At 35.6% G+C, this 57,671-nt stretch carries 58 protein-coding genes (2 of these 58 cut by a window edge); 38 read left to right on the forward strand and 20 right to left on the reverse strand.

The window, feature by feature from the left end:
- The 5 genes from BLS98_RS04670 to BLS98_RS04690 all read right to left on the reverse strand — a co-directional run.
- Window positions 1-111: the start of a polysaccharide deacetylase family protein gene (locus tag BLS98_RS04670; protein WP_089734035.1), read on the reverse strand. Its footprint begins 750 nt before the window's first position; 111 of the gene's 861 nt are visible here — the first part of the coding sequence; it begins with the start codon at window positions 109-111; the stop codon falls past the left edge of the window.
- A 421-nt stretch (window positions 112-532) separates the two neighbouring features.
- Window positions 533-3,397 (reverse strand): heavy metal translocating P-type ATPase, encoded by a 2,865-nt coding sequence (locus BLS98_RS04675; protein ID WP_089734037.1) that lies wholly within the window; start codon window positions 3,395-3,397, stop codon window positions 533-535.
- 275 nt (window positions 3,398-3,672) lie between these two features.
- Entirely contained in the window at window positions 3,673-4,233 is a 561-nt protein-coding gene (locus tag BLS98_RS04680) for a helix-turn-helix domain-containing protein (protein ID WP_089734039.1), read from the reverse strand.
- Window positions 4,230-4,625, reverse strand: coding sequence for an acyl-CoA thioesterase (locus tag BLS98_RS04685; protein WP_045496211.1), 396 nt, complete (start codon window positions 4,623-4,625; stop codon window positions 4,230-4,232). The genes BLS98_RS04680 and BLS98_RS04685 overlap by 4 nt, the downstream gene beginning before the upstream one ends.
- Before the next feature lie 96 nt (window positions 4,626-4,721).
- The gene (locus BLS98_RS04690) at window positions 4,722-5,138 is read right to left on the reverse strand and encodes a DUF6157 family protein (protein WP_228425133.1); all 417 of its coding nucleotides are present in this window, start codon (window positions 5,136-5,138) and stop codon (window positions 4,722-4,724) included.
- 409 nt (window positions 5,139-5,547) lie between these two features.
- Between BLS98_RS04690 and BLS98_RS04695 the strand changes: the two genes are divergently transcribed.
- Window positions 5,548-5,913 (forward strand): RNA recognition motif domain-containing protein, encoded by a 366-nt coding sequence (locus tag BLS98_RS04695; RefSeq protein ID WP_045496213.1) that lies wholly within the window; start codon window positions 5,548-5,550, stop codon window positions 5,911-5,913.
- A gap of 30 nt (window positions 5,914-5,943) precedes the next feature.
- Here the strand turns inward: BLS98_RS04695 and BLS98_RS04700 are convergent, their stop codons facing one another.
- The gene (locus BLS98_RS04700; protein WP_089734458.1) at window positions 5,944-6,432 is read right to left on the reverse strand and encodes a BlaI/MecI/CopY family transcriptional regulator; all 489 of its coding nucleotides are present in this window, start codon (window positions 6,430-6,432) and stop codon (window positions 5,944-5,946) included.
- Between the two features lie 8 nt (window positions 6,433-6,440).
- Window positions 6,441-7,043, reverse strand: a complete 603-nt coding sequence (locus BLS98_RS04705; RefSeq protein ID WP_089734041.1) for a phosphatase PAP2 family protein — start codon at window positions 7,041-7,043, stop codon at window positions 6,441-6,443.
- A 256-nt stretch (window positions 7,044-7,299) separates the two neighbouring features.
- Here BLS98_RS04705 and BLS98_RS23550 point away from each other — a divergent pair, with 256 nt between their 5' ends.
- The 12 genes from BLS98_RS23550 (at window position 7,300) to BLS98_RS04760 (ending at window position 18,945) form a co-directional block, all read left to right on the forward strand.
- Complete coding sequence (locus tag BLS98_RS23550; RefSeq protein WP_228425135.1) at window positions 7,300-7,596, forward strand: hypothetical protein; 297 nt, start codon at window positions 7,300-7,302, stop codon at window positions 7,594-7,596.
- A 6-nt stretch (window positions 7,597-7,602) separates the two neighbouring features.
- On the forward strand, window positions 7,603-7,731 hold the full coding sequence (locus BLS98_RS23655; protein ID WP_262487346.1) for a hypothetical protein: 129 nt from the start codon (window positions 7,603-7,605) through the stop codon (window positions 7,729-7,731).
- 317 nt (window positions 7,732-8,048) lie between these two features.
- Window positions 8,049-9,050, forward strand: a complete 1,002-nt coding sequence (gene pdhA, locus BLS98_RS04715; protein WP_089734043.1) for a pyruvate dehydrogenase (acetyl-transferring) E1 component subunit alpha — start codon at window positions 8,049-8,051, stop codon at window positions 9,048-9,050.
- Window positions 9,051-9,148: 98 nt separating this feature from the next.
- Window positions 9,149-10,747, forward strand: a complete 1,599-nt coding sequence (locus BLS98_RS04720) for a pyruvate dehydrogenase complex dihydrolipoamide acetyltransferase (protein ID WP_089734045.1) — start codon at window positions 9,149-9,151, stop codon at window positions 10,745-10,747.
- A 111-nt stretch (window positions 10,748-10,858) separates the two neighbouring features.
- Window positions 10,859-11,527 (forward strand): ABC transporter ATP-binding protein, encoded by a 669-nt coding sequence (locus BLS98_RS04725; protein WP_089734047.1) that lies wholly within the window; start codon window positions 10,859-10,861, stop codon window positions 11,525-11,527.
- A 16-nt stretch (window positions 11,528-11,543) separates the two neighbouring features.
- On the forward strand, window positions 11,544-12,119 hold the full coding sequence (locus BLS98_RS04730) for a murein L,D-transpeptidase catalytic domain-containing protein (RefSeq protein WP_089734049.1): 576 nt from the start codon (window positions 11,544-11,546) through the stop codon (window positions 12,117-12,119).
- A 16-nt stretch (window positions 12,120-12,135) separates the two neighbouring features.
- On the forward strand, window positions 12,136-12,813 hold the full coding sequence (radC, locus tag BLS98_RS04735) for a RadC family protein (protein ID WP_089734051.1): 678 nt from the start codon (window positions 12,136-12,138) through the stop codon (window positions 12,811-12,813).
- Window positions 12,810-13,721: a hypothetical protein gene (locus BLS98_RS04740; RefSeq protein ID WP_089734054.1), complete on the forward strand. Its 912-nt coding sequence runs from the start codon at window positions 12,810-12,812 to the stop codon at window positions 13,719-13,721. The genes radC and BLS98_RS04740 overlap by 4 nt, the downstream gene beginning before the upstream one ends.
- 73 nt (window positions 13,722-13,794) lie before the next feature.
- The gene (locus BLS98_RS04745; protein WP_089734055.1) at window positions 13,795-14,727 is read left to right on the forward strand and encodes a phytanoyl-CoA dioxygenase family protein; all 933 of its coding nucleotides are present in this window, start codon (window positions 13,795-13,797) and stop codon (window positions 14,725-14,727) included.
- A gap of 36 nt (window positions 14,728-14,763) precedes the next feature.
- The gene (locus BLS98_RS04750) at window positions 14,764-15,276 is read left to right on the forward strand and encodes a DUF7935 family protein (protein WP_066699697.1); all 513 of its coding nucleotides are present in this window, start codon (window positions 14,764-14,766) and stop codon (window positions 15,274-15,276) included.
- Window positions 15,277-15,293: 17 nt separating this feature from the next.
- On the forward strand, window positions 15,294-15,905 hold the full coding sequence (locus BLS98_RS04755; RefSeq protein WP_045496234.1) for an inorganic pyrophosphatase: 612 nt from the start codon (window positions 15,294-15,296) through the stop codon (window positions 15,903-15,905).
- Between the two features lie 313 nt (window positions 15,906-16,218).
- Window positions 16,219-18,945: a sodium-translocating pyrophosphatase gene (locus tag BLS98_RS04760; protein ID WP_089734057.1), complete on the forward strand. Its 2,727-nt coding sequence runs from the start codon at window positions 16,219-16,221 to the stop codon at window positions 18,943-18,945.
- Window positions 18,946-19,304: 359 nt separating this feature from the next.
- Here BLS98_RS04760 and BLS98_RS04765 read toward each other — a convergent pair whose 3' ends face one another.
- Window positions 19,305-20,444 (reverse strand): aminotransferase class I/II-fold pyridoxal phosphate-dependent enzyme, encoded by a 1,140-nt coding sequence (locus BLS98_RS04765; protein WP_089734059.1) that lies wholly within the window; start codon window positions 20,442-20,444, stop codon window positions 19,305-19,307.
- 229 nt (window positions 20,445-20,673) lie between these two features.
- On the opposite strand from BLS98_RS04765, the gene BLS98_RS04770 reads away from it, so the two are divergent.
- The 7 genes from BLS98_RS04770 (at window position 20,674) to BLS98_RS04800 (ending at window position 27,123) form a co-directional block, all read left to right on the forward strand.
- Window positions 20,674-21,714 (forward strand): M28 family metallopeptidase, encoded by a 1,041-nt coding sequence (locus BLS98_RS04770; protein ID WP_089734061.1) that lies wholly within the window; start codon window positions 20,674-20,676, stop codon window positions 21,712-21,714.
- A 148-nt stretch (window positions 21,715-21,862) separates the two neighbouring features.
- Window positions 21,863-22,306: a GNAT family N-acetyltransferase gene (locus BLS98_RS04775; RefSeq protein ID WP_228425137.1), complete on the forward strand. Its 444-nt coding sequence runs from the start codon at window positions 21,863-21,865 to the stop codon at window positions 22,304-22,306.
- 1 nt (window position 22,307) lies between these two features.
- Window positions 22,308-22,670, forward strand: coding sequence for a VOC family protein (locus BLS98_RS04780; protein WP_089734462.1), 363 nt, complete (start codon window positions 22,308-22,310; stop codon window positions 22,668-22,670).
- Window positions 22,671-22,754: 84 nt separating this feature from the next.
- Complete coding sequence (locus tag BLS98_RS04785) at window positions 22,755-23,255, forward strand: endonuclease V (RefSeq protein WP_089734063.1); 501 nt, start codon at window positions 22,755-22,757, stop codon at window positions 23,253-23,255.
- 263 nt (window positions 23,256-23,518) lie between these two features.
- Window positions 23,519-24,694 (forward strand): acetyl-CoA C-acyltransferase, encoded by a 1,176-nt coding sequence (locus BLS98_RS04790; protein WP_089734065.1) that lies wholly within the window; start codon window positions 23,519-23,521, stop codon window positions 24,692-24,694.
- Window positions 24,695-24,769: 75 nt separating this feature from the next.
- A complete protein-coding gene (locus BLS98_RS04795; protein WP_089734067.1) occupies window positions 24,770-25,654 on the forward strand; it encodes a leucine-rich repeat domain-containing protein in 885 nt (294 codons plus the stop codon).
- A gap of 161 nt (window positions 25,655-25,815) precedes the next feature.
- Window positions 25,816-27,123 (forward strand): T9SS type A sorting domain-containing protein, encoded by a 1,308-nt coding sequence (locus tag BLS98_RS04800; RefSeq protein ID WP_089734069.1) that lies wholly within the window; start codon window positions 25,816-25,818, stop codon window positions 27,121-27,123.
- A gap of 270 nt (window positions 27,124-27,393) precedes the next feature.
- Here the strand turns inward: BLS98_RS04800 and BLS98_RS04805 are convergent, their stop codons facing one another.
- Window positions 27,394-30,732, reverse strand: coding sequence for a DEAD/DEAH box helicase (locus BLS98_RS04805; protein ID WP_089734071.1), 3,339 nt, complete (start codon window positions 30,730-30,732; stop codon window positions 27,394-27,396).
- A gap of 234 nt (window positions 30,733-30,966) precedes the next feature.
- Between BLS98_RS04805 and BLS98_RS04810 the strand changes: the two genes are divergently transcribed.
- The 3 genes from BLS98_RS04810 to BLS98_RS04820 all read left to right on the forward strand — a co-directional run bounded on the left by BLS98_RS04810 (window position 30,967) and on the right by BLS98_RS04820 (window position 33,919).
- The gene (locus BLS98_RS04810; RefSeq protein ID WP_089734073.1) at window positions 30,967-31,764 is read left to right on the forward strand and encodes an SDR family oxidoreductase; all 798 of its coding nucleotides are present in this window, start codon (window positions 30,967-30,969) and stop codon (window positions 31,762-31,764) included.
- 77 nt (window positions 31,765-31,841) lie between these two features.
- Entirely contained in the window at window positions 31,842-32,756 is a 915-nt protein-coding gene (locus BLS98_RS04815; RefSeq protein WP_089734075.1) for a helix-turn-helix domain-containing protein, read from the forward strand.
- Between the two features lie 155 nt (window positions 32,757-32,911).
- On the forward strand, window positions 32,912-33,919 hold the full coding sequence (locus BLS98_RS04820) for a T9SS type A sorting domain-containing protein (protein ID WP_167356167.1): 1,008 nt from the start codon (window positions 32,912-32,914) through the stop codon (window positions 33,917-33,919).
- Between the two features lie 77 nt (window positions 33,920-33,996).
- Here BLS98_RS04820 and BLS98_RS04825 read toward each other — a convergent pair whose 3' ends face one another.
- From BLS98_RS04825 to BLS98_RS04835, 3 genes are all read right to left on the reverse strand, one after another.
- Window positions 33,997-34,620, reverse strand: coding sequence for a GNAT family N-acetyltransferase (locus BLS98_RS04825; RefSeq protein ID WP_089734079.1), 624 nt, complete (start codon window positions 34,618-34,620; stop codon window positions 33,997-33,999).
- Window positions 34,621-34,711: 91 nt separating this feature from the next.
- Complete coding sequence (locus tag BLS98_RS04830) at window positions 34,712-35,341, reverse strand: hypothetical protein (RefSeq protein ID WP_089734081.1); 630 nt, start codon at window positions 35,339-35,341, stop codon at window positions 34,712-34,714.
- Between the two features lie 119 nt (window positions 35,342-35,460).
- Window positions 35,461-36,306: a helix-turn-helix domain-containing protein gene (locus BLS98_RS04835; RefSeq protein WP_228425139.1), complete on the reverse strand. Its 846-nt coding sequence runs from the start codon at window positions 36,304-36,306 to the stop codon at window positions 35,461-35,463.
- Window positions 36,307-36,498: 192 nt separating this feature from the next.
- On the opposite strand from BLS98_RS04835, the gene BLS98_RS04840 reads away from it, so the two are divergent.
- Entirely contained in the window at window positions 36,499-37,659 is a 1,161-nt protein-coding gene (locus BLS98_RS04840) for an MFS transporter (protein ID WP_089734084.1), read from the forward strand.
- Between the two features lie 51 nt (window positions 37,660-37,710).
- Here BLS98_RS04840 and BLS98_RS04845 read toward each other — a convergent pair whose 3' ends face one another.
- Complete coding sequence (locus BLS98_RS04845; protein ID WP_089734086.1) at window positions 37,711-38,100, reverse strand: hypothetical protein; 390 nt, start codon at window positions 38,098-38,100, stop codon at window positions 37,711-37,713.
- 36 nt (window positions 38,101-38,136) lie between these two features.
- Complete coding sequence (locus BLS98_RS04850) at window positions 38,137-39,516, reverse strand: MFS transporter (protein WP_089734088.1); 1,380 nt, start codon at window positions 39,514-39,516, stop codon at window positions 38,137-38,139.
- A 74-nt stretch (window positions 39,517-39,590) separates the two neighbouring features.
- Here BLS98_RS04850 and BLS98_RS04855 point away from each other — a divergent pair, with 74 nt between their 5' ends.
- The 4 genes from BLS98_RS04855 (at window position 39,591) to BLS98_RS04870 (ending at window position 43,016) form a co-directional block, all read left to right on the forward strand.
- Window positions 39,591-40,436 (forward strand): AraC family transcriptional regulator, encoded by an 846-nt coding sequence (locus BLS98_RS04855; protein ID WP_089734089.1) that lies wholly within the window; start codon window positions 39,591-39,593, stop codon window positions 40,434-40,436.
- A gap of 136 nt (window positions 40,437-40,572) precedes the next feature.
- Window positions 40,573-41,067, forward strand: a complete 495-nt coding sequence (locus tag BLS98_RS04860) for a MarR family winged helix-turn-helix transcriptional regulator (protein ID WP_089734466.1) — start codon at window positions 40,573-40,575, stop codon at window positions 41,065-41,067.
- Window positions 41,064-41,828 (forward strand): hypothetical protein, encoded by a 765-nt coding sequence (locus BLS98_RS04865; RefSeq protein ID WP_089734091.1) that lies wholly within the window; start codon window positions 41,064-41,066, stop codon window positions 41,826-41,828. Before BLS98_RS04860 ends, BLS98_RS04865 begins: the two co-directional genes overlap by 4 nt.
- Window positions 41,829-42,056: 228 nt before the next feature.
- Entirely contained in the window at window positions 42,057-43,016 is a 960-nt protein-coding gene (locus BLS98_RS04870; protein ID WP_089734093.1) for a hypothetical protein, read from the forward strand.
- Window positions 43,017-43,040: 24 nt separating this feature from the next.
- On the opposite strand, the gene BLS98_RS04875 is transcribed toward BLS98_RS04870, so the two are convergent.
- Together BLS98_RS04875 and BLS98_RS04880 are read right to left on the reverse strand one after the other, a co-directional pair.
- The gene (locus BLS98_RS04875; protein ID WP_089734095.1) at window positions 43,041-43,622 is read right to left on the reverse strand and encodes an NAD(P)H-dependent oxidoreductase; all 582 of its coding nucleotides are present in this window, start codon (window positions 43,620-43,622) and stop codon (window positions 43,041-43,043) included.
- The gene (locus BLS98_RS04880) at window positions 43,619-44,581 is read right to left on the reverse strand and encodes an alpha/beta hydrolase (RefSeq protein ID WP_089734097.1); all 963 of its coding nucleotides are present in this window, start codon (window positions 44,579-44,581) and stop codon (window positions 43,619-43,621) included. Before BLS98_RS04880 ends, BLS98_RS04875 begins: the two co-directional genes overlap by 4 nt.
- Window positions 44,582-44,666: 85 nt before the next feature.
- On the opposite strand from BLS98_RS04880, the gene BLS98_RS04885 reads away from it, so the two are divergent.
- Window positions 44,667-45,497, forward strand: a complete 831-nt coding sequence (locus tag BLS98_RS04885) for an AraC family transcriptional regulator (RefSeq protein WP_181575080.1) — start codon at window positions 44,667-44,669, stop codon at window positions 45,495-45,497.
- A gap of 1 nt (window position 45,498) precedes the next feature.
- Here the strand turns inward: BLS98_RS04885 and BLS98_RS04890 are convergent, their stop codons facing one another.
- The gene (locus BLS98_RS04890) at window positions 45,499-45,732 is read right to left on the reverse strand and encodes a hypothetical protein (RefSeq protein WP_089734099.1); all 234 of its coding nucleotides are present in this window, start codon (window positions 45,730-45,732) and stop codon (window positions 45,499-45,501) included.
- A gap of 392 nt (window positions 45,733-46,124) precedes the next feature.
- Here BLS98_RS04890 and srmL point away from each other — a divergent pair, with 392 nt between their 5' ends.
- The 6 genes from srmL to BLS98_RS04920 all read left to right on the forward strand — a co-directional run bounded on the left by srmL (window position 46,125) and on the right by BLS98_RS04920 (window position 53,672).
- The gene (srmL, locus tag BLS98_RS04895; protein ID WP_089734100.1) at window positions 46,125-47,159 is read left to right on the forward strand and encodes a PheS-related mystery ligase SrmL; all 1,035 of its coding nucleotides are present in this window, start codon (window positions 46,125-46,127) and stop codon (window positions 47,157-47,159) included.
- Window positions 47,160-47,406: 247 nt separating this feature from the next.
- Window positions 47,407-48,690, forward strand: a complete 1,284-nt coding sequence (locus BLS98_RS04900; RefSeq protein WP_089734471.1) for a cryptochrome/photolyase family protein — start codon at window positions 47,407-47,409, stop codon at window positions 48,688-48,690.
- A gap of 18 nt (window positions 48,691-48,708) precedes the next feature.
- Window positions 48,709-49,737, forward strand: a complete 1,029-nt coding sequence (hemH, locus tag BLS98_RS04905) for a ferrochelatase (protein WP_089734102.1) — start codon at window positions 48,709-48,711, stop codon at window positions 49,735-49,737.
- A gap of 64 nt (window positions 49,738-49,801) precedes the next feature.
- A complete protein-coding gene (locus tag BLS98_RS04910; RefSeq protein ID WP_089734104.1) occupies window positions 49,802-50,482 on the forward strand; it encodes a MarR family winged helix-turn-helix transcriptional regulator in 681 nt (226 codons plus the stop codon).
- Window positions 50,483-50,740: 258 nt separating this feature from the next.
- Complete coding sequence (locus BLS98_RS04915) at window positions 50,741-52,798, forward strand: hypothetical protein (protein ID WP_089734106.1); 2,058 nt, start codon at window positions 50,741-50,743, stop codon at window positions 52,796-52,798.
- Between the two features lie 25 nt (window positions 52,799-52,823).
- Window positions 52,824-53,672 (forward strand): cupin domain-containing protein, encoded by an 849-nt coding sequence (locus BLS98_RS04920; protein WP_089734107.1) that lies wholly within the window; start codon window positions 52,824-52,826, stop codon window positions 53,670-53,672.
- Between the two features lie 245 nt (window positions 53,673-53,917).
- Here BLS98_RS04920 and BLS98_RS04925 read toward each other — a convergent pair whose 3' ends face one another.
- Both BLS98_RS04925 and BLS98_RS04930 read right to left on the reverse strand, forming a co-directional pair.
- Window positions 53,918-54,766: a universal stress protein gene (locus tag BLS98_RS04925; RefSeq protein WP_089734109.1), complete on the reverse strand. Its 849-nt coding sequence runs from the start codon at window positions 54,764-54,766 to the stop codon at window positions 53,918-53,920.
- A 24-nt stretch (window positions 54,767-54,790) separates the two neighbouring features.
- The gene (locus BLS98_RS04930; RefSeq protein WP_089734111.1) at window positions 54,791-55,240 is read right to left on the reverse strand and encodes a MarR family winged helix-turn-helix transcriptional regulator; all 450 of its coding nucleotides are present in this window, start codon (window positions 55,238-55,240) and stop codon (window positions 54,791-54,793) included.
- Between the two features lie 406 nt (window positions 55,241-55,646).
- On the opposite strand from BLS98_RS04930, the gene BLS98_RS23740 reads away from it, so the two are divergent.
- Window positions 55,647-55,805, forward strand: coding sequence for a helix-turn-helix domain-containing protein (locus BLS98_RS23740; protein ID WP_089734473.1), 159 nt, complete (start codon window positions 55,647-55,649; stop codon window positions 55,803-55,805).
- Window positions 55,806-55,898: 93 nt separating this feature from the next.
- Here BLS98_RS23740 and BLS98_RS04940 read toward each other — a convergent pair whose 3' ends face one another.
- Window positions 55,899-56,258 (reverse strand): winged helix-turn-helix transcriptional regulator, encoded by a 360-nt coding sequence (locus BLS98_RS04940; protein WP_089734113.1) that lies wholly within the window; start codon window positions 56,256-56,258, stop codon window positions 55,899-55,901.
- Between the two features lie 257 nt (window positions 56,259-56,515).
- On the opposite strand from BLS98_RS04940, the gene BLS98_RS04945 reads away from it, so the two are divergent.
- Window positions 56,516-57,277, forward strand: a complete 762-nt coding sequence (locus tag BLS98_RS04945; RefSeq protein ID WP_089734115.1) for a nuclear transport factor 2 family protein — start codon at window positions 56,516-56,518, stop codon at window positions 57,275-57,277.
- A gap of 321 nt (window positions 57,278-57,598) precedes the next feature.
- On the forward strand, window positions 57,599-57,671 hold the 5' portion of the coding sequence (locus BLS98_RS04950; RefSeq protein ID WP_089734117.1) for an SDR family NAD(P)-dependent oxidoreductase. Its footprint extends 671 nt past the window's final position; 73 of the gene's 744 nt are visible here — the first part of the coding sequence; its start codon is at window positions 57,599-57,601; its stop codon lies off the right edge, out of view.

The raw sequence follows: 57,671 nt of genomic DNA on the forward strand, positions 1-57,671 counted from the left end.
CACTTCATTTTTAAAATTACAGCTGTGTAATACTACTGAAGTTGCACTCATCAATGCAAACATCCCGAGAAAAGCCTTATTTGTTGACTTTCCCGCAAAAATTTTTCTCATAAAGATAATGGAATTTTTATTTGTTAAAAATCGTTAAAAATAACGATTGAATGTTAACAAATTATATGCCACGTTTTTCCATATTTTTTCTTTTTAAGGTTATTTTAAGAACTTTATTTTAAAGCCTTTTTATATTAAAGTACTGATTGTTAAGTTATGATTTTGTTTTCCTTACATCTTAACATTTATAAATGCTAAAACGATAGGTGTTTTCTATATTTATTGAAATAACAATATTCTTCAATTGATGGGGAATTAATTTTTAATTAGTAAAATTTTAATACATATTGATTCGAAAACAAAGAATATATACATGATTTCATGTAAAAGAGTGAAAAGAAATCGCGTTGCTCAAATGTATTTAATGATAAAAAGCCTTTTCATACTTAAATGAAAAGGCTTTGATGCATATCTTAAAATATTACTTTATATCCAGATCCACCGAGTTTAACCTCAATGAATTCAGAATTACCGATAGAGAGCTTACGCTCATTGCTGCCGCTGCAATCATTGGCGATAACAGAATTCCAAAGAACGGATACAATAATCCTGCTGCAACCGGAATTCCCAAAACATTATATATAAAAGCAAAGAATAAGTTTTCTTTGATGTTTTTAAGAAGTTTTTCGCTTAATAATTTTGCTTTCGCAACTCCTAAAATATCTCCTTTTAATAAGGTGATTTCAGCACTTTCAATGGCAACATCAGTACCTGTTCCCATTGCGATTCCTATATCGGATTGGGCAAGGGCAGGAGAGTCATTAATTCCGTCTCCAGTCATCGCTACAATTTTACCTTGTTGTTGTAATTTTTTTACTTCATTCAGTTTATCTTCAGGAAGACAATTGGCTTTAAAGTGTTTGATTCCTAATTCTTCAGCAACAGCTTTTGCAGTGTGTTCGTTGTCTCCGGTCATCATAATGACGTCAACACCTTCGCTCATTAATCGCTCTACCGCTTTTTTAGAACTTGCTTTAATTTTATCCGTGAAGCTGATAAATCCTAACACATTCTGATCCTGTGCCACATAAGAAATCGTGTGAGCTTTTGATTGTACTTCTATGGCTTTCTGTTTTAATGCATTGGGAATTTGTATCTGATGAGAGGTTAACAGACTTTCATTTCCAAGATAAGCTATTTTTCCATTGATGTTTCCTTTTACTCCTTTTCCAGAAACGTTTTCAAACTGTTCTACTTTTTCAGCAGCTAGATTTTCATCCTTTGCTCTCTTAATAACGGCATTGGAAAGTGGGTGCTCAGAGTTTTGATTCAGAGAAAAAGCAAGCTTTAAAATTTGTTTTTTATCTTCATTGTTTACAATTTCAATATACTCAACTGAAGGTTTTCCTTCTGTTAAAGTTCCTGTTTTATCAGTAATCAGAACATTTACTTTGTTCATTTGTTCCAATGCTTCTGCATTTTTGATAAGGATTCCGTTTTTAGCTCCTTTTCCAATTCCTACCATTAAAGACATTGGAGTTGCCAAACCTAAAGCACAAGGACATGCTACAATTAAAACGGCTACCGCATTCACGAAAGCAAATAAACTTCTTTTCCCTTCCGGACCAAATAACTGCCACGAAACAAAAGTAAGAGCAGCAATAAGGATAACAACTGGTACGAATACTTTTGATACCTTGTCTGTTAGTTTTTGAATAGGTGCTCTGCTTCGGCTGGCCTCATTTACCATTTTAATGATCTGCGAAAGTAAGGTTTCATCACCAACTTTTTCAGCCTTCATGATGAATACCTGATTTCCGTTAATTGTTCCTGAAGAAACTTTATCATCAACCGTTTTTTCAACCGGAATGGGTTCTCCGGTAATCATACTTTCATCTACAATAGAGTTTCCTTCTATGATTTTTCCGTCAACCGGAATTTTTTCACCTGGTTTTACTTTTAATAAATCCCCGATTTTCACCTGAGAAAGCAATACCTTTTTTTCCTCACCATTCACCATAAGGTTGGCTTCATCCGGAGAAAGGTTCATCAGTTCTTTGATGGCATTTCCTGTTTTTTTATGAGCAGCAGCTTCCATGAGTTGGCCCAGAATAACAAGAGTAAGAATAACACATACTGCCTCAAAGTATAATGGAATTTCATGATTATGCCCACGAATTTCATGGGGAATGATATCAGGGAAAGCTATGGCTACAATACTGAAAATAAATGCGGCAGCCACACCCAAGGCAATTAAGCTAAACATATTAAGATTCCATGTTTTAAATGAAACCCAGCCTCTTTTTAACAGGAACCATCCGGAATAAAACATAACCGGAAGCGTTAATGCAAGTTCAATAAACCCTTGAATCTGATGTGAGAACGGAAAATTGATAAACATGCCGCCCATGGAAAGAATGAAAACAGGAACAGTAAATGCCAGTGAAATCAGGAATTTTCTTTTCAGGATGTTATAGGTTTCGTCTTCCTCATCGTCTCCGCTGTCGGGCATTCTTACCAGATCCATTCCACAGATAGAGCAGCTTCCCGGTTCATCACTAATGATTTCGGGATGCATAGGGCAAGTGTATTTCGCCGTTTTCTTTTCCGGATATTTTACGAGATCCATTCCACAAACCGGGCACCCTACGTTGGAATCATAAGTTTTATCTCCTTCACAATACATCGGACAATAATACTTTCCTGCCATTTCATCAGTAACTTTAGGTGCTTCATGATGATGGCTATGATTGTGGTGGTGATTATGAGCGTGCGAATGCGAGTGATGATGTGAAACCGATTCCTGAGCCATATCTTCAGAGATTTCTTCCAAATGCATGTGACATACAGGGCAGTCGCCTTTTTCATTATATACTTTATCTCCTTCACAGAACATTGGACAATAGTATTTTCCAACACTGTCTTTAAAGTTTTCAGGAAGGTTGGTTGCTGAATAAGTAGGTTTATGGTTAGGGTCTTTTGCCAGCTTTTCTTCAATAGGAACTAAATACATATTACAAACCGGACATCTTTCGCCCTGTTTGAAATATACTTTATCGCCTTCGCATTCCATTGGACAGTAATATACTGATGAGGGGGATACACGATCCTGAGGTTTTACAAATGCCTTCTCAGGCTTTTTGGGGTCTTCCAGTCTATATTTTCCTATTTCTGCCAGAGAATCATTTAAAACCGAAAGAGCAACCGCGTGGTCAGAAGTGATGGTGGCGGTGTTGTTTTCCAGATTTACATCGGCTGTAACTCCGTTAATGCTGTTCAGTTGGTTGGATATTTTTTTCTGGCAACCTGAACAGGTCATTCCGAGTATGTTATACTGTTGTTCCATGAGTCTTAAATTTATAGTACAAATTTCCAAAATGAAAATCTAAGGTTGTTATAAATTTAAGGATAATAGTTATAGAATTTAGATTTGAGAGTGGGAGAGTGCTAGAGTGCTAGGGTTTGAGAGTATTAGAGTATTAGAGTATTAGAGTATTAGAGTATTAGAGTATTAGAGTGGCGGTGAGATTGATTATTTCCTGTAATATCAAACTCTATTACACTCAAACACCCAAACCCTCAAACTCTCCGACTCTCAAACTCAAATACTCTCCAACTCAATTAAAGGTTATCAAGGGGTTTCCTGTGATGATCTTTTAATTTCTTAAACTCAGTAGGGGTAAATCCGGTAACATTGCGGAATTGGGTAGAAAGATGCTGAACACTTTTATAGCCCAATTTTCCTGCAATTTCCGTAAGATTGAATTCATTATATAATAAGAGTTCCTTTACTTTTTCAATCTTTTGAAGAATGAAAAACTGTTCCAAAGTAATATTCTCATTCTGTGAAAATGTTTTGGAAAGTGAACTGTAATCTTTATGAAGTCTTGAACTTAAAAATTCAGAAAGGAGAAAATCCTCATCAATATCAAGTTCGCTGATTTTTACAATAACAAGATTTTTAATTTTCTCAATAAGCTGGTGGGAAGAGTCCATGATTCTTTCAAAACCAGTTGCAAGCAGGGTTTCTTCAATAGATTGCATAATGGCTGCGGAAACTTCCGATTCTGTTTCTACTTCTCCCAGGATAATGGAACTGGTTTTTATATCTGCATTATTAAAGATGGTTTCTACTGCGGCAATGCATCTGTTGCAGACCATATTTTTGATGAAGATCTTCATGCTCCGCTGTTTAATCTGTCTTTTACAAACTCAATCTGTGTTTTACCATGTGGAGCTGGATTTCCTTCGTTATCCAGATTAACCATAACAATTTTATCTACAGTAATAATCGTTTGATGGGTCATTTTATTACGAACATCACATTTTAAAGTAATAGAGGATGAACCAAAGTGAGTGGCTTCAATACCAATTTCTATAATGTCTCCTTGTTTTGCGGAGCTTACAAAATTGATCTCTGAAATAAATTTAGTAACTACTTTGGTGTTTTCAAGCTGAATAATGGCATATAATGCTGCTTCTTCATCTATCCATTGTAAAAGTCTTCCTCCGAATAGAGAGTGATTAGGATTTAAATCTTCGGGTTTTACCCATTTTCTTGTATGGTAGTTCATGTTCTTAATAATTTACAGTACAAATTTAGTGTTAAAAGCTGGCTTTTTCAAAAGAATAGTATTTATTGATCTTAAGAAGATTATTCATTTTCTCAATCATTTTCTTTTGGAACGCATTGCTTTTGTCTTTGCAATATTGGGATCGTTTAACAACTTTTGATATTCTTCACTTTCTATTGGGTATAGGGCTACTTTTCCTTCCTTATTATGATGAAACCCGAATCCGTATCTTTTGGCTAGGGGAGAAGATCGAAGGCATGCTTGACCTTTGGAGAAAAACCTTTCTCTTTCTTCTGGTTTTTCATTTTCTGAAATATCATTCTTAAAGGCATAGCAATCAAAAATAATGTCATCGGAAGAATATTGGTAAGGATTCTTGCTGATCTTTTCATGTTGAAGATGGGCTAGCGTCTTTTCTTTCTTTTCAGGAGGAATCTGTGCCTTGGCAACAGGACAGTCTTCTGCGACTTCTATAAAAGTATTGATGTAATTGGTGGTGTGCAGTTTCATCATAAATCCGATTAAAGGCTATATATATGATATAAAAAGGTGTTATAAATATACTATTATTCTCTATATTTTACGAGTAGCAACCATTTGGCTATTGATAGTTGTAAGTTTTGACGAACAATTGTTTCTTTTTTACAATTATTTTGAGGGAAAATTTATTATGTTAACTAACTTTAACTTTTTAATAACTTTTGACATTAAACCACTCATAATCAATCTGTTAATAGTGTTTTTTGATAGAATATGGAATTTAAATTCAAACTAATGTGAGAAAGAGATAAAAAAAAGCTTTGATTTGACATTTTTAATTGTATCTTGCATACGTTTATATTTGGAATCAATATTTGTTCATTAATTTATGTTGTTTTTCTTTTATATACCAAATTTTTATTAATTTTTTAATTTATTCAAAATGAACATTTTTGTTTCAAACATCAATTACGCAACTAAAGAGTATGAGTTGCACGATCTATTTGCAGAATTTGGTGATGTATCATCAGCTAAAATCGTAACAGACAGAGAAACTGGCCGTTCAAGAGGTTTTGGTTTCATCGAAATGGGTGATGAAGAAGGACAGCAGGCTATTGAAGCTCTTAATCAAAAAGAATTCAACGGAAAAACATTAAACGTATCTGAAGCTAAGCCAAGAGAAGAGAAGCCAAGAAGAAGCTTCGATAACAATAGAGGCGGAGGTTACGGTGGTAACAACCGTGGAAATGGTGGCGGTGGCTACGGCGGTGGAAATCGTGGTGGTAACGGCGGTGGAAATCGTTGGTAAAAAATATAAAGCGGCTTTAAGCCGCTTTTTTTATGGTTTCTTTTTCTTCTTCTTTTTGTCTTTTTCCTTTTCCTTGCTGATTTTTACCTTTTTCTCTTTCTTCGGATTTAATATCTCTTCAGCAACCTCAAACTTCGGTTCTTCTACTTTTGCAGGTTTGATTTCAATTTTAAGATCAAAATAACCTTTAAGATCATCTTGAGTAAGCAGTTTTTCACTGAATAAAAACTCAAGGATCTCCTTTCCTGAATCATTAAAGAAATTATGCGTAAGTTCTTTTAACAGAAACTTTCTGTATTCTTCAAACGGAACAATTACCGTATACTTAAAGATTCTCCCTTCTTTTACGGTAGATAAATAGCCCTTTTCAACCAATATTTTCAAATATGTGGAAACCGTATTTTGGTGTGGTTTAGGTTCCGGATGCTGCTCCATAACGTCCTTCAGATAGAAAGATTCCATTTTCCAAAACAGCTTCATAAAGTTTTCTTCTGCGGCAGTAAGATGATTGATTTTCATATATTCTTCTAATGTTGAAATTGTATATTGCAATAAAGATAAATAAAAGATATCATAAAAGCTATTCCAGCTCCCATAAATACTTCTTTTACCGTATGCCTTTTTAAAATAATTCTGGTAAGTCCTACCAGGCTGGCGATCCCAAGCCATACAAGACCCATTTTCCAGTCTAAGGTGAAAAATAATGCAGCTACAAATATATTAAATGCAGTATGCATAGAACTTTTAATGAAAAAATTGCTGATTTGAAGAGCAAAAAGCAGGATTAAAATAAAAAGCATGACCAGATCAATATATCCGTTTTTGACATAATTGAAAATAAGATAAATAACAACACAGGCTGCAATAAATACATAAAGTGTTTTTCTCTGAACCCGGTTGGAGACATCCATATTGGTGTATCTTCCTGTTTTTACATTCCATACCAGCCAGATAACGACTGGTGCAATAATCATTAATAATACAGGTAGAAAATAAAGAAGAGCTTCCTTAAAAGTGTACTCCCTGAGACTCATATACACAAAAAAAATAACCAGAGAAACCAGTGGATTGAAGAAATCTGAGATAACCTTTGATATTTTGTGGAGAAGCGAATACTTTTTTTCTTCCATATGTAAGTTTAAAAGTCAAATATAAGATTATAAGGCCAAAAAACAAATGAAGATCGAATGATGATGTCTTTTTTGAGATAATGATAATGCAGGTAAGTACTGACTGCCCTTACTATATGAAATATTTCTTTTGTTTTTATTGAAAATTATACGCATTATTTCCCGAAATATTTAATTTTAATTACTTCTATTTTTAAAGAGAAAAGGAGTTTTTTCGTTGGCTATTTTTGAAATATCAGATGAAATACATGATATAATGAAACAGTTATTTATAGTATTTCTATTTGTTCTGAGCTGTTTTGTTGTTGGGCAAATCAATTCTTCAAAAGATTTTTCGTCTTCACTAGCTCCTGTTCATCAGTTAAGAATCTATGAAATACCAAAAGAAAACAGAAAAGTGGTTTTAGATAGGTTCAGAGATCATGCCTTGAGGATGATGAAAAAGTATGGATTTATTATCGTGTCTATTTGGGAACCAAGACATGAAGGAAAAACAGAATTTGTCTATCTTCTTGAGTGGAAAAATGAAGAAGCTGTGAAAATAGCCTGGTAAGGTTTTATGGCTGATAAAGAATGGAAAGAGATTAAGGTTCAGACAGCAAAGCTCTATGGTGATTTTGTTAGTAATATTGAAGACAGAACCTTAAAACTTACCAATTTTTCACCCGAAAAGGAGCTGTTGAAATAACCAAAAGAGATGTTAACAATAATTAAAGAGGAAAGAAGAAGGGGAGTAAAATGGAATGTTTTTTTGATAATCTGTTTTATTGATTATCTTAGAAAGACTATACTGACAGGCTGATTTCTTAGATGTTATCATAAGAAAATAACAATAGGGAAGCCGTTTTATAAGCGTTTCTTTGGGTCGAAAATTAAGAATAATCCACTCCGCCTGCAAGTAGATTTTAGAGAAAAAACGAAAAGTTACTTATGCATACAATAAAAACAAAGTTTTTTTCATAATTTTGCTCAACTATTTCATCATAAAAAAGCAAGAGCTAACACATGAAAGAATTTTCTAAAGAGGTATACCTGAAGTGGTATGAAGATATGACAATGTGGAGAAGGTTTGAAGACAAATGCCGTTCTCTTTACCTAAAACAAAAGATCAGAGGATTTTTACATTTGTATAATGGCCAGGAAGCAATCCCTGCCGGATTTACACATGCAATGGATCTTACCAAAGACAGTATGATTACTGCTTACAGATGCCACATCCATCCAATGGCGATGGGAGTAGATCCTAAGAGAATCATGGCTGAACTTTGTGGTAAAGCTACAGGTACATCCGGAGGTATGGGTGGATCTATGCACATTTTCAGCAAAGAACACCGTTTCTACGGAGGTCATGGTATTGTTGGAGGACAAATTCCTTTGGGAGCAGGTATTGCTTTTGCAGATAAATATTTCGACAGAAAAGCTGTAAACATCTGTTTCTTTGGAGATGGTGCTGCAAGACAAGGTTCATTACATGAAACATTCAACATGGCGATGAACTGGAAACTTCCTGTAGTATTTGTGGTAGAAAACAACCAATATGCGATGGGAACTTCTGTAAAAAGAACAGCAAACCACGAAGATATCTATAAATTAGGATTAGGATACGAAATGCCTTGTCTTGCTGTAGATGCAATGGACCCTGTAAAAGTAGCTGAAGCTGCTTACGAAGCTATTGAAAGAGCAAGAAGAGGAGACGGACCAACATTCATTGAAGCAAGAACTTATCGTTACAGAGGACACTCTATGTCTGATGCTGAGCCTTACAGATCTAAAGAAGAAGTAGCAATTCACAAGAATGATGACCCAATTGAATTGGTAAAACACAGAATTCTTGAAAACGGATGGGCTACAGAAGCTGAATTAGAAGTTATGGATAACAAGTCGAGAGACTTTGTTGAAGAGTGTATCGAATTTATGGAGAACTCTCCATATCCGGACGCTGAAAAAGTTTATGAGTATGTATACGCTCAGCAAGATTATCCGTTCTTAGACAAATTAGAAAACTAAAAAATAAAAATTAATTTGAAATTTGAAGTTTGAAGTTTGAAGTTTCTGAAATCTCAAATCTCGAATCTCAAATCTCAAATCTCAAATCAATATAGATTATGGCAGAAGTAATTACGATGCCCCGCCTTTCCGACACTATGACGGAAGGTAAAGTGGCGAAATGGCATAAAAAAGTAGGAGATAAAGTAAAGGAAGGAGATATTTTAGCTGAAATTGAAACTGACAAAGCAGTTCAGGATTTCGAATCTGAAGTAGAAGGTACCCTTTTATACGTTGGTGTAGAAGAAGGTGCTGGAGCTGCTGTAGACTCTGTTTTAGCAATTATCGGTAATGAAGGAGAAGATATTTCAGGATTAACAGGTGGAGCTGCTGCTCCCGCTGCAGATGCTAAAGTGACAAAATCAGAAGAACAACCTAAGGCTGAAACTGTGGAAACTGCTTTAGCAGAAGTTCCGGCAGGAGTAGAAGTGATTACAATGCCAAGACTTTCTGATACAATGACAGAAGGTAAGGTTGCTAAATGGCACAAAAATGTAGGAGATACAGTAAAAGAAGGCGATCTTCTTGCTGAAATCGAAACAGATAAAGCGGTACAGGATTTCGAATCTGAATTCAATGGAGTATTATTGAAGCAAGGTGTAGAAGAAGGTGGTGCTGCTCCGGTTGATACTGTGTTAGCTATTATTGGCCCTGCAGGAACTGATGTTTCCTCAGTAGGAGCTCCTAAAGCTGCTGCTCCGGCATCAGAAAAACCAGCTGAACAAAAAGCAGAAGTTAAAACTGAAGAAAAAGCTGCTCCAGCTGCTAACACTTCATCTTCAGACAGAGTGGCAATTTCTCCGTTAGCTAAAAAAATGGCTCAGGATAAAGGAGTTGACATCAACGCTGTTCAAGGTTCAGGTGAAAACGGAAGAATCGTTAAAAAAGATATTGAAAACTATCAGCCGGCTGCAAAATCAGCTGCTTCAGCTCCGGCTGCAAGCGCTGCTGCTCAGGTTGCTGTAAACTTCGTTCAGGGAGAAGATACTGAGACTCCAAACTCACAGGTAAGAAACATTATCGCAAAACGTCTTTCTGAAAGTAAATTCTCTGCTCCTCACTACTATCTGATGGTTGAAATCAACATGGATAAAGCTATTGAAGCGAGAAAAGAGATCAACTCAATTCCGGATACGAAGATTTCATTCAATGATATGATCATTAAAGCAACTGCGATTGCTTTAAGAAAACATCCGCAAGTGAACTCAAGCTGGGCAGGTGATAAGATCATCCACAGAGGAAATATCAATGTTGGAGTGGCAGTAGCTATTCCTGACGGATTGGTAGTTCCGGTATTGAAAAATACAGATCAAATGTCTTACACTCAAATCTCTGCAGCTGTAAAAGATATGGCTTCAAGAGCGAAGAGCAAAGGTCTTAAGGCTAACGAAATGGAAGGATCTACATTCTCTATTTCTAACCTTGGAATGTTCGGTATTGAAACATTTACAAGTATCATCAACCAGCCAAACTCTGCAATCCTTTCAGTAGGAGCAATCATTGAGAAACCAATCGTTAAGAATGGTCAGATCGTAGTGGGTAACACAATGAAACTTTCATTAGCATGTGACCACAGAGTTGTAGATGGTGCTACAGGTGCTCAATTCTTACAAACTTTAAGAACCTATTTAGAAAATCCATTAACTTTGTTACTGTAATTTCTAAAAGATTTATACTAAAACCTCCCAATCGGGAGGTTTTTTGTTTTAATATCAATATTGTTGCTATAATCTGTTGTAAAATCGACAATATGTTACTATTTTTGAATCATGATTAAAGCAAGAAATATCCATAAATCTTATGGGAATTTAGAAGTACTGAAAGGAGTTGATATTCACATCAAAGTAGGGGAAGTGGTTTCTATTGTAGGAGAATCCGGAGCAGGTAAATCAACATTGCTTCAGATTTTAGGAACTTTGGATATTCCTTCTCAATCTGGGAAATATGATACCGAAATTGAGATTGCAGGAGAATCATTTATTAATATGAATGATAAGCAGTTATCAAAATTCAGAAACCAGAATATTGGTTTTGTATTTCAGTTTCATCAGCTGCTTCCTGAGTTTACTGCTTTGGAAAATGTTTTACTTCCTACCAGAATTGCAGGGGCTAATGAAAGAGAGGCTATGGAAAAGGCACATGCTTTATTTGAAGATCTTAAAATTGAACAGCGATTAAATCATAAACCTAACCAGCTTTCCGGTGGAGAAGCGCAAAGGGTAGCTGTTGCAAGAGCTTTAATCAATTCACCGAAAATTATCTTTGCTGATGAACCTACGGGAAACCTGGATTCAAAAAATGCGGATGACCTTCATAGGCTGTTTTTTGATCTTAGAGATAAGTATAATCAAACCTTTGTGATTGTTACTCACAACCCGAATCTGGCTGAAATCACAGACCGTAAGCTCGTTATGAAAGACGGAATGATTATAGAATAGCTTTCTTACACAGACGATGAAACACTTTATTTTCCTTTTTATACTTTTAGTTTCCTGCTCAAAAGCTGAATCACAGCAGGCAGATAGGTTAGGTATACCAGAATCCAGGGTTTCAGAAATTAAAAAATTTATTAAAGATAAAGACTATAATCAGGATTTGGCCATCTTTATTAACTTTAAAATTCCATCAGGAAAATACCGTTACTTCGTTTACAACTTGAAGAATAATAAAATTGTACAAAAAGCTATTGTTGCTCATGGCTCAGGATCTGTAATCTCAGGGTCAAATGCTTTGAAGTTCAGTAATATTGAAGGTTCTTATCAGTCTTCTCTTGGGAAATATGCAGTTGGAGAGAGTTATGTTGGACAATTTGGGAAAGCTTATCGTTTAAAAGGACTTGATCCTACCAACGATAATGCTATGCAGAGGGCTATTGTTCTGCATTCCTTTAGCAGTGTTCCTGATACAGAATCCGAGAAGCCCGCATCTTTGAGTTTAGGCTGTCCGATGCTTTCCATCAATGCTTTTAAAGAAACGGCCAAATATATTGATAATTCAGAGAAACCTATTATCTTATACACTTTCTATTAATCTATAATTTATTTCAATGTCCTTAAAATTTCTGGCTGAAGACGATAGACCCCGGGAGAAATTCTTACAAAAAGGTAAGAGTGCACTTTCCGATTCTGAACTTTTAGCCATTATTATGGGAAGTGGAAACAGAGAAGAAAGCGTATTAGAACTGGCTAGAAAGATTTTAGCATCCGTCAATAATAATTGGCATCAGCTAAGTTTACTTTCCGTTAAGGACCTTATGAAATTCAACGGGATTGGAGAGGCGAAAGCCATTTCCATCATTACGGCTTTGGAAATCGGAAGAAGAAGAGCAGGACAGGAAATCCCTGAAAAATCCCTGATTGGGAACAGCCATGATGCTTATTCAATCCTGAAAAATCAGTTGTCTGATTTAAGGACAGAAGAGTTTTGGGCTATTTTTCTAAATAACAGCAATAAAGTAATACACACTTCACAACTAACACAAGGCGGAATCAGCCAATCCATTGTAGATGTAAGGGTTCTTTTTAAAACAGCGCTCGAACATTTTTCAACAGGAGTGATTATTGCTCACAATCATCCTTCAGGCAGCCTGAAACCAAGTAAAGAAGATATTAATATTACGCAAAAAATAAAAGAAGCTGGAAAAGTATTAAGTATCCAGCTTTTAGACCATATTATCGTTACACAAGATTCATATTTTAGCTTTTCGGACGCAGGATTATTATGATTAGAAGATTGAAATACCATGAAATTGATTTTGTAAAATATTCTCAATGTTTAGAAAAATCTGAGCAAAGAAAATACTCTGCAACAAAAGACTTTTTAGACACTACAGCGCCTAAACAATGGGAAATACTTGTCTATAATGACTACGAAGCCGTAATGCCAATCCCTTTTGTGAGGAAATATGGAGTGAAAATTGTTCATAATCCTAAACTTTGTCAGCAATTGGGAGTCTTTTCCGATAAAGATGATGTGAATTTGAATGAGCAATTTTTAGACTATCTTGAGAATCATTATCTGATAAGAGCTTACCCTTTTAATGACAGTAATGAACTTCGGACAAAATTCAGGATAAAGAAAAATTTTTTAATTTATCCTGATCCCTATGAAAAAGTGTACGCTAGATATTCTCCCAAAAGAAAGAGAAAATTGAGGTTAGATGAAGATGTTTTGGATCATTCGGAAATTAAAACAGTTTCTTATAATGAAGTAAAATCGTTTATAGAATCCAATATGCTAGGACTAAGCAAAGAAAGTGACCTGGCTGGTTTTATGGAGATTTATGAAACAGCATATCGTTTGAAATATTTACGTTTTTTAGCTTTTTATTACCACGGTAAAATTATCAATGTGATTGCTACTTATTCAGATTGTAATATGGTTGCCCTTTTAGGAACTTTTAGTGATAAAGAATATGTGAAATTATCTGGAGCTTCCGTATTGATTGATCAGATGCTTAAAGAGACGATAGATACTCATATTTTTGATTTTGAAGGAGGAGATATCCCCAATATTGAAGAGTTCTTCAGAGGATTCCGTCCGGAACTTAAGCCTTATGGAATTATAGAACATTCTAAAAAAGACCTGTTTAAAAAATTAGGATCTTTAATTCTAAAAGGAAGAATCTTTTAATGATAAATAGCATTGTTTAGATTGGTTCTAATTTAGTATAATTCCGTACCTTTAAAAAACTAGAATAACCGTTATGTTACAGCAAATTCGTAATTATAAATTATCATATATGCTTTATAATTTCTTTAAAAAAAGTAAATTAAAGCATAATATTCCACTATATAAAAAATACGGGATCAACAAAAGTTATTTTTCAAGTATTTCAAGTAAAGATTTCGCTCATCTTCCTCCAACACAAAGAAGTATTGCGGAAGAAAAACTATCATCCACTGCTTTTTTTAAAGATTTATCAGAAGAAAATAAAGAAAGCGCCCTTCGTTATGATGATAACGGATACATGATTCTAAGAAATTTCATTAGTCCGGAAACCGCAGAAAATATCAATATTGAGATTGAAAAGCTGATGAAAGACGGAACCTTAAAATTTCGTTATGGTGGAAAGCTCATGTTTGCCATTCATCATTCTGAAATCATTAGGAATCTTGGCAGCGATAAAAAATTATTGGAGTTTCTATCTGTTTTACTTGATGGTAAAGCTAAGCTGTTTCAAAGTATCAACTTTATTAATGGAAGTCAGCAGAAAACCCATTCAGACAGCATTCACATGACAACATTCCCATTGGGAGGGCTTTTAGGTGTATGGGTGGCATTGGAAGATGTGGATGAAAATAACGGAGCATTACATTATATTCCGGGAAGTCATAAACTACCTTATTTCCTGAATTCAGATTATGATAATGAAGGCACAGCTTTAAAAATAGGGAAGAAAAGCTACAAGGCTTATGAAGAATTCCTTGAAAATAAAGTCAAAGAATTGGGCTTGAAAAAAGAAGTTTTCAGAGCAAAAAAAGGAGATATGCTGATCTGGCATGCTAATATTCTTCATGGCGGAGAGCCTCATACTGATAAAAACAGAACAAGAAAAAGCCTGGTATATCACTTTTTTGATGAAAACAGTGTATGTTATCATGAAGTTACACAAAGACCCGCATTATTTGAACTGTAATATCAGAAAATATTAGTAATTTTGCATCCTAAAATTATGACGAGTCTTTCAGGATATTTACCCTATGCATTTGCATTAATTATTGCAATTCCTTTTCTGGTTTTGCTCAGACAATTTGTACACTCGTATATAACCCTAAAAAACCAGGAACTCAAATTACTTACTGTAAAGTCAAATTCGGAGAATAAAGCACATTCTTATGAGAGAATGACTTTATTTTTGGACAGAATAAAGCCTTCCAACCTGATTCAGAGGTTTGATAAGGGATTAGCTGTTCATGAGTTTATTTTCCTTACAGAAAAAGCAATCAATGAAGAGTTTGAATACAATTCTTCCCAACAGCTGTATGTAACGAAGAATTCCTGGAAGAATATAGTGGACTCTAAAAATGCCATTATAGACCTTCTCCATAAGACTTATGATGGATTGAAAGGGGAAGTGAAACTTGATGAATTCAAAACCATTTTCATCATGAACTATATGGAAAGCAATGATTATGTTGCTGAAACAATAGAAGATTTAAGAAAAGAAATTTTAATAATAACTTAAAAAATAACAGATAAATAATGATTCCAAATTTTAAAGCACATCCATGGCACGGAATTTCTGCAGGAGAAGATGCGCCAAATGTTGTAAACGTATTTGTGGAAATTGTTCCTTCAGATACTATTAAATATGAAGTAGATAAAGAAACAGGATATTTAAAAGTAGACAGGCCTCAGAAATTCTCTAACATTATCCCTGCTTTATATGGTTTTGTTCCAAGAACATATTGTGATAAAGAAGTGATGAGACTTGCTGTAGAAGCTGGAGCAACTGATGTTACAATGGGAGATCATGATCCACTTGATATTTGTGTTTTAAGTTCTCACAATATCCACGCTGGAGGTTTATTAATGGAAGCTATTCCAATCGGTGGTTTTAAAATGATCGATGGTGGTGAAGCTGATGATAAAATTGTTGCAGTAATGATTAACGACCACGCATTCGGACACTTCAGAGATATTACCGAGTTACCGGAAGCAGAAGTTAAAAGATTGATGCACTACTTCTTAACATACAAAAACTTACCGGATGAGCCTGCAAAATGCAGAATTCAGGAGGTTTATGGTGCTGAACATGCAAGAAAAGTGATTAAAGCTTCTCAAACAGACTATGCAGATAAATTCGGAGGATAAGATTCTCTGATGTAAATAATATAAAAAGGATAAACGGGAAACTGTTTATCCTTTTTTATTGCCATGCAAATAAAGTTTTCTCTTTAAAATGAGACTCATTAAAATATTAATCATTTTTAATGGTTTAAAAATCCTGTTTAACCCTTGTTTTATTAGCTTTTACATTGTTTTTCAGTCCACATAATTTTCAGAAGAATTGTTATTGATATTTAAGATTCTTTTAACGTGAAATAACAAGTCCATGATTTTTTTAATGCTTTGATGGTAATTATTTATTATATTTAATTTTCTATTACCAAAAAAATATTAAACTATGGATCTATTTATGTTAGTGCCAATTTTTGGTGTCGTAGCTTTGCTTTATACATTTCTTCAGAGCAACTGGGTAAGTAAACAGAATGCGGGAAATGAAAAAATGAAAATAATCAGCGGACATATTGCTGATGGTGCCATGGCCTTCTTAAAGGCCGAATATAAAATCTTAACCTATTTTGTCGTCGTTGTGGCCATTCTTTTGGCAGTAATGGGATCAAGTAATGCCAACTCACACTGGAGTATAGGACTTGCCTTTGCGGTAGGCGCTATTTTTTCTGCTACAGCTGGTTTTATAGGGATGAAAATTGCAACCAAAGCCAATGTAAGAACGGCAGAAGCAGCAAGAACATCATTATCCAAAGCTCTTAAAGTTTCTTTTACAGGAGGTTCTGTAATGGGAATGGGAGTAGCAGGACTTGCCGTATTAGGGTTAGGAGCTTTGTTTTTAATTATTAAACAAATTTTTGCACCGGAAGCCACAGTAGATTCCCATGAAATGGAAACAACCATAGAAATTCTTACTGGCTTTTCTCTTGGTGCTGAATCCATTGCTCTTTTCGCAAGAGTAGGTGGTGGTATTTATACAAAAGCAGCAGACGTTGGAGCTGACTTGGTAGGAAAAGTAGAAGCCGGAATACCGGAAGATGATCCACGAAATCCAGCAACTATTGCAGATAATGTGGGTGACAATGTAGGTGATGTTGCAGGAATGGGTGCCGATCTTTTCGGGTCTTATGTAGCTACTGTATTGGCAACAATGGTGCTGGGGAGAGAAACAATGTCTGATGATGCATTCGGAGGTTTTGCACCCATTCTTTTACCGATGCTGATTGCAGGAACAGGGATTATCTTTTCAATGATAGGCACTTTATTTGTGAAAATTAATGATAATGAAGGTTCATCCACTTCCAGCGTACAAAATGCATTGAACTTAGGAAACTGGGGAAGTATTGTGATAACAGCCATCGCTTCTTATTTCCTGGTTACTTATCTTCTTCCTGAAAAAATGGTCTTAAGAGGCCATGAGTTTACAAAAATGGGAGTATTCGGGGCTATAATGGTAGGATTGGTTGTAGGAACTCTGATGAGTATTATCACTGAATATTATACAGCAATGGGGAAAAGACCGGTTTCAAGTATTGTGAGACAGTCTTCAACCGGACATGCTACTAATATTATCGGCGGACTTTCCGTTGGAATGGAATCAACATTACTTCCGATTATTGTATTGGCGGGAGGTATTTACGGATCTTATCTATGTGCCGGATTATACGGAGTTGCGATTGCCGCTGCCGGAATGATGGCCACTACAGCAATGCAGTTAGCTATTGATGCCTTTGGCCCGATTGCAGATAACGCAGGAGGTATTGCTGAAATGAGCGAGCTTCCTAAAGAAGTTCGTGAAAGAACAGATATTCTGGATGCGGTAGGAAATACAACCGCAGCTACAGGAAAAGGATTTGCGATTGCTTCAGCAGCATTAACTGCTCTGGCATTGTTTGCAGCCTTTGTGGGGATTGCGGGCATTGATGGTATTGATATTTACAGAGCCGATGTTCTGGCAGGTCTTTTTGTTGGTGGAATGATTCCGTTTATATTCTCTTCATTAGCCATCACAGCTGTTGGCCAAGCAGCCATGGCGATGGTAGAAGAAGTAAGAAGACAGTTCCGTGAAATTCCTGGGATCTTAGAAGGAAAAGCGCAGCCTGAATATGAAAAGTGCGTTGCGATTTCTACTGATGCATCCATTCGAAAAATGATGTTACCAGGAGCTATTGCCATTATTTCACCTTTACTGATCGGGTTTATTTTTGGCCCTGAAGTATTAGGAGGTTTCCTTGCTGGAGCTACCGTATGTGGAGTATTGATGGGAATGTTCCAGAACAATGCTGGTGGAGCTTGGGATAATGCAAAAAAATCATTTGAAAAAGGAGTTGATATCAATGGCCAAACATATTATAAAGGGTCAGAACCCCATAAAGCTTCTGTAACAGGAGATACGGTAGGAGATCCGTTTAAAGATACTTCCGGACCATCAATGAATATCCTGATTAAGCTGATGTCAATTGTTTCATTGGTGATTGCACCTACTTTAGCAGTAATACATAAGGATAAAATTGAAGCAAACAGAAAAGCGAAGATAGAAAGCTTAACAGGTATTTCAGGCGCTGTTTCAACATCATCAGATCTTAAGACTCCAATTGTTCCTGGTGAAGTGAAAGGTCATCTTAATGAAAGCGGAGACTTTGTGTATGAAACCGGAAACCTGCTAAAAGTAAAACTGAAAGGAGGAAAAACAATAGAATTAGGTGAAACCAGTCAATTATATCAGCTTTATAATGCCGTTAATCAAAAAGATAAGGCTATTTTGGATCCTAATAAATGGTATACCATTGAAAATCTTTATTTTGAAACAGGATCAAGTGATTTTAAAACAGGTTATGAGCTGCAGTTGAATAATATTGCAGAAATTTTAAATGCATATCCTGATCTGAAAGTAAAATTAGGAGGATATACAGATAATAGTGGTAATGAAGAAAGCAATCAGAAGTTATCCAACCTTAGAGCCCAGACTGCAAAACTGAAACTGTTGGAGTTGGGGATATCAGCGGATAGGATAGAAGCAGAAGGGTATGGTTCGCAGCATCCAATTTGTGAAGCCAACGATACAGATGAATGTAAAGCCAAAAACAGAAGAATTGATGTGAGAGTTCTTGCTCTTTAATCAATAGTAATAAATCATACTAAAGCATCGCATTGGCGGTGCTTTTTTGTATGTTTGTTGGAGTGACGCAAAGGTGCAAAGAGCTTGAAATATCGAAATCATATTTTTAAGGCGCAAAGATTTTATCTGCGATAAAATTGAATGTGCTTATTTATTGCCACTAATGCACGAATAGATAATTATTTTCTCTATAATTATATCGTTAAAATTAAGTATTAGAGTTTTACTAGTGTATTCGTTGCAAATCGTAATGTTATCTTAGCTAAAAATCTTTGATTTTCTTGCGCCTTAAAAGCAGCACTATTTAAAATCCTTTGCGCCTTTGCGATGTCCAACCAGTAAGTAAAAGCGTATTGTCGTTATAGATTCTTTCTCAGATACTCCAATGCCTGAATAATCACTTCATCTTTTTTTGCAAAGCTGAACCGGATATAATCTGAATTCTGTCTGGAATTATAAAAGGCCGAAAGTGGTAGGCAAGCCACCTTTTTATCAATAGTCAGCCATTTTGAAAACTCTACATCCGTCATGGTCTTGGAAATGTTTCTGAAATTAACAATCTGAAAAACACTGCCTTCAGCCTCTTGCTCAACGTAAAGAGGCGTTTCTTTAAGCAACAGATTAAAAATGTCCCGTTTTCTTTGCATTATGGCTTTGTTTTCTAATGGATCAAATACTTCCAGGTACTTTGCCAGAGCATATTGAGCCGGAGCGTTGGCACTATAGGAGATGTATTGCTGATGACTTCTGAATAAAGCGGTTAGTTCTTCAGAAGCGAGCATATAGCTTACTTTCCACCCTGAAGTATGAAACATTTTCCCGAATGAAAAAATACAGAATGTTTTGTTTCTAAGTTCAGGATGGATAAATGAACTGTAATGTTCAGCTTCATCAAAACAATAGGTATCGTAGATCTCTTCTGAAATTAAATAGATTTCCCGGTGGCTTATCAATTCGTACAATTGCTTCCAATCATTCTGTTTCCATATTTTTCCGGTTGGGTTTTGTGGAGAATTGATGATGATTGCTTTGGTCTTTTCAGAGATACAGGTTTTAAATTGAGTCCAGTTTATAACGAAGTCACATTCAAGATCATAATAAACAGGAATGCCTCCATTCATCACAACTGAAGGAGCGTAAGTATAATAGGAAGGTTGAATTATGATAACTTCATCTCCTTGATTTAAAATAGATTTAAGAGCGGTATATAAAGCAAAGGTTGCACATGGTACTATAGAGATTTCATTAGCACTTAAAGAAATACTGTTTTTCCGTTTGCTGTTAAAATGAATAATATTTTCGATGAGTAAAGGGTTTCCGGCAAGCGGTTCATAATGATGAGTATCGAAATCTGCAGCTTCTTTTAAAAAGAATTTCAGGCGTTCATCAATGTCAAAATCCGGCAAACCCAGCGAAAGATCAAAGCTTCCATGCTTAGTAGCTAATTCAGACATTTCTGTAAAAAAGGAATAATGAGTAAACCCTTGAATTTCTTTCATCTATTTTGTATTTCAGTCAAAAATAATAAAAAATGATATTGTATTGAATTTATTTTTCAAAATGTGATAATATTTCTTTGTATTCTGTATGTATTCTTTATTCTAGGTTGAGATTTGGTGGTATATTGTGAAATTCCCCTAAGACTGTAGGTTAGAAATTACTTTGCGGATCTTCTTTCGTATATTCCAGATTCAATAAAAATTATTATTTTTAAGAAAATTATTCAGTATGAAAAAACTACTTATTCCGTTATTTGCTCTTGCTTTGATGACGAGTTGCGGAACGGCACAGGTTGCTGATGGGGTATCCACAAATCCTGTAGCAGTAAAACATGATAAAGCGTTTTCTGATGCTTACAAGATGATTAAGGCAGAGGACTTAAAGAAAAACCTGTATGTTATTGCCTCAGATGAGATGGAAGGACGTGATACAGGAAGCAAAGGGCAGAAAAAAGCGGGAGAGTATATTGTTAACTATTATAAAAATATTGGGGTTTCTTATCCAAAGGCATTAGGCTCTTATTATCAGAAAGTTCCTTCGGATTTTATGAAAAAAAGAGGGGGTGGTAATCTTCCGGACTCTGAAAATATTCTGGCTTTCATTGAAGGAAGCGAAAAACCTGAAGAAATTGTAGTAGTTTCTGCACATTATGACCATGTGGGAACAAAAAATGGAGTAGTATATAATGGTGCTGATGATGATGGAAGTGGAACAGTTGCGGTGATGGAAATGGCTAAAGCTTTTCAGGAAGCTAAAAAAGCAGGGAAAGGTCCTAAAAGATCTGTTCTGTTTCTTCATGTAACAGGAGAAGAACATGGTTTGTTCGGCTCAGAATACTATACAGATAATCCTGTTTTTCCATTAGCAAATACCGTTGTTGACCTTAATATTGATATGATCGGACGTGATGATCCGGACAACAGAGGAAAACAATATGTGTATGTGATAGGTTCAGATATGTTAAGCTCCGAGCTTAAAGTTATTAATGAGGCTGCTAACAAAAAGACCAACAACCTTGAGCTGAACTATAAATATGATGATCTTAATGATCCTCAGCAGTTATATTACCGCTCAGACCACTATAACTTTGCTAAAAACAATGTTCCGGTAGCATTTTTCTTTGATGGAATTCATGAAGATTACCACAAATCAACGGATGACCCGGACAAAATAGACTATAATCTATTGCAAAAAAGGACTCAGCTGGTCTTCACTACTGCCTGGGATATTGCCAACAGAGCAGAAAGAATTGTAGTAGACAAAAAATAATGATCACTGGTTTTTAAGCCGGGTTAACCAGTCATACAGAGGTGCAAATTTTCATGTATTCAGATTTTTAAGAGAGCTATTATTTCTTAAAAATGATGGGATAAACATGTTTTTGCACCTTTGTAGTATTTAATAGTTAATTTATTTAATGAATATAATAATCCGTGAAGCTGTACAGGAAGATATTCCGCAAATTCAGATCATAAGAAACTCAGTGAAAGAAAATACCCTATCAGACCCAGGTCTGGTTACGGATAGAGATTGTGAACTATTTATGTTTGAAAGAGGAAAAGGCTGGGTAGGTGAAACAGACGGACAGCTGGTTGGTTTTTCGATTGTTGATCTTCAAGAGAATAATATCTGGGCACTATTTGTGCATCCTGATTTTGAAAACAGAAAAGTGGGAAGAGAACTTCATAATACCATGCTCAATTGGTATTTTGAACAGACAAAAGAGAACGTTTGGCTTGGAACTTCGCCGCAGACAAGAGCTGAAACTTTTTATAGAAAATCAGGTTGGAAAGAAATTGGAGTCCATGGAAAAAACGAGATCAAGTTTGAAATGACCTATGAAAATTGGAAAAACAGATAGTATGAGACCACAACTGAAATCTATCAGACCTTTCATTGGAGCAATAAACTTTGAGATAAGCAGAAACTTTTATAAAGATCTTGGATTTGAAGAAGTTATCCTTGAATCTAAACTATCACTGTTTATAAGAGAAGAAATAGGCTTTTATCTTCAGGATTATTATGCAAAAGATTGGGTTGATAATACCATGATTTTCATGGAAGTTGCCAATACAGATGAATTCTGGAAAGAACTTTTGACTTTAGAACTTACAGATAAATATGAAAATGTAAAACTAATTCCTATAAGAACCATGCATTGGGGAAAAGAGTGTTTTGTACATGATCCATCAGGGATTTTATGGCATTTTGGCGAGTTTTTTTGATCTGAAAATTTTATCAATGAGTTTTTATAGACTTTTTGCTTACTATCAATAGATGGCTTATCTTGGCTGTATAATTAGAACAAAATGATTTACGCATTTGATACTTACTATTATGAAGACTATGCCAATACCGTATGTATTGCATTTGAAGACTGGGCCTCCGATCGGGAAGTTGAAATTTTTACAGAGCAGATTTCTATCAGTTCAGCGTATGAAAGTGGTGCTTTTTACAAAAGAGAGTTACCATGTATTCTAAGCTTACTGAATAAAATAGTAGTAAGAGAAGAAGATATCATCATTGTTGATGGCTATGTTACTCTCGATAATGAAGGGAAAATAGGACTGGGAGGACATCTTTATGAAGCTTTACAGGAAAAATATCCCGTGGTAGGTATTGCTAAAAATGAATTTACAACACCAGATTCCCAAAGAAGGAATGTGCTGCGTGGTGACAGTAAAACACCACTCTTTGTAACAGCGAAAGGAATAGATGTAGATCATGTGAAGGCAAGTGTAGAGCAAATGCATGGCCCTTTCAGAATTCCTACCTTGCTGAAAAAGCTGGATCAGCTAAGCAGAGAATAAGAAATGATACTAACTTAAATGTCAAAATAAGCATTTGTCATTCTGAGAGCAGCGAAGAATCTCTGTAATTAAAATTCTTCACTATATTTCATTACCCAAGCTTACAAAAGTTTTCAAAGGATGAGACATTTAAGGTAGTTTCATCTTTTTTTGATTATTAAATATACCGATCAGTATATTTTGTTATATTTGTATAGTAAGAAAGAGCAAATTTTTTACTCTTCAATATACCGATTGGTATTTTTTTAAAAATAAACAAAACTATGAAAGAAGCATTCATTATTGCAGCAAAAAGAACTCCTATTGGTGGTTTTATGGGAAGTTTATCAGGGTTTACAGCGCCTCAGCTGGGAGCTATGGTTATACAGAAAACCTATGAAAGTGCATTGGTTTCCCCGGAAAATATAGACAGCGTATACATGGGAAATGTATTAAGTGCGGGAGTAGGACAGTCGCCGGCAAGGCAGGCAGCTATTTTTTCAAAAATACCTGTAGATAAAGATGCTACAACGGTCAACAAGGTGTGCGCTTCTGGAATGAAGGCAGCAATGATCGGAGCGCAGCAGATCCAGCTAGGGTTGGAAGATCTTGTGATGACAGGCGGAATGGAAAGTATGAGCAACGTACCTCACTATAATTATCTACGGAAAGGTCAGAAATTGGGAGATACAACATTTACGGATGGTTTGATTAAAGATGGTCTTTGGGATGTGTATCACAATTTTCACATGGGAAGTGCTGCTGAGTTAGGTGTTAAAAAATATGGTTTGACAAGGCAGGAACTGGATGATTATGCTTTAATCTCCTATCAAAGAGCTCAGGAAGCAGCGGCTGGAAACAAATTCAATGCTGAACTGTTCAGTATTTCAATAGAAGGAAAGAAAGGAACTGTTGTTATAGAAAGAGATGAAGATATTGATAAGCTTATTCCTGAAAAGATTTCCTTGCTTAAACCGGCTTTTGAAAATGATGGTATGCTCACTGCAGCCAATTCAAGCAACCTGAATGATGGGGCAGCAGCATTATTATTGGGTTCTTCAGAAGCTTTACAGAAGTATGATCTTAAGCCATTGGCTAGAATTATAGCGTATGCCGATGCCGCTCAATCTCCGGAATGGTTTACAACTTCTCCCTCAGTTGCCATTCAAAAAATATTGAAAAGTACAGAACTTAGCCTTTCTGATATTGATTATTTTGAAATCAATGAAGCCTATTCTTCTGTAATTCTATCCAATCAGCAGATCCTTGGCTATGATCTGGACAAAGTAAATGTGTATGGTGGCGCTGTAGCAATGGGACATCCGATCGGAGCTTCCGGGGCAAGGATTATGGCAACATTAGTAAATGTATTGCGTCAGGAAGGAGGAAAGTATGGCATTGCCGCAATTTGTAATGGTGGCGGTGGAGCTTCGGCTGTTCTTATTGAAAATCTGAATTAAATACCTATTTTTATACAGCAAAAAGAGGATTCAAAGGATCTTGGGCATTATTTACATCCATAAGAAATATCAGGTATGAAACAGGAAAGTGAAGGATTATTAGGAAAAATAGATCATTATTGGAAAATGATTCCCACTCATCATACGCAGTCTCATTCTGTGGATAAAGAGATGCCTGATCCTGGATTGGTTCGGGTTTTAACCATAAGTAAGCATCATCAAAACTGGAAACGGATCTTCGAATACCCCAATCTTGAAGAATTAAATCTGGATCAGCCTAGTCTGGAGCAGGTTCAAGCAATGAATGAATTGAAGAGTCTTAAAAGGTTAAGAATAAAATCTTTTCGTGCTAAAGATGTCGAGTTTGTCAGTTCTATGATAGATTTAGAAGAGGTCTCACTGGAATATGTTTCCGGTTTTTCAGATCTGTCTCCGTTGCGAAATCTTCCAAAACTGAAAGCATTGCACCTTGAAAATCTTAGGAAGGTTTCCAGCTTTGATGGCTTAAGAGGAATTAAAAATCTTAAATATCTTCATATTAGCGGAACATTAGACTGGAAACAACCTATTGAAGACTTTACATTTTTGGAGGAACTTCCGGAACTAGAGATTCTCAGCCTTATGTCTTTTACCCTTAAAGCTCCGTTTCCAGCTTTTAAAGCTGTTTTAAGGCTGGAAAAACTCTTAGAGATAAGAATACCAAGAGGAACATTAGATACGCCGGAATATGCCTTTTTAGACGTTGCCAGGCCTGAACTGATAAAAGGATTTGAAAATGAAACTTCATGGCCTTTATACGTCAATATAGATTATACAGATCAGGGATATGTAAGTTTATTGGGAAAAGGAGAGGGTAGAATAAAGCTTAATCAGGCTGATGCCAATAAGAAATTAGAGGCTTACACCAAAAAATATGAAGAATATAAGCAAGAATCCAGAAAAATCATTCAGCATCACTAATGATTCAAACATATTGATAATTATATAATTAACTTTATTTTTATTGTTTATTTCTCAATGTTATTAAGGTAAATATCTTTAAACTGATAAATATCATTACGTTCTTATTTTTATTGATTCTAAATAAATATAAATTTGTCTCAATAAAAATGAAGAACTCTATGAAAAAAATAACTACTCTTTCCATTATCCTATTATGTGGGCTTAGCAAAGCTCAATATTGCACTCCAACTTTTCAGTATGGTGCAGGAAGTAATATGATAAGCAATGTCTCCTTTGGGAGTATCAATAATCCATCATCAACCAATTCATCAACTGCTCAGGAATATGAAGACTTTACTTCATTATCCACTGATCTGGCTGCTGGAAATACATATCCAATATCAATAAAAGGTCCATCAAGTACTTTTCCCAGTGATGTAATGGTTTATATTGATTTTAATGGAAATGGCAGTTTTGATGATGCAGGAGAGAACTTTTTTATAGGGAGGCTGGAAGCTGCTAATCCTGCCAATGCTTTTACTATTGACAGCAATATTATGATTCCTGCCAATGTTTCCGGTGGCAGTAAGAGAATGAGGGTTCTTAAAAATACAAATGTAGCGGCTTATTCGGATCCTAATGCTCAAAATTCCATTTCTTCAGCGTGTAACTCAGGATTAAGAGCAGGCCAAACTGAAGATTATACAGTAAATATTCAGGGAAGCAACACCAATAATTTCCCTTTCCCATATTGTGGATCTGAAGGGGTAACAAGCCTTACAGTGAGCGAAATAACTAAGGTGGAATTTGCTGGACTTGAAAATGAGAGTTCGATTGGTGGAAGCTCTGCGGTTATAGAAGACTTTACAGGTTCCGTTTTTAATGTCAGCCGTGGAAATGGATATCCAATCACGGTAACAGGAGGAACTCATGGACAAACAACGGTTTCTGCTTATGCTTATATCGATTTTAATCATAATAATCAGTTTGATGCTGATGAAAAGTTTAATCTGGGGTATTTGGATAATTCAAATCCGGTTTCCGGTCATGAATCTGGTGTTACTTCCGAAACCATTACTATTCCTGCTAATGCATTATTGGGAAATACGCGTTTCAGGTTGGTAAAAGCGTATGAATCCAGCTCATGGATGGGAACGCTTGAGAATCTGCCATGTCCTGCGGGCTGGTTCATTGGTCAGGCAGAAGATTATACAATCAATATACAGCCGGAAAGTCTTGCCACTACTGAAGTTTCTAAGGATAAATCTATTGAAGTGAAAATATATCCTAATCCAACCTCAGGAAATGTAACAATCAGAATGAAAGAAGGGTTGGAGAAGTATGAAGTTTATAATATTTCTGGACAAAAACTTTCGGAAGGAAACTCTGATACTGTCAATATGAGCCGCTTGATTCCAGGGACTTATCTGATTAAAATACAGACCAAAGACAAAAAAATAACCACCCAAAAGGTTATTAAAAAATAAAACACATATCTAATCATATCCATATCAATTTTTGTTTTTTACCGGCAGATTCTATCTGTCGGTTTTGTTTTGTATAAGATTGATAGTTAATGTATTGTATGTGTAAATATGAGTAGGAAATAAATTGATTTTAAGCCATTAAGAAAGATGAAAATTGTAAGGAAAGTGGAGTTTCATCAAAGATAATAGCTTATATAAAGAGCTTTGCTATTTGCTTAATTATTCTTATCCCCTTACAATATTTAATGGTTTATTTTTTTCGATATGTATCTACTTCTTCTCCAAAATATCCAGCAAATCCTGTTTTGAAAGCCCTTGAAACTTGGAGCCATCTGTTTTAAGAAGATTTTGAGCCAAAAGAGTCTTCTTTTTCTGGAGCGTAAGGATTTTCTCTTCCACTGTATTGGAACAGATCATCCGGACAGCAATCACATTTTTAGTCTGTCCTATGCGATAACTTCGGTCAATGGCTTGGTTTTCAGTAGCAGGATTCCACCATGGATCAATCAGGTAAATATAATCGGCTTGGGTAAGATTAAGCCCGACACCACCTGCCTTTAAACTTATTAAAAATACTCGTATCTCTTCATTTTCCTGGAAATTAGATACTTTCTTTCCTCTGTCTTTGGTTTGTCCGGTAAGATATTCGAAAGGAATTCCGTGACGTTCCAGTTCTGGTTTTAATAGGTCGAGCATTCCAACAAATTGAGAGAATACAAGGATTTTATGGTCTTTTGATTTTCCAAGGATCTGCTCCATCAGAATTTCAATTTTAACCGCATGTTCCCCGGAATATCCTTCTTTAATCAGTACAGGAGAGTTACAGATCTGTCTGAGCCTCGTAAGGCCTGTAAGAACGTGTATGCTGTTTTTGTTAAGATCATCGTCATCATTGGCTGCAATGAACTCACGAAGCTCTTTTTCATAAGCATCATAGATCTTACGCTGTTCCGTGTTCATTTCGCAATAAATAACCGTTTCTGTCTTCTCCGGAAGCTCTTTGGCTACCTGTTTTTTTGTTCTTCGAAGAATAAACGGTTTTATTTTCTGCTGAAGTTCTATTGCCCGTTTGCTGTACTCAAATTTATCAATGGGAATTGCATAAATATCTTTGAAAGACTGCTTGCTGCCTAATAATCCTGGGCAGGCAAAAGAAAGCTGGCTGTAAAGGTCAAAAGTACTGTTCTCAATAGGAGTACCCGTTAAAACAATCCTGTTTCTGGCCTGAAGAAGCCTTGCCGCTTTATATCTTTCGGAATTAGGATTCTTAATTGTCTGGGACTCATCAAGAAAAATATAATTGAAATTAAAAGTTTTCAGAAAACGGATATCTGAAAGTAACATCCCATAACTAGTTAAAACAACTTCATAATCTGACAGATGGGTTGTTGTTTTTAGTCTGTCTGGACCATAATGTACTAAAACCCTTATGGAAGGAGCAAACTTACTGATCTCTTCCTGCCAGTTGAAAAGAAGAGAAGTAGGAACTATTACAAGATTAGTGGTATGTCCTCGTTTTTCCCTTTGAGAAAGGATAAATGCAATGATCTGAAGGGTTTTTCCCAATCCCATATCATCAGCAAGACATCCTCCGAAATTGAAATCATCAAGAAAATTAAGCCAATTTAATCCATCATGCTGATAATCTCTCAATTCAGCCTTTAATTCCGCCGGAATATTGACCTGAGGAATATTTTGACCTGTTAGAAACTGAGTAGAATATGTAGTAATTTCATCCTGAACTTCACTACTTACTACTTCCTTTTCAAAAAGAGAAGAAATTTCCGTAAAGTTGATTTTAGGAATCTTTAATAGCTCTTCATCAATTTCTCCGGCTTGAAAATAGGCAGCAATTTTATCCATCCATTCTTCAGGAAGAATGCCCAGACTTCCATCATCCAGCTGTACGAATTTACTTTTATTACGGATTGTTCTGTGAAGCTGCTTCAAAGTAGCTTCTTTTTGGCCAAAACCTACTTTTAATTTCGCATTAAACCAATCCAGTCCACTGGTAATCTGAATGTTAATTTTTGCACGGTGTGGATTCAGTTTGTTGTTTTTTAATTCATTAAAGCCTAAAATGATGATCCCTTCATTTCTCCATAGTTCAAAGGCATTCAAAAACCAGTTATCATCAAGGAATTTATCTCTGTGCAGATAGAAATACTGATAGCCATCCATCTGTTCTTCAAAGTCAGGATGCTGTTGCATCACCAAAGAAGTAAAGCGGGCTTCTGCGGCATCATTTCTTTCTACTTTAAAAGGGTTTCCATTCTGATCAGTATCGAAAATCTGCTTTCTGGAGTATACCGGAACTTCTACCTGACCGTACTTCATGACGGGAGTAATTCCAATATAATTTTCCTGCTGTCGAAGATAAATGACTCTTTCTGTCTGGAAATTCTTTTCTTCAAGTTGTACTTTCGTTGCAGTCTGTATATAGTTATAATTGATGTGAATACGTTCTTCAAGTGTAGAGAGTATTTGCTGCATAAAACTCTCATATTTTGAAGAATGAATCAGCAAAATTTCATTATTTGCTTTGAAAAATCTGATAACCCTGAGCATATCAGGATGGTCTATGAAGCTGAAAGTGTTGTTGTTATAAACGAAATATTCATTTCGAATAATCACATTTTTAAAAGGCACAGAAGAATCATTAAATAGCAATTCTCCGGTAATTTCATAGAATGGATCTTTCTTAAATACAGAGAGTTGGACTTCTGCATCTAAAGTGTTAAGTTTAATAGGTGTTAATGACTTTGCAGAGATTGTTTCTGTGATTTCACGGTCATGATAGTACACTTCCAGATCGAGAGGATTTTTCACAATAAGCTTTAAAGCTTCCAATTCAGCAGCATTATAATCTTCATTATAATTGCTTTGAAAAGAAGAGATAGCAGTGTAGAATTTTATATCCAAAGGTTTCTCAGCTTTCCATATCAATTGCATAGCATCTACGTACGTAACCGGATTTTTTATTTTCCCGGTTTGTGTGATTTCTGCTTCCATGAGAGAAAATACCAGATGATTATAGTAACGGTGTTTACCGATAACCAATATCTGTTTTTTGCCTGTTTCCAATGCTGCCAGTTCATCCAGTTTAGAAGGAAGCTGGGGCAGAAGATCTCTTTGGAATATGTGCTCATCCATAGGAAGCATTTCCTTGATTCTGGGTGAAATTTCAAGCTTTCCTTCGGTCAGTTCCAGATGGAAGTATTCGTCAAGGTGTGGTTCATTTTCTAAACCATATCCCTTGGCTTTAGATATTAATGTTTTTTTACGTAGAATATCATCAAAAAAGATCCGGTAATTTTTTTCTTCCAGTATACAATGAATGATTTCTGCCTGATGAACACAAAGCTGAGCTTTAGCATTGTCACAAGTGCAACCGCAAAGCAATGAATTATTTATCCGGCTTATGGAAACAGCAGGAAAATCCTGCAATGAAGATTTTTTTGTAAAAATTCCGGTATTATTTTCAATGGCAATGGGGTAAACATCACGAAAATCAGTGATTCCAATAAATGAACTATCTGCGGTATGCTTTAACAAGTCATATACGGAAAGTGTACTGATATTGACGTCTTCAAGAATATATTCTGCCATAAAAATTGATCAGAGCAAACTTACAAAAAAACGACAAAATGAAAGAGTGTTTAGAGCCTTGAGCCTTATAAATATTTTTATTCTAATAGATAATAGACTCATAATTGGTAGACTGTTGCATTGATATATTATTCCATTTATTAAAGTCCATTTTGGCTACAGGTTAGTCCGTTTTGGCAACTCTAATCTTTTTTCGGATGCTGACCTTTGTCCTGTAATTTTAAACAAGAAAAAATGAAAACAATTTTTATAACAGGAGCTTCTACAGGATTAGGTAAAGCTACTGCACAATTATTTCAACAAAAAGGATGGAAGGTTATTGCTACCATGAGAAACCCTGAAGTAGCATCAGATCTTGCTTCTCTGGAGAATGTAACGGTGCTTCCATTGGATGTTACTCAGCCGGAACAGATAAAGGCTGCCGTAAAACAATCACTGGAATTTGGGGATGTGGATGTTGTTTTTAACAATGCAGGCTATGGTCTTTTGGGGCCTTTGGAAGCCTTGGCTGATGAACAGATTGTGAGACAGCTGAATACTAATTTGCTGGGAACAATTCGTGTTACTCAGGAATTCATTCCTTATTTCAGAGAGAAAAAGGAGGGTATGTTCATTTCAACAACATCCATTGGCGGATTAATGGCTTTTCCTCTGAATTCAATTTATCATGCCACAAAATGGGCTTTAGAGGGCTGGAGTGAAAGCATGGCTTTTGAATTGAATCAATTCGGGGTAGATATAAAAACTGTTTCTCCCGGAGGAATTAAAACGGATTTTGTAAGCCGTTCTCTGGATTCTGCAACGAGTCCTGTCTATGAAGAAATGATTAATTCTCTGTATTCCGGTATGGAAGGAATGATGGAGGCTGCTTCTACACCGGAACAAATTGCAGCAGTAGTTTATGAGGCGGCTACAGATGGTAAAAAGCAGTTAAGATATGTAGCCGGTGAAGATGCCAATGCTTTATATGCACAGCGTCTGGAATTAGGGGATGAGTTATTTAGAGAACAATTAGGAAAACAGCTTATTTAATTGTTTATCAGTTTTGTACAGTGTATGTTGAAATGTTTTTTGCATTGCATTTCATGAAAAAATAATAACTTTATGATATGGAAAAGAAAGAAAATTATATAATAAAAATTTCCTCGATATCGGAGTTACACAATTTGTTGCAGCTTCCGGGGCCGCTTCATCCATTGGTGAGTCTTATAGATAATGAAAAGATGAGCATAAAAGAGGATTGGGCGGGAAGAAGTTTTATGTTTAATTTCTATAAAATTTCCTATAAATATTCTACAAGCGGAAAAATGGGGTATGGACAAGGATATTATGATTTCAATGAAGGCGGAATGATGTTTACAGCTCCGGGACAGATACTTTCCCCAGAAGAGAATGCAGAATACAGTGGCTGTACACTTTTAATTCATCCGGATTTTATCAGAAACTATCCTCTGGCAAAAAATATAAAAAGCCTTGGGTTCTTTTCTTATGATACGAATGAAGCTCTTCATTTGTCTGATCAGGAAAAGACGATCATGAAAGGGCTTCTGGACAGTATTAAAAATGAATTGCATACCGCCATTGATGAAGTAAGTCAGGATGTGATTATTTCCTATACTGAAGTTCTCCTCAATTACAGCAATCGTTTTTATAAAAGACAGTTCATTACAAGAAAGGCTGTGAATAGTGATCTTCTGACTAAGATGGAAAAAGTACTGGCAGATTATTTTAATGACCAGAAAGCGTTGACAACCGGACTTCCTACTGTGGAATTTCTGGCTTCGGAGCTCAACCTGTCACCGCATTATCTCAGTGATATGCTAAGGAATCTCACAGGACAGAATGCACAGCAACATATTCATGAAAAGCTGATTGAAAAAGCAAAGGAGTATCTCACAGCCACTAATTTTTCAGTATCGGAAGTTGCTTATGCATTAGGATTTGAACATCCACAGTCTTTTAATAAATTATTTAAAAAGAAAACAGATCAAACCCCTTTAAGCTACAGACAGTTATTTAATTAAGCATAATAATGCCCAGCCGTACCGGCTGGGCATTATCTTTAGTGCATTTGGTAGAAAGAATAAGGCTTTGGATAGATAAAAGTATTTTACAGGGAATGATGTTCCTTATTTTCATCATAAAAATCATTAAGCAATCAACCTTAAATCCAAATATTATGAAAAAATTAAACTTTATCTTATTCCTCGTCGTAGGAATAATGGCTTATGGTCAGCCATTAATAACAAGAACTGGCGTTGACCGTGTTAACAGTACAATCAGTCTCAAATCTGAGGATGTAAGTGGGACTTCTATTACAGCTGGGGCTGCCGGAGCTAATATTACCTGGGATTTTTCAGCGTATACAGGAACTAATCCCGTTGCTTATGTGAGCAGAGTGTGCCCGGGACAATCCAATTGTTTCAGGTTTCCGGGAGCCAACAGAATTACAACACTCACCAGCGTTGATTCTCATGATTTTAGTGCAATGACAGACACTGAAGCTACAATGTTGGGATCTTATTCTGGTCCTGCGTTGGGAGATATTACCGTTACTTATGTTAATCCTTTGATTGAGTATAAATTTCCGATCACTTACCAGCAACAGTTTGATGATACTTATGAGTTCAACAGTGTTTCTGTAGCTATTGGAAATACGAATGAAACAGGACAGGTGAGTGTTACGGTTGATGGCTATGGCACCGTAATTACTCCCAGAGGAACGTATTCTAATGTATTGAGAATAAAAAGAATGAGAACTGCTACACAAACCATTTCTGCTTTACCTGCACCTATTATTGCTACTTTTACCAATGAATCTTATCAGTGGGTGAGCCAGACGGATGGGATGGTATTTAGCTTTGCTATCAATACTTCTGTATTTAGTGGAAATACGAATGTAACAAAATCGGTATCTTATCTTGATACTGCAGTGCTGTCAACGGTTGATTTGGATAGCAAAAAAGGAGGGGTTTCTGTCTATCCAAACCCAAGTACTGATTTTATTACAATAGCCTCAAAAGAGGATGTTAAAACGGTTACGATCTCTTCTCCGGAAGGCAAAACTGTTTTAACAACTGAAAACACTGGTAAGATTGATGTTTCAAAGCTTTCAAAAGGGGTGTATATCCTTCAGGGAGCATTGAAGAACGGAACTGTTGTTTCAAAGAAAATAATCAAAAAGTAAATAGGTTGTAGATAGATAGAGAATCAGGCATAAAAGATCTAATTTTTATGCCTGATTTTTATTTTTTCAAATGTTTATTATTGAATCTCTTTTGCAGAAGCTTCTTTTTCTCTGATTAATGTTTCAATTTTTTGTTTTGCTGCATTCCATTCATCATCCAGAATGCTGTAATAAGCTGCATTTCTTGTGGTTCCATCATTCTGAATTTTATCTTTACGTAAGATTCCTTCAAATACTCCGCCGATTTTTTCGATTGCTTTTCTTGATCTGAAGTTATCGTCCTTTGTTTTCAGCTGTACACGATTGGTTTTTAATACATCAAAACAGTAGTTGAGCAGTAGTAATTTGCATTCCAAATTAATGGATGTTCCCCAAAAATCCTTTGTGATCCATGTCCAGCCAATTTCTAATTTTTTATCTGAGGGATAAATTTCGAAAAATCTTGTAGAACCAATTAGCTTTTGGGATTCCTTGTGTCTGATGACGAAAGGATATTGGTTTCCGTTTTCCCTTTCTGATAAAGCGAATTCGTAGTTTTGATAAAATATCGTTTTATCGGTACCGTCAGTAGGAATCAATGCCCAGAGGTCTTTATCTAAAGCGGCGGCATATAATTCTTCAAGATGTTCTTTTTCCAAAGGAATCAGTTCAATATATGTTCCTTCTAAAATGGTTGGATGTGAAATCCATTTCTCCTTCATAAAATATTTTTTTTGGAATAGCTAATTTAATGAAAAATAGAGTATAGTAGTATTGAATAAACTGGACTTTAATTTTAAATGAATAAAATTTCTATCTGCTGATGTTTTCAATGGAATCAATTAACCATTGGTTTCCATTATTTTTGACAAGGGTATACTTATAGGTCATCCCACAGTTTTTCAGGTGGAATTCTACATAAGATAGCTGAGAATTGACTGGTTTTACAGTAAATTTTATTGCTTCAATATGGTTTAAATCCGATTGATAATCATCCTGAGTTTTGAAAAAATAATCATAATCAAATCCGTGGGGTGGGCCATCATTAGCTGGATTCTTTTTGAAATATTCATCACCTTCCATATAGTTTTGCCTGTAAGTGGCCAGAAACTTTTCAGATAATAATTTGCTGCTTTTCAGAAAGGATATTTCTTTATCAACCTGATCAAAATCTATCGCATAATTAGCAGGAGTTTCATTTTCAGCCTGAGGACCGCCTTTTATGGTGTTGAAATGAGAAAGATTATCTTCATTGTCTCTATACCATTTGATGAATGATTCAACTGTTTCAGCTGGAGAATAATCTTGAAGTTTAGATGTAACAGGTTTTGAATTTTCAAGTGTAATGGTATCCTGTACAATAGGTGTTTTGGGAGTATCCTCTTTCTTGCAGTGTATAAACAACAAACATGATGCTGACAATAATACTGTTTTCCTTAGCATGGTTAGCTTTATTTTTAGGGACCAAAATTACAAAATAATGAACTAATTCGCCTACATGATATGATGTATTGAATTTAAAAAAAGACTGCCGTGAATGCATGAATTTTCTTAAAGCAGATTTACTTTTTTATTCTATAATTTTCTCTGTAGGTATTGGCCGTAATGCCTGTACAACGCCTGAAATACCTACAAAATAGAGAAGAATCTACAAATTGTAACTGGTTACTGATTTCTTTAATGGAAAACGAGGTGGTTTTGAGAAGTTCTTCAGCCTGTTTTATCACTCTATAGCTAATCCATTGTTTGATAGGCTTTCCGGTTTCTTTTTTAATTAAACTGCTTAAATACTGTGGGGAAAGGTGCAACTGGTCAGAATAAAATAATACACTTCTTTCCAGATGACCATGTTTATTCAGTAGTTCAAAAAAATGATCGATGATGTCCTGGCTTCTGGTCTGTAGAAGACTATTGTTCTTGATGATGGGTAAAAATAGCTTTGAAACCAATTCCAAAAGTGCATACAGCAGGTATTGTACAGATTCCACTGTGCTTTCCTCCTTGGTTTTGGAGTTGTACTCCTCAATTAACTTTCCAGTTGACCAGATGAGTTTTCTTGCCGGAGATTCAGTCTTCATTACCGGATTAATCTTGATTTCATCACTGGCGAGAAGAACGGTCAGAAAGCTATAGGTGCTGATGAAGTCCAGAGAAATATAAAATACAGATAATTCAAGATCAGTACTGCTGGAAATATTTCCCAAATCTGTATCCGGTAACAGCATCATGATGGAATGAGCCTGTATATGAAAAGGAAGAGCATTGATCTGAATATCCAACGTTCCGTTGGATACAAAACAAAGCAACAGCTTATTCAGATTTCCTGCTTTTGCATGAAACTCTGAGAGGCTGTTTATATTGTATTTTTCAATACATAATCCTTCAAAGTTGGGCTTTATCTCTATCATTATACAATTGGATGGCTTCATAAAATGGTTAATAGTTTTGCCATTGGTTTCCTGGGATCAAAGGTAAGCAGTTAATTTTTCTTTTTGAAAGCGTTGTTTAAAATGGAATATAAAATATCAAAAATGGAATGTATTTTATTGGCTGAGTGTTACTAACTTCGCCAACGGAAATTTTAATCAAACCCTGTTACCATGCAAGAGAGAGAATCATTGAATTCGAAAATGCCTACCGCCTGTTTTTTACTTTTCTTTGCCCACGGACTTGTTTTCTCGTCATGGGCCAGCCGGATTCCCATTATTAAAGACGCTCTTTCTATTAATGAGGCACAGCTTGGGACTCTTTTGCTTCTAATGCCGATAGGTCAGCTTTCTACGATGATGTTATCAGGGAAGTTAATCAGCAAATATGGAAGCAGCAGGATGATTAAAAGCTGTTTTTTATTGTATCCGCTTTTTCTTTTGCTGATTGGGCTTTCTCCTTCTTACTGGATGTTGGCCGCTGTTCTGTTTTTCTTTGGTGTTACGGGGAATTTGTGCAATATAGCAATCAATACACAAGCTATTGAAATAGAATCCGTCACCAAAAGAACGCTATTATCTTCTTATCATGGAGCCTGGTGTTTTGCCGGATTGGTAGGAGCATTATTGGGATTGCTTGCTATTAATCTGCATATAGAAACATTTCATCATTTTGTGCTTACGTTTATTTTGGTTTCTTTAATCTGGCTGTACAGTAAGAATAATCTCACTAATAGTATTCATAAAGCTGAACCGCAAACACAGTCTATTTTTAAATCTGTAAATCCTACATTAGTTGGATTGGGAATCATTGGCTTTCTAAGTATGGCCATTGAAGGAGCGATGTTTGACTGGAGTGGTGTTTATTTTCAAACCATCGTAAAAGCACCACAAAATCTTATTATATTGGGATATACAAGCTTTATCTTAATGATGACTTTAGGAAGGTTCGTGGGAAACAGGATCATTGAAAAGTTGGGGAAAAGAATGGTATTGCAGTTTTGTGGAATTCTAATGAGTATGGGGCTGTTCCTTAGTGTTTTTCTTCCGGAACTATGGATTTGCATCATTGCCTTTATGATTATCGGGCTTGGAGCTTCTTTAAGTGTACCATCAGTGTACAGCACCATTGGTAAAGTAAATACGGTTGCACCAAGTATTGCGCTATCATTTGTATCCAGCATTTCATTTTTAGGCTTTCTGATAGGACCGCCGTTAATTGGATATATTGCAGAAGGTTTTGATTTAAGGTATTCTTTCGGGCTTTTTGCCTGCTTTGGGATCTTATTGAGCATTATGGCCGGAAAGATGGATATATTCCGAAATAAAAATTAATCTGTTAGGAAAAGATAAAACGGTTTGTTTGGGAAAACAAACCGTTTATTTTTATATCCAATTCTCTATAAGATGGAACCACAAGGCCTTTTCTTCATTGAAAAGGAAAACCGCTGATGCTGTCCTCCAGTTAGCTATTCCCTCCGTAGTCTGAATTTCAGTATAGGTAGCCAAGCCATGATGCTCAGAGCAGTGAACCTTTATATTTTCAATCTGGACACTACGATCAGGAAATTTTCCAAAAACAGTAGGAAGCCAGTCTGAAAACATGGATAAGGTAGCTGTATTTCCGTCTCCATTAATCATTTTGAAGTCAGGAGAGAATCCGGAAATAATTTTTCTGAATAAAGCCTCCTGATCCTGTTCATTCCCCTGAAACCATTTTTCAATATTTTCACAGAAGTCTTTTAATTCTACACTAATTTTTTCTTTGTTATTCATAGATTTAAAATTATATTATTTTTTTGTTGATAGAAATTAAGCATTAATATATTTGCGCAGCCTGCCATTTACGAATAGGCCTATGATCTGAATAGCTCCGATCATCAATAGGGATAATGCAAAAGCTTTTGGAAAGTCCAGAACATTAATCATGTTGAAAAACAAGGTTCCTATTATAGCTCCACCCATTACACCGCCTACCTGCATTCCGATACTTACCAGACCTGAAGCCTGTCCTGCTTTTTCTTTGGTGGTAAAAGTAATGGCAGTCCGCATCATTACAGGCATAATTGTTCCATGGCCTAATCCTGCTATAAATAGTGTAATATGAGTGATGAAAGAAGGTTTTTGTTGGAAATAAAAACACAATGCACTAAAAATAAACCCGCTCATTAATAGTCCCAGACCAATATAGATCATTTTATAGGTGGGAAGTTTTATTTTGGATACCATTAATGGGCCTAGGAAAAAGGCAACTCCATATGGTACAATGGCTAATCCTGTCTGCATGGAATCCTGATGCAGAAATTCCTGCAGATAATAAGGATAACAAATAAACAAGCCTGAGGTGAAATTGTAAAAAAAGAGAATCAAAAGACTCAATGCAAAAGGCTTATGCTGAAGCAATGTAGGATCTATAAGGATTGGACGATTATTTTTAAGTAGATATATTTCATATCTGATAAAAACAATCAATAATGATATTCCTGATATCGTAACAGCGAATATCCACCAGGCCCATTGGTATTTCTGTCCGAAAATAAGAGGACATATCAACATCAGCAGTGCAAGAATCAGCAACAATGAACCTTTAAAGTCAATTCCTGAATTAGATTCCTTGTGGTTATTGTCCATAGTGAAATGAATCCCAGTAATACAAACTATGGTGATAGGAACATTCACAAGAAATACCATTTCCCAGGAAAAACCATTCCAATGCATACTGAGAAGCAAGCCTCCAAGTAATTGCCCAATCACAGAAGCCAACCCAAATACCGAACTAAAGAGACTTACTGCCTTGGGTTGCTCCTGGCTGCTGAACAGAACTTTTATGGAAGCTAAAACCTGAGGTGCAAGCAATGAAGCGCCAACTCCCTGAAATAATCTTGCGATGATAAGCCACGTTACAGTAGGGGAAAAAGCGCAAGCCAGAGAAGACAATAAAAAGGTATATAATCCCAGGGTGAAAATTTTCTTGCGTCCATAGAGATCTCCCAGCCGTCCACCACAGACAACTAAGGCTCCATAGGTGAGTCCGTAAATAGCAATCACCATCTGCAGTTGGTGGTCACTGGCTTTGAATGCATTTTTGATGGAAGGCAAGGCCATATTCACAATAAAATAATCCAGCGGTGAAAGAAAGGCTCCGGCAATCAGAAAATTGAGTGCCTGCCATCGTTTCGGATAAGTATTCATACTTTTTTATGCAAAAATAGCCTCCTTTTGTTATGGTAAAATTGTACTTTTGGAGGAAAATATAGTGTACACTCATGAAAGGACTCCATCTTGAAGGAATTAACGTAAAAGAAATAAAGCTTAAAGGAGAAACTGTTTTTAAAACGACAACTTTTCTTTCATTTATCTATATCGTAAAGGGTAAAGGAAAACTCCTGTATGATGAACGTTCTATTGATTTTACAGAGGGTAAACTTTTTATTATTCCACAGCAAGAATCTTATCGTTTTGAAAGTGAGAATGCAGATCTTATTAGCATAGAATGTCCTATTGAGTTTATTGATAAAATCCGTCTGGAAGCAGACCGCATTGAAAGTTGCGAGAACCTATACAAACTGCAATACATCAGTAATAACTATCATGCCCGTGCCGGATGTGTTTTTAGGAATAAAAATGATGAAGATTTTGCAAAGACTCTTATTCTTCAGATTGCCAATGAATTCAGGAATAGGGCAGAAGATTATCTTATCATCCGTAACTGTATTTCAATTCTGCTTAATCTTATTGCCAGAAATATCATTCAAAGTGAGACTTCAGACCTACAGGAGAATAAAAAAGCTTTTTCTATTATGAAGATCATCACTTATATTCAAAAATATATAAAAGACAGGGAAAAAACCGGAATTCAGGCTATTGCAGATCATTTTGGGATTTCCGGAAATTATTTCGGAGAATATTTTAAACAGCAGACCGGAGTTTCTTATCAGGATTATTTACTGGATTATCGGCTTAAATTGGTAGAAACCTATCTGAAGTACAGCAGTGCAAGGCTTAGTGAGATTGCCTATGAATTACAGTTCAGTGATGAGAGCCATCTTTCTAAACTCTTTAAAAAATACAGAGGGATAACTCCCGGTGAGTACAGAAAAAAAAATAAGTAGAAAGTACTGCTTAGATCTATTTCTTTGGCGATGTAAGCTGTTGATTTATTATATTTTAAGGTTATTTTGAAAATTAACATAGTAAACTATATAGTTGACTATGTATTTTTATATATTTACATCAAAGATTTTTAAAATGGATTTTGACTTTATTAAAGACTTGGGATATAAAGCATTGGATAGCAGATTGAAAAGGATCAGTGATCGGATGGCTCATGATGTTAGAAAGTTTTACAAGGAGTTCGGAATTGATGTAGAACCTAATTGGTATCTGGTATTTATGCTGCTTCAAAAAAGAGGGGAGATCTCCATTACGGATATTGCAGAACCCTTGGGATATTCTCATCCGTCTGTAGTGGTTATTGTAAAGAAAATGACAGAAAAAGGATATCTGATGATAAAGAAAGATCATGAAGATAAGCGTAAACAGATGATTTCTCTATCTCCAAAAGCTATTGAAATGCTTCCCCAGTTAGAACAGGTTTGGGACAGTTGCGAAAACGCTATTTTAAAATTACTGTCAGAGGATTTATCTGTTTTTTCCTACCTGGATGCAATAGATCAGGAACTGAAAGACGAGTCTTTCCATCATCGTTTCAAAAAAGAATACTTAAAATCAATACAATCATGAAAACACTTCTTCTTTTTATCGCGCTAATTTTCTCTAACCTTGTGATTTCTGCTACTGAAACCAAAGTGATGATAAGAGCAAAAGCAAAGGATGCTAAATTTATTGGAAGTTCATTGGGTGGTGCTCACATCATTGTCCGAAATAAACTGAATCAAAAGATTTTAGCAGAAGGAAATACAACCGGAAGTACCGGGAACACTGACCTGATTATGAAAACTCCTAAAGTGAGAGGAAATTCAATTACTGACGATCAAACAGGTGGGTTTGTAGCAACGGTTGACATTGAAGAACCTACATTTGTGACAATAGAAGTGATATCTCCCTTGAACAGCAGACAGGCACAAGCTGTGGTAAGTACTGAGTTATGGCTGATTCCCGGGAAAAATATTTTAGGAGAAGGCATCATCCTTGAAATTCCAGGATATATTATTGATATTTTGAAACCAAGAACCCATCAATATATTGCATTGAACACCATTAAGGATAAACCATTTTTGTTTCAGGCGAACATTGTAATGATGTGCGGTTGTGTGATTGAGAAAGGCGGTGTCTGGAATTCTGATGAGATTGAAGTGAAAGGAATTTTGAAGAAAGACGGAAAATTCGTTAAAAATATTGATATGTCATGGGTGTCCACCAATTTATTTGAAGGAAATCATATCATTAATACTCCAGGAAATTATGAACTTACTTTGTATGCTTATCATGAGAAAACAGGGAATACCGGAGTAGATAAAGTTAATTATGTAGTGTTTCAATAATCATCGTAGAATAGTTTGATAAGAAAAGAAGATCCCGAAAAGGTCTCCGTTATATATTTTAAAACATATTTTATTTCCACTTAAAGTAAAAGTATATTGTAACCCATTAGAATAATATAAAATATCTTATTTTTATCAGATCAGGAAAATGATTATTCCTGAGATTTAAGAGTAAACTAATTATCATGAAAAATCTCATTGAAAAATTATAGATGAGATCCGAAAATTATGAAAAAATATATTTTATTAGGTTTGATATTGTCTTTATCGGTTCATGCGGAGAAGAAGACCGAACCTGTTGTATCTCATCAAAATATTCTTGTAACTGCTCAGGAGATCAGGTATTTTGAGAATGAACCTCGTTATGGGGCTTATATCTCTACCAGCAACTGTTCTTTTGAAGTCTTAATTAATGATATTCCTGTTATAAAACATATTGATAGCTCCGGCAGTGGTTTGGCAGGTTCTTATTTTCCATTGAATGAATGGATTACTAAAAAAGGAAATCAAAAAATCAGTATTAAAATGACTCCTGGTTTTAATCAGGAGAAGAATACTTTACACACCGAACTTGCTCCTAACTCAGAATTACAGATAAAGATTGTAAAATCAGTGTTCAATAAGACTGGAGGCTCTGAAGAAGATGAGGTAAGGAAGTATTCAACTTCTAAAAAAAAGCAGGTGAATGATGATAGATTTGAAGATACCTTCACTTTCTTTGCTGATGTTCCCTACCACATAGAAACTCTTGACAATGCTGAATTCTTGCTCACTGATGATAAAGATAAACTCCAGCTTCTTGAACAGCAGGTATTGGCTAAATATGATAAAGTAAGAGATATTTATATGAAGGGCTCCTGGAGTGCACTAGCAGCTATTTACTATAACAGAGAAAAAAGAGTAGCCAAACAATTGAGTTTACTTCCGGATGAAATAAAGTCCAGATGGAACAATGATTATGTATTCAGAACCAATACTGATATTACATTCTTTGATCTGAAACCCATCGAAGATTATAAGATGACCTTTTATGCAGATGGTAAAATTGTATGTCTGCAGCAGATTAATAATGAAAAATCATCCCTTTGGGGTGGCTTCAAAAGAAAAGGTAAGGATAATATAACGACAACTTATATTACCCTTTATCTCTATCGTCCCAAAGGTACTAAGGATCTGGAAGTATATTAAAACAATATATAGTAACCTGAAATTTTACAAAGAATCGGTGATGGCCAATCCTGTGATGGTGTCCAGCCATTCTTTTCGTTCCTTTTCGGTTAATTCATAGAGCGGTCCTATAAAATGGTTCTCAATAGAAGAAACCCCACAGTATTCTAAAATACCTTTCTTGAGCTGAATAAGCCCACTGGATTGATATTCATCTTCATAAAGCTTAAGAGATAAGTCGCCTGCTGTAGTAATAATTCTTGCTGATTTTGCATTCAAAAGCCCTTCGCTGTTTCCTTTTTTATCACTTTTGAAAGTAATTCCGGGGAGAAACGCTCTGTCAAAGAATCCTTTCATGATAGCAGGCATACCCAGCCACCAAACAGGGTGTATCCACACCTGATGGTCACTCCATTGTATATCGTCAAGAGCTTTTACAAGATCGGGTTCAAGTTCCATTCTTTGACGGTAGCCAAATTGCAGATTAGGATTAAAGTTCAGTTGTCCAATAGCAATATAACGTACCTCAGCACCGGAAGCCTTTGCAGAGTTAATATAAGATTCTGCAATAACAGCGTTAAAACTTTCCTGATCCGGATGTCCGTTGATAACGACAATTTTTTTCATGATTTCTGAGTTAAAATAGGGTTAAATAATTTGACCTGTTGTTGGTAAAAAGTTTCAGAGAGTTGGCAGGGAAAGAAATCAAAAGCATGTACAGCACCTTCAATTTCCAATAAAGTAACTGAAACTCCCGCATTCTGTAGTTTTTTAGCGTACTCCTTTCCTTCGTCTTTTAACGGATCTAATTCACATACAATGATAGTAGCATCCGGAAGATTTTTAAAATTTTTCTCCTGTAGCGGAACAGAATACTGAGGAGGATGAATCATTGAATGTTGTAAATAATGTTTCCACATCCATTTCGCAGCCTTTTTAGTCTGCATGGGAGCATTGGCCAATTCATTCATAGATGAGGTTTCCAATAAATGATCCGTTGGAGGATACAATAGATATTGATGCTGGATGCTTATCTCTTTTTTATCTCTTGCATAATGGGTTAATGAAGTTGCAATAGTAGCTCCGGCACTGCTTCCGCCAATCATTATCCTATTTTTATTTCCTCCAATGTGGTCGGCAGATTCAGATAACCACAATAAAGCATCATAACCATCTTTCATTGCAGCTGGGAAAGGGTGTTCGGGAGCTAACCGGTAATCTACAGAGACTATAACTGCATCAATATCAATATCCAATGCCAATCTAAAAAAGATAAAATCATATTGCTCCGGAGTTCCGTAAATAAAAGCTCCACCATGGAAATAGAGTAGTATTGGTAGGTTTTTCTTTCCTTTTGGTCTATACACTCTCAGCCTGATGTTTCTTTGTGGTTCAGAAGAAGGAATACGGATATTCTCTACAGAAAGAGATGAAGGAACATACAGTGATTCTTCCTTTGTCATTACATTCATTTCCTCTTCCCGGATTTTTGCCGGATGATGAGCCAATAAATATTCATAGTCAATTTCGTTAAATGGACTGTCAATAATGGCTTTTAAAAGCTCAGTATCTATTTTTTTCTGCATTACAATCAATTTTATATCGCAAAAATAGACTGATAAAATAGTCGAAAACAGGTATATTTAAAGCTTATTTAGGTACCTTTGTAGTATGGCAAGAGAAAATATATACCAATCGCTTGAAGTTTTTTATGAAAAGATAGATCAATGTCCGTTAAAGGACAGGCAGTTCAACTTTTTTGAACTGGTGTATGTGATTTCGGGAATTGGAGATCATATCGTTAACGAGAATAAAATTGCATATACTGCCGGAGATCTGTTTTTAATTACTCCTAATGATTATCATGGATTTGATCTGAATGGGATCTGTGAATTTATGGTGATTCGTTTTGGAGAAAATTATATCAAAGAATACCAATGGAAAAGTATTGATCATATCGAATGCCTTCTATATTATGCCTCCCATTTGTCAGGCTCGGTACTAGTGAATAATGAGGATCAAAAAATGATGAGTCTGCTCATCCAGAATCTACAGCAGGCCATAGAACATGAGTCAATATATAATGAAGATCTTACCCGCCATCTGGTAAATGCTATCATTGTGATTGCAGCAAGGAATATAGCGGTTATCAAACCAAAGAATATTTCATCCAATACAGATGTGCGTATTCTTCAGATTCTGGATTATATTCAGGAAAATATACGCCTGCCTAAACTTCTGAAAGTAGAAGCTATTGCTAATGAGTTCGGGTTATCTCCAACATACCTTGGTAGTTATTTCCGTAAACAGTGCAATGAATCAATCCAGCAATACATTTCTTCTTACAAAATCCGTTTGATAGAACATCGGTTACGTTTCAGTGATAAAAGAGTTCATGAAATAGCCGATGAGTTTGGGTTTGCAGATGAAAGCCATATCAATAAGTTTTTCAAAAGGCATAAAGGGAAAAGCCTTAGAGCTTATAGACTGGAATCAGCGTAGATTAAAGCGCATTAAATACCTCCATAATGGCTTCAATAAGCCCTTTATCTACTTTAGATTCTGATGAGGTATCCTGTACAAGTGCCCGCATATTGCCCGAATCATCCCGCTCAAAAACAACTTCGTGGCCATTTACATCTACATAGAATTTATAACCATGGGTAAATGTTGCCAGTTTTACATTGAAAAGCTCATCTTTTCCTTTATAGGTTACGGGGAGTTCAAATTCTTCCATGAGTACGGTCAATACATTTAATTGTAGGCAAATGTCGGAAAACTTGCTGTAAGTTTGGCATATTTATGAACGATTCTGGAGTTTGTATTTATAAATGATTCATTCTAAGTGATATCCTGCTCTATATTGAGATTGGAATATCATTGTAAATCATTTTTTTTCTGCTATGACTTTTGTTTTAGGATTTACTAATTTTTTTTACTAACTTCGTAGTAAGGATGATTTCTAGAATCAACATATTATTTTTCTTCTTCTTTTTTGGCCCCCAAGGGCCGAAATAATTCTATATATCCGTTGCGTACGGATATTCAAATCAAAATTAGACTTTTATATATTCTTTAAAACATACATCTGCGAAAAAATATCGCAGATACTATACCATTATTTTCGATATGAATAATATATCAAAAACCATACATGAAAAACGAGAAAGGAAACTGCATAATGATCCAAAACATCCTATTAGCCAACTAAAACAAAAGATACAGCTTTTCTTCAAAGACTTTGCCGTATTCGATAACTTAAATGAAGTAGTAAGTATCCGGGATAATTTTGATGATCTGTTGATTCCTTTGGACCATCCGGCAAGATCTACCAATGACACCTATTATATTGATGACAATAGTGTATTGAGAACCCAGACGTCTGCACATCAGAATACAATGCTGCGTGCCGGCAGCAGACAATTTATTGTAACAGGGGATGTCTATCGAAAAGATACCATAGATAAGACACATTATCCGGTCTTTCATCAAATGGAAGGCGTTAAAATTATGCCCAAAGGTACAGATGCACTAGCAGATTTAAAGCTTACTCTGGAGAAATTGATCCAATATCTGTATCCTGGAAAAGAATATAGATTTCTGGATGATCATTTCCCCTTTACAGAGCCGTCACTGCAAATAGAAGTGAATCAGAATGGCGAATGGATGGAAGTTCTTGGAGCAGGAGTCATTCACTCCAAAATTCTTCAGAATTGTAAGATAGATGGAACAGGTTGGGCATTTGGTCTGGGGCTGGATCGTCTGCTGCTTTCTTATTGCAATATACCTGATATCCGGTATTTGTGGACCCATGATCCCCGTTTTATTTCCCAATTTAAAAATGGATTGACAGAATTCCAGGAATATTCAAAGTATCCTCCTGTTTATAAGGATATATCATTCTGGGTAAATGAGTATAAGGAAAATTTTGAGAAAATCTGGTCAGATTATAACAACTTTTGTGAGATTGCAAGGGAAGAAGGAGATGATCTGATTGAAGATGTCCGTTTGCAGGATAAATTTACCAAAGACAATATGACCTCTCTATCTTACAGAATTACCTACCGTTCGAACGAACGAACCTTGAACAATGAGGAAATCAATATCATTCAGGAGCGTCTGAGAACAGCGCTGTCTGTTCATTTTGATATTGTCTTAAGGTAGCAATAGAGACCAATTCTAAGATGTAAGAGGTCTTTTCTATGGCAATGTACAACACCCAATCTTTCATAGGATTGGGTGTTGTTGTATTTGGGTTTTTAGTTTATTTATATTCTAATTTTAAATCTTGCGAAAGCTAATTTTCTTATTTTATCTTGAAAATAGTTCATTAATATTCTTTATCTTGTTTTAAATGGTATATTTGTATTTCATTTTGATTAACGAATATTTATTTAAAAAAAAAGAAGCTATGAATAGAGTGAACATTTTTTGGTTCAGAAGAGATCTTAGGCTGGAAGATAATGTAGGGCTTCATCATGCACTTAACGCTGGATTAAAGGTGATTCCGATTTTTATTTTTGATACAGAGATCCTGAATCAACTTCAGGATAAGCTCGACAGAAGAGTAGATTATATTCATCAGGCTTTACAACGTATTCATAGCGATTTGAAGAAACGGAACAGCGGACTTCATGTTTATCATGGTACACCAATGGAAGTTTTTAAAAAAATAGCAGAAGATTTTACGATTGATGCTGTCTTTTGCAATAGAGATTATGAGCCACAAGCCATACAAAGGGATCGTCAGATAGCTGATCTATTGTCAAAATATCATATTCAATTTAGAAATTTTAAAGATCAGGTCATCTTTGAAAAAAATAATATCCTGAAAAATGACCTTTCTCCATATACCGTTTTTACCCCATACTCAAAGAAATGGAAGGAAAATTTGCACAATATAGAACCAGTTACTCCAAATTGGGATCACTTTGCAAATGTTGACGGCGCTTCAGAAATTATTTCATTGAAAGAAATTGGATTTGAGAAAACAGATCTTGAGTTTATAGAGCCTAAATTGGATAGAGATGTCATAGATTCTTACGGTGACTATAGAGATTTTCCTGGTATGGATCATACTAGTCATCTCGGGATTGCGCTCCGGTTTGGAACAATTTCCATCAGGAAATGTGTACAATATGCGGTTAAACATAATGAAGTCTGGCTTAATGAACTTATCTGGAGAGAATTTTTCATGCAGATCCTCTATCATTATCCTAGTGTTGTGCATCATTGTTTTAAAAAGAAATATGAGAATATTTCATGGAGGAATGATGAAAATGAATTTAAGGCTTGGTGCGAAGGTAAAACAGGATACCCAATTGTAGATGCCGGAATGAGAGCGCTGAATGCAACCGGATTTATGCACAACAGGGTAAGAATGATTACAGCAAGCTTTCTTACCAAACATCTGCTCATCGACTGGCGTTGGGGAGAAGCTTATTTTGCTGAAAAACTCTTAGACTATGATCTGGCTGCTAACAATGGGAACTGGCAGTGGGCTGCGGGCTGTGGATGTGATGCAGCGCCTTATTTCAGGATATTCAATCCCTATGAACAGACTAAAAAATTTGATAAAGACAATCAGTATATCAGGAAATGGCTTCCTGAAGACTATAACGAAGAACCCATTGTAGAACATACAAAAGCCAGAGAACGAGCATTGAAAGTTTATAAAGATGCATTGGCAGAATAACAAATAAAATAAAGGAAATTGGCTAAAAAAGGAATTTTATTAATCAATCTTGGTTCTCCAAGGTCAACGGCGGTAGAAGACGTAAAAGAATATCTGGATGAATTCCTGATGGATGAAAAGGTCATTGATTACCGATGGATTTTTCGGGCACTTTTGGTTCAGGGAATTATTTTGAAAACCAGGCCGGCAAAATCAGCAGAAGCTTATAAAACGGTATGGACTGACGAAGGATCACCTCTTATTGTTATAACGAAAAAGATACAGAAAAAGCTACAGAAGATTGTTGATATACCCGTTGAGATCGGGATGAGATATGCAGAACCAAGTATTGAAACAGGCATTAGAAAACTTGTTGAAAAAGGAATTACAGAAATTGTATTGTTTCCTCTTTATCCACAATATGCAATGAGTACTACAGAAACGGTTATTGAAAAAGCGGAAGAAATCAGAAAGAAGAAGTTTCCTCATGTAAGAATTAATTATATTCAGCCTTTTTATAATCGGGACTTATATACGGATTGTCTTGCAGAAAGCATTCGTGAGAAGCTTCCGGAAAATTTTGATGCCTTATTGTTCTCTTATCATGGAGTTCCTGAACGGCATATTTATAAAACAGACCGAACAAAGACATGTAATATGAATGACTGTTGTCACAAAGATACTCATCCCAGTCATTCGTTTTGTTACCGTCATCAGTGTTTTAATACCACGGAACGGGTGATAAAAAAGCTCGGATTACCAAAAGATAAAGTCATTGTGTCTTTTCAGTCCAGATTAGGAAAAGATAAATGGATAGAACCTTATACAGATCATACATTAGAAACAATACCGGGGAAAGGAATTAAAAACCTTGCCATTGTCTGTCCGGCATTTGTTTCAGATTGTCTTGAAACACTGGAAGAAATTTCTGTTGAAGGAAAAGAAACGTTTATAGAAGCAGGCGGTGAAAATTTCACCTATATTCCTTGCCTGAATGATGAAGACCGTTGGATTGAAGTGATTAAAACCCTGTGTCAAGAACAGCTCAATCAATTCTATTTACTATAGTTTTGAGCATATATTGTAATTATTCTTTAGGAAATTAGGTATTTTTGTAGACTATTTGAAACGAATGAATTATACGCTTATTAAAGACTGCATAAACCTGCTGCAGGATTTTGAAACGGAAACCCGCACTTGTCCTGATCTGTATCCGGGAACGATTCAGGGCTTTAAAGCATGGATTTCGGATAAGGAGAATACCGGGAAAGAAGAGCATTCTGAAGAGCCTTATTGGGAAGGCAAAGAGAATGGAAGAACACCGGAAAGTGCAATAAGTACATTGCTTGTTCATCTTAACCGGTATGCAAAAACCTATTCAAAGTCTGCCATCTCAGATTCTGAATTCTCTACTCAGGAAGACTTTATTTATTTAATTAATCTGAAAGCTTTTGGAGAGATGACCAAGATGGTCCTGATTAAGAAAAATATTCAGGATAAGCCAGTAGGCATGCTCATTATTGCAAGATTGCTGCGTCAGGGACTTATTGAGCAGATGGATTCTGATGAAGACAAACGAAGTAAATTGATCCAGATTTCAGAAAGAGGACTGATGGTTCTGGAAAAGCAAATGAATAAGATCCGCCAGGCGACTACTATTGTTTCGGGAAACCTCAGCCACAGCGAAAAGATGGAACTTATACGTATCCTTAATAAGCTGGATCAGTTTCATTATCCTATTTTTTCACGAAATATTCCTTCTGAGCAGCTAATCAATACCGTGAATGATGAGTATCCGTTTAAAGATCAATAGCATTAGACCTTTTCGCAGACATTAATTTTACTACATAAATCGCTAACTGTGTTCAGTTAGCGATATTTTTTTTGAAAATAAATCAACAATGAGAATGTGGATATTTGTTTTATCGTTTATAAGTGGTTATTTATCATTAATAATTAATTATATTTAAAATATTACTACCATAAATTAAGTATAAATACTGAATAGGTATTATTTTGAACTTATTATTTTTATCCCACAATAATAATTCATAAAAATACACTAATAACTATGGGAAATTTTGCATCATCAAAAAATCTAGGTAATGGATATCCAACCCCAGGTCCTCAGCGACCTGATATTCAGGATATCATGAATCACGCTTATTTCTTAACGGAGGGTCAATGGAAAGAAGCAAAAGAAAATAATTCTTACGATTATATCATTATTGGCTCAGGCTTCTGTGGGTATGCCTTCGCTAAAAGAATTTTGGAAAAAGACAAAGAAGCCACAATCTTGATGGTTGAGCGGGGAGGCTTTTTATTGCCAACACATTTTCAGAATTTAGGAGCCAGTTATAAGAAACTGGTTGGGCCTATCTCTGAAACTTTCCCTTGGAGTTTATCTCAATCTACTATGCTTGAAAAGGCACCTTATCGTGTAACACAGCATGGTATGTTGCCCTATTTTGGTGGGAGAAGTTTCTTGTGGAGTGCCTGGTGTCCGCAACCCGAACGACATCAAGCTGAAAAATGGTCTCTAGCTTTATTTAATTCTCTAACAGAAAAAAATGATAAATCACCTTCTTATTTTCAAGAAGCCATCAAATTATTGCATGTTCATAAGTCCAATAGTTTGCCTTTTGTGAATAACTTAAAAGAATTAAAAGGGGCGGATTTGAAAGACAATTTGGGCAAACTACAATTACCGGAATATGGTGTATTGCAGGAAGCTATTTACAAAAAATTTAGTGGCGGATTAGACGGATTTAATTCTTCGGAGGATAGAAACCGCACCGGTGCCCAGCTTATGAAGGTAGAATATGCATCTTTGGCTTGTGGTGATGGCGAGGATAAAGGGATTGATTTTAATAAGTTCTCTACCCCAACTTCAATTTTAAATTTGGTAGACAGTACTGCATTTGATACTAAAAATGTAGAATCAGATGTTGAGAAAAAAAGGAAAGAACGCAATAATATGTATCCAAACAGGTTGCATATTCTTACAGAGTGTGTGGTAGAAGAGATTTTGAATGAAGATAATAAAGCGTATGGATTATCAACAACGAGAGGTACAATTGCATTGAACGATGCAGAATTGATATTAGCAACCGGAGCTATGCCACCTGCTACACTGATTCAGAAATCATTCAATCATGAATTGGCGGGTCAGCATTTTACAGCCCATACGATTTCTGCAATAACGGCCAGAGTAGAGAAAGATAAATTTTTGAAGCTTTTAGGAAAAAATTCGATTTCAGAAAATGACAATTTGCAGATGGGTGCCATCTACCTGCCTTTCTTTGCAAAAAATGGTCAGCAGTTTCATATTCAGTTGTCCATTATTCATGACCCTAACCCAAGTAAGAATAAAGAGCTGGCCATGCGCTATATGCCGGATGTTGTATCTACAGCTTCTCCGGAGCAATTGGCAGGTTCGGAGAACCATGTGATATTAGTATGTGCAATTCTGGGCGAATTAGATATTCATAATAAAAATGCATATTTCCATGCTAATAATGATCATGATGCTACAACAGCAAGTGTACTGCGCTGTAACCCGGGTGAGAAGGATAAAAAAACATGGGACGATATGGGTAACGCAACCTATGATATTCTTGATTACTTATTTGGTGACCTTGAATACTGGTATAGCGATTTGAACTATTATCAAGAGTCTCTGTCAGGTATATATTCGGATGACGATTTAGCAAAGCGCTACAAAAACCAAAACCAATGGGTGTCGAAAGCTGAATGTACACCTTACCCACACGTTCCAGCAATGGTGCATGAAGGCTCTACACTACCTATAGAAAATGAGAATGGGATTGATGCTGTAGTTAATTTAGAGTATCAACTGATAAACAGAGTTCAAAAGGAAATGGGAAACCAACAGACAAAAGAATATGAAAATATTCCTGTATCCAATTTATTTATAACAGGAGCCTCACTATGGGCGCAGAGCGGTGCCTGGAATCCTACTTTGACCATGACGGCAATGGCATTGCAATTAGCGGATAAACGAATTGCTGCGAAAAAAGTACGTAAGTCTATTCATACTAAAGAAAAAAGTGTTAGTGGGAAAGAACAACATGCTAATGAAGTTGGTCTTATGAATTTCTTTCTTTAATTGACCAATCTAAATTTTAAGCACCATGGATAATAACGAAACAGCTACCCTTGTAGAAGTTGGACTGGATTTAGGTCCTGTATTAAATATGGACGGTGTCTATACCTGCGTAAAAGATGTTGATTCCAGATTTGTATTTTGCAATGAAAACTTTGCGAAATTAGTGGGAAGCTCTGTCTCTGATATTATAGGAACAATTGATGATAGAGCTCAGCATGTAAAGGATGATGAAGCAGTACGAAAGTCTGGTGTCCCATTACTGAATCATCGTGAATTGATAGAGCTGCCAGACGGATCTCAACAGCCTATTCTTACACAAAAAGGGTTGTGGCGGTGTTCAACAGACGAGTCTGAAATTTTGGGTACTACTGTAAACTTTGCATTGCAAAAAACTAAAAAAGAGTGGATAAAAGATTTGGGACTTAATAAGGTAGATAACGTCGGTTATTTTGGGATTGATCATACTCATGAAGCTGACAAAGATAGTACCTATTCCCTGAATTTTATTCTGATAGATAATCTTCCAAAGTTAAAACTGCATAAGCTTACGATGGATGAACAATGGTTTTTTCATGAAGGCTCTCCATTACAAATTTATATTTTCGACTTGGTGAAAAAGACCGCTACTGTTAAGGTGGTAGGCCGGAATATCAATAATGGAGAAAAGCTACAAGTTATCGTACCTAAAAATACATGGTTTGGTGCTAAAGTCGTAAATGAAGATTTTAATCTAAGCAGTTGCAGTTTAGCCCCTGGTTTTTATGATGGTTGCAGTACATCTTTGCCAAGTGATGACAAGGAACGCAAAACTTTTTTAGATCATTTGAAACAAATGTTTCCGGAGTATATCTCTATAATTGATGAGCTTTCTTAAGCAGTTACCGTTTACCTCATTTTGAAAAGAGATCTCATGAAACCTGTTGGAAGGGAACTTATGAACTTCTTCATGTGGTTTGTGAATTCTGAATTCAAGAAAGGAGGCCGAAAAATAAAAAAAGAGTCCGTTCTCACTATTTGTGAGACGGATTTCTTTTTTACATTTATTATCAAAAGCCTTTTGTAAAAGATATTATTGATGGTTAATGGATTAATTTACTGAAAAGGATTAAGATGGCAGTTTTATTTCAAAATCAAAACCGGTAAATTGGTGTTTTGATAAAGTCCTTCAGAAATACTTCTGCTCGCCATATAATAAAGGAAACTGTGTCTGCCTGGTAAAGCAATAATAAGATCGGTATTGTTTGAAGTAGCAAAACTCAAAATCCCATTGATCACATTTTCGTCATAGGAATAATGAATACTGCTCGGAATCTCTGTTAAATGTTGTTGAATATAGTCTTCCAGTTCTTTCTTTTTATCAGAGTTGATCTCATTTTTCTCTTTAGTATTGATATTCAGGAATGACAGATGTACATCAAGTTTCTGAATCATTGATTTATGGTGAAACAGTCTTTCAAGCTTTTTAATCCCATTGATATCACACGGAATGACAATATTGTTAATGCTGTTGTATTGATAACTATTGGGAACAATTAAGGTTTTAACAGGGCTTGTTCTTGCAATACTGATAATATTATCGGAAACAAAACTTTCATTGGAAGAAGTAGAATCATCACTTCCCAGAACAATCATTTCGATGGAAGGCTGATTTTTCAAAACCTCATTGATACTTCTGGTAAGTGCCCAGTCACTTAATAGCCTGGAAACTTTAACTTCAGGAGCAATTTCTGTAATCATCTTACTCAGCTGATCAAATAAAAGGTCGGTCCTTTTCAGCAAATTGTTGACATTTTCTTCATTCACAAATGAATGACCTTCTGCAATATGCAGGTAATCAAATTCAGATTCACCGGCAATCTTTAAAAGAATAATGTTTTGGTATTCATAGTGTTTTGCCCATTCAGCGGCGACTTTTACTGCATTTTCCGTGGTGGAGGTAAAGTCAATAGGTACAAGGATTGTTCTCATTTTTCAATATATTTTTAATCCTGATTATTCAAGGTTTTCGGTCATTTTTTTTACTAAAAGAAGCGCTTTGTTGATTTCATCTTCATGAAGATCACCGGCGGCTTTTTTGTACAGTTCCAAAGCCCATGGATATACTTTTTCTATAAGCTTTTTTCCTTTTGAAGTAAGAAAGATCTGCTTATTTCTTCTGTCGTTTTTATAGGCAACCCGTTCTACCAGTTCCCGCTTTACAAGGGCATTGATAAGATAGGTGATGCTTGATTTATCTTTACTTACTTTGTTGGCTATTTCCTGTTGGTTGATTCCATCATTTCTGGAAAGAATTCCGAGAATTTCTACCAGCTCAACCGAAAGATCCGGATCGTACTCATTCACGCAAGCCTGAATCTTTTGCCGTAAACGACTTTTCATTTCAGTCATTGCCCAGCCCAGTTCTAAGGCCAGTTCAGATATATTATTTCGGTTTTCAGACATATTTAAAAGATAATGGTGAGCTTTGAACAAAGTATAAAGCTTCTATGCTGATGCTTCCTAACAAATGTACGGAAAATTAGTTTTAATTTCAACTAATTGGGTGTAAAATGTTAGTGGGTAGGTTTTTATATTTAAAAGAGGAGTTCTTGAAATTATTGTTGAGGGAGTTAATTAGGTTATTGCAAATAAGAAAATAGGAGACAAGATGATATTGGATATGCTTAAATGCACAATGTCAAAGAAAAAGGATCAGAAGGTTGATATCACTCGTGAGGAGCTTTAGGAAATCTTAAACTCTATAAAAGTATAGCCAGAAAGAAGCAATGGGATAATAATTCAGTAATTTTTTATGAAAATAACCTTAGAATAGATTATGTATTGAGGCAATTACACGAAACTTCAAAAAATCAGAAAGTATACGATTCAAACAATAGCAGAAGAAGTAGGTTATAAAAGCTCCACAACTTTCATAAAAGCATTTAAAGACAGGGTTAAAATGACACCTTCAGATTATATCAAGCAGCTTGAAAATATATTGGAAAAAGAGATTAAGATGAGTGTGTAATGTCATGACAAGATACTTACTGCTTTAGAAGCATTTATAAAAGTACAGAAAATTAAAAAGACAGATAATATTGGCCTCATCACTTGTATTAAATCAGATCTCCTTATTGATACAAGGAGTAGAAACATCATCATAGAGCATATGTTCCATAGCAAATACAGTAATGGAATCAATAATTGGCAGAATCTTTTCCCCCTTGTCTGTAAGACTGTATTCAACTTTTGGTGGGACTTCGGGGTATGATTTCTTATTCAGAAAGCCATCTTTTACCAAAATTTTGAGCTCTTCATTCAAAACCTTTTCACTGATGTCAGGAATGTGACGTTTTAATTCTCCATAGCGCTTTTTTTCATCCCTCATGATTTCTATAATCAATAACCGCCATTTGCTTCCAATCACATTAAATGTTCTTCGTATCGGACAGTCTTCTATTTTTTTTTCATTTTTTTTCATTTGGTAAACTATTGACAGTCAGTAAATCCTACTTGTATGTAAGTAGCATTCTTCCAGGTTAGTACTTGATTTTTATAAGTGAAGACAATACATTTGTTATCACAATACGGCTACAATATAGGTAAAAAGATGGTAAAGTAATGGTCAGTTCCCAATCACTATATAATAATAAGGGAATTGATAAAAACAATAGCATTCTGCAGATCATGGAGCCGGATGTATTTTAATAACTTAATCATAAATGTAAACAGAAACTTATGAAAGCAAAAGAAGTAGTTTCAGAAATGTGGTCAGCATTGATGACCAACAGCGATCCGAATGTAATTGATCAATATGTGAATCCAGACTATCGGCAGCACAGTCCCTATGTGAAGAATGGTCCTGATGGGCTACGGGATCTGTTGGCCACTCTTCGTCCGGATTATCGGTATGAGCCTATACGATTTATAGGAGATGACCATTTTGTGGTCATGCACGGAATTCATCATAACTGGTTGAATAATATCATGACAGGAGGAGAAGTTGTGGTGGGTATTGATATTTTCCGTGTGGAAAATGATCAGATTGCAGAACATTGGGATGCTTCTGTTCCTATAGCTCCGGCCAGTATTTCTGGGAGAAGTCAGTTTGACGGCCCTACTGAGATAACTAATCCGGAACTTACAGAGGTCAGTAGAAAAACAGCAGAGCACTATGTGAAGGATGTTCTTATTAATAAGAGAGTAGAAGAGATCAATCAATGGGTAAGTGAAGAGGTGATTCAGCACAACCCTGCTATTGGAGATAGTATCACAGCTCTTAGAGCAGCTTTGGAAAGTAGTGAAAAAGACTACAGGAGAATTCATAGGATCGTCGCTGAAGGAGAGCTTGTTGCAGTACAATCAGAAGGAGCTGTCCGTGGGCAGGTACATACATTTTGGGATGTTCTCAGGATAGATGTCACTGGGAAAATTGTTGAGATGTGGCAAGTAGCAGCTGTATTTCCTGATATAGTGCCGCATGCTAACGGACCCTTTTAAAACATTATTCAACAGGATCAATATGATTTGACCTGAAAAAACAAAGGGTATTCCTCTTTTAGGCTTACCGCCTTATTCCTATCTCAATATTGTAAGAAAGGTATAGTGCCTGAGATCTTTACAATATTCTTCAATATCATTTAACATTACGAAAATACAATATAACGCCATAGCAAAAGCTATCGGAGAAAGAATAAGTATGTCAAATTTTGAAAGGATAAAGCGGCCTAAGAGAGGATTCTTAAAAAAGAAAAAGAAAAAATCAACGATCTGTAGGAAGATCTTGGTTGGTGTCAGCATGACAAATTAATAAAAAAAGATATGAAAAATTTAACAGGTAAAGTAGCCATGATTACAGGTTCCGGAAGAGGAATTGGCGCTCATATAGCTAAAC

This window comes from Chryseobacterium jejuense (genome assembly GCF_900100075.1).
GTDB lineage: Bacteria > Bacteroidota > Bacteroidia > Flavobacteriales > Weeksellaceae > Chryseobacterium > Chryseobacterium jejuense.

What these genes read in the sequence shown, in the direction of transcription:
- BLS98_RS04705 (WP_089734041.1), bottom strand. Translation starts at nt 7,043, where the DNA reads ATGGAAGAAAAAAAGTATTCGCTTCTCCACAAAATATCAAAGGTTATC.
- BLS98_RS04685 (WP_045496211.1), bottom strand. Translation starts at nt 4,625, where the DNA reads ATGAACTACCATACAAGAAAATGGGTAAAACCCGAAGATTTAAATCCT.
- BLS98_RS04910 (WP_089734104.1), top strand. Translation starts at nt 49,802, where the DNA reads ATGAATTATACGCTTATTAAAGACTGCATAAACCTGCTGCAGGATTTT.
- BLS98_RS04675 (WP_089734037.1), bottom strand. Translation starts at nt 3,397, where the DNA reads ATGGAACAACAGTATAACATACTCGGAATGACCTGTTCAGGTTGCCAG.
- BLS98_RS04890 (WP_089734099.1), bottom strand. Translation starts at nt 45,732, where the DNA reads ATGGAAGAATTTGAACTCCCCGTAACCTATAAAGGAAAAGATGAGCTT.
- BLS98_RS23550 (WP_228425135.1), top strand. Translation starts at nt 7,300, where the DNA reads ATGAAACAGTTATTTATAGTATTTCTATTTGTTCTGAGCTGTTTTGTT.
- BLS98_RS04945 (WP_089734115.1), top strand. Translation starts at nt 56,516, where the DNA reads ATGAAAGCAAAAGAAGTAGTTTCAGAAATGTGGTCAGCATTGATGACC.
- BLS98_RS04755 (WP_045496234.1), top strand. Translation starts at nt 15,294, where the DNA reads ATGATTCCAAATTTTAAAGCACATCCATGGCACGGAATTTCTGCAGGA.
- BLS98_RS04785 (WP_089734063.1), top strand. Translation starts at nt 22,755, where the DNA reads ATGATTTACGCATTTGATACTTACTATTATGAAGACTATGCCAATACC.
- BLS98_RS04845 (WP_089734086.1), bottom strand. Translation starts at nt 38,100, where the DNA reads ATGAATAACAAAGAAAAAATTAGTGTAGAATTAAAAGACTTCTGTGAA.
- BLS98_RS04850 (WP_089734088.1), bottom strand. Translation starts at nt 39,516, where the DNA reads ATGAATACTTATCCGAAACGATGGCAGGCACTCAATTTTCTGATTGCC.
- BLS98_RS04800 (WP_089734069.1), top strand. Translation starts at nt 25,816, where the DNA reads ATGAAAAAAATAACTACTCTTTCCATTATCCTATTATGTGGGCTTAGC.
- BLS98_RS04820 (WP_167356167.1), top strand. Translation starts at nt 32,912, where the DNA reads ATGAAAAAATTAAACTTTATCTTATTCCTCGTCGTAGGAATAATGGCT.
- BLS98_RS04840 (WP_089734084.1), top strand. Translation starts at nt 36,499, where the DNA reads ATGCAAGAGAGAGAATCATTGAATTCGAAAATGCCTACCGCCTGTTTT.
- BLS98_RS04770 (WP_089734061.1), top strand. Translation starts at nt 20,674, where the DNA reads ATGAAAAAACTACTTATTCCGTTATTTGCTCTTGCTTTGATGACGAGT.
- BLS98_RS04870 (WP_089734093.1), top strand. Translation starts at nt 42,057, where the DNA reads ATGAAAAAATATATTTTATTAGGTTTGATATTGTCTTTATCGGTTCAT.
- BLS98_RS04915 (WP_089734106.1), top strand. Translation starts at nt 50,741, where the DNA reads ATGGGAAATTTTGCATCATCAAAAAATCTAGGTAATGGATATCCAACC.
- BLS98_RS04745 (WP_089734055.1), top strand. Translation starts at nt 13,795, where the DNA reads ATGTTACAGCAAATTCGTAATTATAAATTATCATATATGCTTTATAAT.
- BLS98_RS04775 (WP_228425137.1), top strand. Translation starts at nt 21,863, where the DNA reads ATGAATATAATAATCCGTGAAGCTGTACAGGAAGATATTCCGCAAATT.
- BLS98_RS04860 (WP_089734466.1), top strand. Translation starts at nt 40,573, where the DNA reads ATGGATTTTGACTTTATTAAAGACTTGGGATATAAAGCATTGGATAGC.
- BLS98_RS04825 (WP_089734079.1), bottom strand. Translation starts at nt 34,620, where the DNA reads ATGAAGGAGAAATGGATTTCACATCCAACCATTTTAGAAGGAACATAT.
- BLS98_RS04720 (WP_089734045.1), top strand. Translation starts at nt 9,149, where the DNA reads ATGGCAGAAGTAATTACGATGCCCCGCCTTTCCGACACTATGACGGAA.
- BLS98_RS04730 (WP_089734049.1), top strand. Translation starts at nt 11,544, where the DNA reads ATGAAACACTTTATTTTCCTTTTTATACTTTTAGTTTCCTGCTCAAAA.
- BLS98_RS04885 (WP_181575080.1), top strand. Translation starts at nt 44,667, where the DNA reads ATGGCAAGAGAAAATATATACCAATCGCTTGAAGTTTTTTATGAAAAG.
- BLS98_RS04855 (WP_089734089.1), top strand. Translation starts at nt 39,591, where the DNA reads ATGAAAGGACTCCATCTTGAAGGAATTAACGTAAAAGAAATAAAGCTT.
- BLS98_RS04700 (WP_089734458.1), bottom strand. Translation starts at nt 6,432, where the DNA reads ATGAAAATCAATCATCTTACTGCCGCAGAAGAAAACTTTATGAAGCTG.
- BLS98_RS04690 (WP_228425133.1), bottom strand. Translation starts at nt 5,138, where the DNA reads ATGATGAAACTGCACACCACCAATTACATCAATACTTTTATAGAAGTC.
- BLS98_RS04810 (WP_089734073.1), top strand. Translation starts at nt 30,967, where the DNA reads ATGAAAACAATTTTTATAACAGGAGCTTCTACAGGATTAGGTAAAGCT.
- BLS98_RS23655 (WP_262487346.1), top strand. Translation starts at nt 7,603, where the DNA reads ATGGCTGATAAAGAATGGAAAGAGATTAAGGTTCAGACAGCAAAGCTC.
- BLS98_RS04805 (WP_089734071.1), bottom strand. Translation starts at nt 30,732, where the DNA reads ATGGCAGAATATATTCTTGAAGACGTCAATATCAGTACACTTTCCGTA.
- pdhA (WP_089734043.1), top strand. Translation starts at nt 8,049, where the DNA reads ATGAAAGAATTTTCTAAAGAGGTATACCTGAAGTGGTATGAAGATATG.
- BLS98_RS04900 (WP_089734471.1), top strand. Translation starts at nt 47,407, where the DNA reads ATGAATAGAGTGAACATTTTTTGGTTCAGAAGAGATCTTAGGCTGGAA.
- radC (WP_089734051.1), top strand. Translation starts at nt 12,136, where the DNA reads ATGTCCTTAAAATTTCTGGCTGAAGACGATAGACCCCGGGAGAAATTC.
- BLS98_RS04835 (WP_228425139.1), bottom strand. Translation starts at nt 36,306, where the DNA reads ATGATAGAGATAAAGCCCAACTTTGAAGGATTATGTATTGAAAAATAC.
- BLS98_RS04865 (WP_089734091.1), top strand. Translation starts at nt 41,064, where the DNA reads ATGAAAACACTTCTTCTTTTTATCGCGCTAATTTTCTCTAACCTTGTG.
- BLS98_RS04940 (WP_089734113.1), bottom strand. Translation starts at nt 56,258, where the DNA reads ATGAAAAAAAATGAAAAAAAAATAGAAGACTGTCCGATACGAAGAACA.
- BLS98_RS04930 (WP_089734111.1), bottom strand. Translation starts at nt 55,240, where the DNA reads ATGTCTGAAAACCGAAATAATATATCTGAACTGGCCTTAGAACTGGGC.
- BLS98_RS04765 (WP_089734059.1), bottom strand. Translation starts at nt 20,444, where the DNA reads ATGAAAGAAATTCAAGGGTTTACTCATTATTCCTTTTTTACAGAAATG.
- BLS98_RS04750 (WP_066699697.1), top strand. Translation starts at nt 14,764, where the DNA reads ATGACGAGTCTTTCAGGATATTTACCCTATGCATTTGCATTAATTATT.
- BLS98_RS04925 (WP_089734109.1), bottom strand. Translation starts at nt 54,766, where the DNA reads ATGAGAACAATCCTTGTACCTATTGACTTTACCTCCACCACGGAAAAT.
- BLS98_RS04680 (WP_089734039.1), bottom strand. Translation starts at nt 4,233, where the DNA reads ATGAAGATCTTCATCAAAAATATGGTCTGCAACAGATGCATTGCCGCA.
- BLS98_RS04790 (WP_089734065.1), top strand. Translation starts at nt 23,519, where the DNA reads ATGAAAGAAGCATTCATTATTGCAGCAAAAAGAACTCCTATTGGTGGT.
- BLS98_RS04830 (WP_089734081.1), bottom strand. Translation starts at nt 35,341, where the DNA reads ATGCTAAGGAAAACAGTATTATTGTCAGCATCATGTTTGTTGTTTATA.
- BLS98_RS04725 (WP_089734047.1), top strand. Translation starts at nt 10,859, where the DNA reads ATGATTAAAGCAAGAAATATCCATAAATCTTATGGGAATTTAGAAGTA.
- BLS98_RS04740 (WP_089734054.1), top strand. Translation starts at nt 12,810, where the DNA reads ATGATTAGAAGATTGAAATACCATGAAATTGATTTTGTAAAATATTCT.
- srmL (WP_089734100.1), top strand. Translation starts at nt 46,125, where the DNA reads ATGAATAATATATCAAAAACCATACATGAAAAACGAGAAAGGAAACTG.
- BLS98_RS04920 (WP_089734107.1), top strand. Translation starts at nt 52,824, where the DNA reads ATGGATAATAACGAAACAGCTACCCTTGTAGAAGTTGGACTGGATTTA.
- BLS98_RS04880 (WP_089734097.1), bottom strand. Translation starts at nt 44,581, where the DNA reads ATGCAGAAAAAAATAGATACTGAGCTTTTAAAAGCCATTATTGACAGT.
- BLS98_RS04780 (WP_089734462.1), top strand. Translation starts at nt 22,308, where the DNA reads ATGAGACCACAACTGAAATCTATCAGACCTTTCATTGGAGCAATAAAC.
- BLS98_RS04760 (WP_089734057.1), top strand. Translation starts at nt 16,219, where the DNA reads ATGGATCTATTTATGTTAGTGCCAATTTTTGGTGTCGTAGCTTTGCTT.
- BLS98_RS04875 (WP_089734095.1), bottom strand. Translation starts at nt 43,622, where the DNA reads ATGAAAAAAATTGTCGTTATCAACGGACATCCGGATCAGGAAAGTTTT.
- BLS98_RS04815 (WP_089734075.1), top strand. Translation starts at nt 31,842, where the DNA reads ATGGAAAAGAAAGAAAATTATATAATAAAAATTTCCTCGATATCGGAG.
- BLS98_RS04695 (WP_045496213.1), top strand. Translation starts at nt 5,548, where the DNA reads ATGAACATTTTTGTTTCAAACATCAATTACGCAACTAAAGAGTATGAG.
- BLS98_RS04795 (WP_089734067.1), top strand. Translation starts at nt 24,770, where the DNA reads ATGAAACAGGAAAGTGAAGGATTATTAGGAAAAATAGATCATTATTGG.